Below are 57,671 nucleotides of genomic sequence, written 5' to 3' on the forward strand. Positions count from 1 at the left end.
ATCATCGCTGCTTGTCCATGTACCGCCGCTCGTTGGACTCAACGTGATGGTACTTCCAAGGCACACACTTGTTGATGGTGTGCTGACTGTTGGTTGTGGATTAATTGATACATTGATTGTCGTTGAAGTACTTTGACAAAAAGCACAATTGTACCTCACCGTCAACGTATAAACCCCTGCTTTCGCAGCGGTTACACTCGACAGCTGTGGGTTTTGTGCCGTTGATGTAAATCCATCAGGGCCTGTCCAACTATACGAAACATCCGTCAATGTGCTATTGCTTTCAACTCCTCCTGCCAAATTTAGCGTCCCTCCTACACAAACGCCCGTACTTGCTGTTGCCGTAGGTTTTGGCGTAATAGGAACATCTGACCCTTGCACCCAAACTGAATAACTTCTAGGTGGAAGTTCGATGTAGATTTGTCCACTGGCATTGACTTGAGCATAAGGGAATGCCGAGCGCCTAAGCATATCAGTAAAACGTGCCCCTGTTGCAATGCTTCCTCCCCTCGTATTGATAGCATGATCCACTTTAAGATAGGAGTCACTAAAATTAATTGCCACAATAATATCCTTATTAGTACTACTTGGGCCTTGTAATTGATATATCAAAGCTTTATCGGCCGAAGCTGATGAATAATTACTTGCGTAACCGCTTCCACTTGCATTCAAGCGCGTTAGGCTTGGTGAACCGAAAATATACTTTTTATGTACCTCCATCAACGCATCTATTTCACACTTCATGGGAGTTAATGTCGTAGGCATATAGCTATGATAATGGGCTGATGAGGCCGCTGGGTACCCGTAGTAATCATCGTAATACACCGTAGGAACTCCGATTTGATTATTGGTCAGTAAATACGCGTAGGCCAACATGGGATCGTACCAAATTAAAGCTCCACCGTCGCTGGCACCGTAATTATTACGAAAATCGTGGTTGTTCAAAAAAGTAACGACATTGTTGGCACTCAAATAATTTCCTCCTACTAGTCCAGCCGTAAATATTTGTCGAACGTCTCCTGCACTTAAGCGATTGTTGGTAAAATTTCGTAGCGTTTCTCGCAACGTAAAATCAAATACCCGTGGCTGGGTTGAAGCTGGTAAACTAGAGTTAAAGCCCGTATTATACACATCCCGAATCCACCCTTGTAACACCGACGGACTTGCATCATAATACTCCCCAATTACCATACTTGGGACCTGTCCAGAGGCATTAAGTTGGTTGAGCATATTGCCAAAAAACGACGCATCTAAGTGCTTAACGGCGTCCATACGAATGGATTTTATTCCCAAATTTGTAAAATTCCATTTGGTCCAATCAATGAGAGCATTTGCCGTTTTGGTTTGTAAATGATCATAATCATAAAAATAATCCATGCTGTTTTGGCTCCAATCAGGGCATAGACAATCAACGTTCCAATTTCCTGTTGTTCCTGTCATTACAGGATTATAATTGGGACGAAAATAATCCCAGTTCATATTTCCCAGCCCGCTTGGCATGTTTGAAAAGTCGGTATATGTATGGTATTCCACCACATCGTTATAGACATTAGCGACATTGGCTGCTCCCGTACCACCACTTTTTCCCACTAAGTCTGCCGTACCATTCCAAACCTTCCAAATACGTTGGTCGGCATACCCATTGGTATTTACCATATAAATAATCAACTGATCCCCTGCGGCATTAAAATCTGCATTGGTAATTGTCACCTTAAATTCATCTGAATCACCGTTATTATCAATCGTTGTTTCGTAATTACGACCTAAATCAACGGTGAAAGCCCCTCCTTGCTCAGTTGCACTTCCATCGGGAGAAAGTAAAGGGCTCCATCGGCTTCCTCCTTTGGTCGCCGTTGTCGCATAAAACATGTACTTAGAGCCACTATAAGTTCCCGAACGGGAGTTGATATTGATATAATAGTCGCCTGCACCGTTCCCCGAACTACCTCCCAAAGGAATCACGACATGATAACGATCCGAAGGGTAAGGTTTTTTAGCTCCCCCTGCTTTGTATTGAATGTATTCCTCTACCGCAGGGTTTTTTTCCGCCGAGCCACCATCACGGTGGTTATAAATAAAATCGCCCATCGGGTCGATTCCCTGGTTGTTTAGCTCCGTAATCATAGCCCGAATTTGAGCGGGCGTTCCCATCCCCGTAGTTTCACCCATGTACAAGTCGCGGGGGTCATAGCCAGAACTATAGGCACCTTTCCCGTAGTGTCCAGGAAACCAAAGGTGCGTAAATCCCGCTTTTTTAAGGCAAGCTGCTTTTAGACGGAGAGTGTCAGCCCATGTAAAGCCTGCTCCCGCCTTGGGAAAATCGTAATTAAAACCCTGCATTAAAAACGTGGCAGTGGCGGGGGCAGAGAAAGCCACTGGGTTGTTTGTGTAGCTAGCTTCACAACCGCTTGCATTGCGCACTTTGATAGCATAGGCCCCACATCCTAAACCCGAAAATGTATTACTTGCTTGATAGCTTGTACCCCCATTGATGGAGTATTCAGAAGCACCTGAAGCAGTAACGGTGATTGACCCTCCACTACAATTGACTGGCAATGTCGTCGATACATTCGAAACACTGGGAGAACTTGGTTGAGAATTAATCACCACCGACGCCGATGCCGATTCACAACCTGCCCCCGAACTTTTCACTTTTAAATAATAAGTATTGGGTGATACTCCCGTTAGAACATTGGTCGCTCCGTAGATTGCACCATTGTCAAAACTATACTGAACTCCGCTGGCAGGGGCAGTGATGGTTATACTCCCCGTAGTTGTGGTACAGGTCGGCTGCGTAACTGTCGCGGTTGGGGTAGCAGGCGTTGCTTCAACAGAAATTGTAATTTCATTGCTGGTAGCAGTGGTTGGACTTGCACAAGCATCATTACTGGTCATTACCACTTTTATTTTATCCCCATTCACCAAGTTATTGGGAGCAAACGAGCTTCCAATAGCCACATCTGCCTCGTTTTTCTTCCACTGATAAGTAGGGGTCGTTCCTCCATTGGTTGGGACTGGGGTAAAAGTCACCACTCCACCCGAACAAATCGCTGTAGATGAAGCATTTATCAACACAGCGGGAGTGACACTACTCGTAATAGTTACCATAACTTGGCTACGACTACTCTCGCATCCATTGATTGTTTGTGAAACATAATAATTGGTCGAAGACAAAGCAGTAGTCGTAGCCAATTGATTACCATTGGAAGCAGCATCGTACCATTTTATCGACGAACCCGTTGCAGCAAGGCTTGCCACGGTTGGGTTGATGGAAGAGCAAAACGATTGAGGAGTTACTGCCGTTGGAGCAGGTGAAACACACGTTGTAAAAGTATAGTTTGCTCCCGAATTATCGTTGTATCGTAGTGTTGATAGGGTTTTATTCATCTCTGAATCAGACGACAACTGACTCAGCGTACGAGTGGAGGTAAAAACATAGTACTTTACAACAGTATTGTTGGGCTGAGCGGGAATAATAGCAGAATAACTCGTTCCAGTACCTGTTGCCTCTACCATGGAAGTGCTGGTACTCCCCGAAAAATCATTGGAACCCGCTAGTACGTAACGGACAAAAACCTTTTCTTCGGGCGACACTGGGCCAGAAGTTGAGATGAGAACTGTGCCTGTTCCGTCATTGGCGGGAGTTGCCGACACCGAATTAATGGAAACAGGGGCTGCCGACGTAAGTCCAACGTAAAATTTGGCGTTGGTATTGGTATAACCTACATCATTAAAAACAAATGTATAATACCCCGTGGCACTCATATTCAGCCCCATATCTTGTCCCGAATTATAGGCTGAAAAGTTATTAATTACATTTAAAGCGCCTTGTCCAACGCCCGAAAAGCCCCATTTATTTTGAAAACGATTACTTGATGATCCCGATATAAAAAGAAAGCCTTCACTAGATCCACCCGTCATATTTACGGGCAGAATGTTTCCTCCTGACGCTTGGGCATTGATGGTCGTCACCCACTGTCCTCGGCCATCTATTGGGGTACCCACTGAGGTCGAAACCAGACGAAATGACATCGTTCGATAGTCTGAATTGTACGGAATGGTTGAATATCCATTAAATTTACCTACTACTTGCACTGGCTCGCCCGAGAAGATATTTTGAGCAATAAGTCTTTGCGAAATGCCAATCAGTACGACTACCGACAACATTATCATTCGCCAATGCTGTCTTAGGTGTAGTAATTTACTCATGATAGGATAGGTTTGAAGTAGTGATGAAAAGTATAGAATTTAGCCACAAAATTCCATCATTATTTTTTTTCAAAAAAATAGTATTTTTTCAATAATTTATTCTGTATTAACTCTTTGTTTTGCATATTATTAACCATATTGTTAACATACCATTTATATACTAAAAAATCTAAATGCACTGCCTTATCAACGTACCAATAAGAACTCACAATTATTTTTATCTACCAATTGGCTACCTCACAAAAAAGCCCTCTCCAACTATTTTGAAGAGGGCCAACACTTTAATTTTGTCTCAAAACTACCGCTTCACTACCTTCAGCACCACTTGTTTCTCAGAGGTTGTTATCTTCAAGAAATAGATTCCAGCTGGTAATTCGCTGACGCCAAACTCTTCTTGATGGGTATTCGTCTCTGGCATAAATTGGCGGCGTACTACCTCTCGACCCGAAGCATCCATCAACGAAGTTTGGACTACTTCCCCCTTGCTCTCTTGCACTTTCAAGCGAAGCACGTTGGTGACAGGATTGGGGTAAACAATAAATGCTTCTTCTTGATCCTTAGTTGTACTTGACTCATCTGACAGGCCATTTGGAGCAATTCTACCGTTTGGGGGAGTGAAAATCGTAATTGTTTTGCTTACGACAGCTTCACAGCCATCTTCAGGAGCAATCATTTCTATTTTATATTCTCCTGGTTTTTGAGCACTAAAAACTAGCTGATCGGTACCTTCATAATCAATTTTTAGCTCTGAAGATACACGCCATCTTACAGGTATTGACGGTGTCAGATTGACGGCATAAATTCGTTCACCAACTAAGCCAATGAAAGACATTGCGAAAGTAGCGGTCGTTTTTACATCAACAATCGTTACATTAAATACATCACTAGCCTTGCAACCAAGTGCGTTGGTCACTTCGACCTTGTACTGACCCGACTGGCCAATTGATGCTACAGGGGTTGAAAGTAGCTTACCATCGGGAAGTGTCCAACTGTACGCTTTTGCACCGGTCTGTGTAGCATTAACTTCAACCTCCGAACTAGCACAAAACAGTAAGTCATTAGAAACCTCAATGGTATATGCGTTTTCTGGCTCTTTAATTTCAAATGATTTTGATACTCTACATCCTCTCGAATTAGCCACGGTCGCAGTATAAATACCAGCGCATCGTTTTGTGATTTTTTGAGTAGTCGATCCATTTTGCCAGCTAAATGAGTATGGATTTAAAGCACCTGTACCAGTAATTTTCACCTCTAGTTCGCCTTCGCAATTGCCCTTACAAACTAGGTCTTTTTTAGCCACCAAATTAATTGAGAAATCAAATTCCTCTTTTAAGACAACTGCTGCTTCGCCGTAACAACCATTTTTATCTTTAATGATAGCATAATAGTTACCCGCCTCAAGGTTACTCAAATTAGGTCCTGACAAGCCCTTATTCCAAGTAATTGTGTAGGGGGCTACTCCACCTTCAATGTTGACCAACTCAATTCCCCCTGTCTTTTGATTTTTACACTGTGGCCCTATCGTACGGAAAATGGCGTAGATACTTGGTGTAGGGGTGAGTTCTAGTTCGAAAGTTGCCGAAATATCATTTTTATCCGTAACCTTCACTACATAAATGCCACTTTCTGCATTTTTAATAAAATCTTCATTTGTATTTAAGTCAACAAGTTCTTCATTGATTTTTCTAAACCATTGAAGCTTATACCGTTCTGAGAAAGTCCCTGATTCTGATATGGGTACACCTCCTTTGATAAATGCTCCGATTTCACCATCAATTTTACCCGCACATGAAGGCTTTTTATACACAATTGAGGTAGCCATTAACTTATCAGGTTGTTTCAAGAAATACGTGTAGTCAACCCTACAACCTTTCTTATCCGTTGCCAATTCGTAATTATTATCAGTTACTGTCACCGTATAACTTCCGCCAACAGCTGATGATGATTGAATGGTAAAATCAGTTCCTGAAGTCGTTGTCGTAACATTGTCAAATGGAGTGCCGTTCACCTGCCAGGTGTTTGTGTAATAACCTGATGGAGAAGTTCCCCCTTTTACGACTAATTGTAGTTTACCATCTGCCAAGCCAAATCCTCTTGGTGAGGTGGCTTCTACCAAAGAAACTGTCAGTGGCGTTAATGGTTGGTTTATAGTTACTTCTTGGGCTGGCGACACACATCCATTTTTATCCTTACCCGTGATTTGGTAGGTACCTGCTTTCAGCGATGATACTTCGTTGGTCAAGCCTAGATTTATTCCCGTTGTAATATCATTTCCTCTCACAGAAACTTCCATTGGCGACGTGCCACCACTGATATTCACTCTGATTTTTCCATCTTTGCCGTCATAGCAAAGTACATCGGTTACATCAGTGCTTACTTGTAGGGGCTCGGGACCATTTACAAATTGATACGTTTCTCTGGTACATCCATTTTTATCAGTTACTCTTACTGATATTCCCCCTTTTTGGAAGTTTGAAATCTGAAATGTAGTATCTCCCGTACTCCAAAGATATTGATACGGAGCAACTCCACCGATAGCCGTAACTACAGCTGTACCATTTTTAGAATCAAAACATTTTTCGGCAGTAATATCAGTCGTAAGCGTTAAGCTTTGAAGTGGTTCTTCGATTTTAAAAGACTCGACCTTTGAGCACCCCAACAAGTCGATTACTTCAACGGTATAAATACCTGCCTTACCAACTCTAGTGCTTCCCATGAAACCGTCAGACCATAGATAATAAAACTGTAGCGGATCAGTTCCTCCGTTAGCACCAGTTGCCTTTAGTTCGATAAGGCCAACATCCCCTTTACAGGGTGGACTTACAATTTTTGATACAATGCTTATTGAACTTTGGGGCTCTTTGACCACAGCTTGAGAATCTACTACACAGTTATTAGCGTCGGTTAATTTGACAGAATAAGTACCTGCTACTAAATTTTCAATTGTTTGGTTAGTTGACCCGTTGCTCCATAAATAAGTATAAGGGGCTGTTCCTCCAAAAGAAAAAGAGGTTAACTGACCGTTGGCGCCGCCTTTGCAAGTAACATTACTTTGGAAAATTAATTGTTGTAGTTTCTCTTGGGGTTCTGTAATAGTAACCTCCATCGTTTTTGAACAGTTGGTAGCGTCAGAAACTGTTACCCTATATACTCCTGCCCGTAATCCCGTAACTGCCGAAGTTTTAGCCCCATTGCTCCACAAGTAGGTATAAGGAGCTGTTCCTCCAGCTACACTAATAAGAATTCTACCTGTAGCTTCAGAGGTACATTTCACATCTACAATGGTAGGGGTCAATACCATCTCCGTTGGGCTCACTATAGTTACTATTTTCGCCGTAGTGCATCCTTTAGCATCTTTCACAATTACGGTGTACTCCCCTGCTGTGGCGTTGGTGAGTTCGGGGGTAGTAGCTCCGTTGCTCCACACGTAAGTATAGGGGCTTATTCCACCCGTCACTGCCACCGTGGCACTTCCTGTGCCACCAAAGCATCGGATTTGACGCACATCGGTTGTGAGTACCATACGTGTAGCTGCGTCAGGTTCGGTGATGGTGATAGAAACTGTCTGTTGGCAGTTATTGGCATCCTTGACCGTCACAGTGTAAGTCCCTGCTGCCAAGCCTTTAGCCGTATTAGTTGTACTCGTAATACCTCCGCTCCAGGTGTAACTGTAAGGGGCTGTTCCGCCGCTCACGGCTACGCTGGCCGTACCGTCGGTACTACCGGCACAATTGGCCGCAGTACTGCTTGGAGTTAGCACCAACGCCGCTGGCTCGGAAATGGTGATAGAGATAGTCTGTTGGCAGTTGTTGGCATCTTTCACCGTTACCGTGTATGTACCTGCGGCTAAATCCGTGGCCGAGTTGGACGTACTTGTGATACCTCCATTCCAAGCATAAGTATAGGGGGCTGTGCCACCTGTTACCTCAATGCTCGCCGCACCATCGGTGCCGCCTTTGCATTTGACGGCTACAACCGTCGGAGTTAGGACCATTCCTGCGGGCTGAACAACCGTAATGTTAGTGCTTTGTTGACAGTTATTGGCATCTTTGACTGTCACCGTGTAAGTACCTGCGGCCAAGCCCGTGGCGGTGTTGGTCGTGCTGGTAATGCCATTGCTCCATACGTAGCTGTACGGCGTGGTGCCACCACTCACACTCACGGTGGCCGTACCGTCGTTGCCGCCGTTGCATTTGACGGTAGTAGTGGCCGAGGTCAACACCAACGCCACTGGCTGGTTCACCGTGATGGTTAGCGTTTTTTGGCAATTGTTAGCATCTTTGACGATGACCGTGTACGCTCCTGCGGCCAAGCCCGTAGCGATGTTCGTTGTACTGGTAATGCTTCCACTCCAAGCGTAGGTGTACGGTGCCGTACCGCCACTAACACTCACGCTGGCAATCCCGTCCTTTGCTCCAAAACACTTGGCAGGTTCGCTCGTAGCAGTTAGCACCATACCCGTAGGTTCGCTGACGGTGATAGTTATGCTCTTTTGGCAACCATTGGCATCTTTGACCGTGACCGTATAAGTGCCTGCGACTAAACCCGTCGCGGACTGGGTGGTGCTGGTAATACCCCCACTCCACGCATAGGTATAAGGTACCGTGCCACCGCTCACATTGACACTGACTGCTCCATCGTTGCCGCCATTACATTTAACCGCGGTACTGGCCGAGCTCAACGAGAGAGCCAAAGCAGGTTCGCCTACACTCACGGTGGTTAACTGTTGGCAACCATTGGCATCTTTGATTGTGACTGTGTAGGTACCTGCAGCTAAACCCGTTACGGTTTGGGTGGTGCTGGTAATACCCCCACTCCACGCATAGCTATAGGGAGCGGTCCCCCCGCTGACGCTGACGCTGGCTGTTCCGTCGTTACCGCCTTTGCATTTAACATTTTCACTACTGGTAATAGCGCTCAAAGCCGTTGGTTCAGTCACACTCACTAGAGTGCTCTGTTGACAGTTGTTAGCATCTTTGACTGTCACGGTGTAGGTACCTGCGGTCAAGCCCGTGGCGGTGTTGGTGGTACTGGTAATGCCGTTACTCCACGCATAGGTGTAAGGTGCCGTTCCGCCACTTACGCTGACGCTAGCCACTCCGTCTCTCCCCCCTTTGCACTTTACCGAAATACTCGTTGACGCTAATGTAAGTGCCTCGGGTTCAGTAACGCTGATATCGATGCTTTTTTCGCAGCCATTTACATCTTTGACTAAGACCCTATAGGTACCTGCCGCCAAGCCTGTGGCCGTGGCGCTGGTGCTACCATTACTCCATGAGTAGGTATAAGGAGCTTCTCCTCCATTTACTGTTACACTGGCTGATCCGTCCTTTCCTCCTTTACACTTAACCGCCACTGTGCTTGATGTTAAGGTAATACTTGCTGGTTGGTCAATGGTAATTTTAACACTTTTCTCACAGTTGTTGGCATCTTTTACTGTCACCGTGTAGGTGCCCGCTGGCAAGCCTGAGGCTACATTGGTGGTGCTGGTTACTCCTTTGTCCCACGAATAAGTGTAAGGACTTACACCACCGCTCACAGAGACCATTGCCGTACCGTCGCCGCTGCATTTTACGGCAACACTGCTCGGTACTAACACCAAGGCCTCGGGTTCACTGATGGTAACACTACTACTCTTTTGGCAGTTATTGGCATCTTTGACCGTCACCGTGTAAGTACCTGCGGCTAAGCCCGTGGCCGTGGCGCTGGTGCTGCCGTTGCTCCATGCGTAGGTGTAGGGTGCGGTGCCACCACTGGCACTCACTGTGGCCGTGCCATCCGTCCCTGCTTTACATTTAACTGATGTACCACTCGAAGCCAGCATCAATACAGTTGGTTCGGAGACGGTGATGGCGATAGTTTTTTGACAGTTGTTGGCGTCTTTGACCGTGACTGTATAGGTACCTGCTACTAACCCCGTGGCGGTATTAGTGGTGCTAGTGATGCCAGCACTCCACGAGTAGGTGTAGGGGGCAACACCACCGTTGACGGTTACGCTGGCGGTTCCATCGTTACTGCCGTTACATTTAACTGCTGTAGTGCTAGGAGTCAAGACTAACTCATTGGGCTCGGTCACAGTGACAGTGATATTCTTTTGACAATTGTTAGCATCTTTGACGGTAACTGTATAGCTACCAGCTACTAAACCAGTGGCGGTGTTTATCGTACTGGTAATGCCTCCGCTCCACGAATAGGAGTAGGGAGCGATTCCGCCACTGACACTGATACTTGCTGTTCCGTCGTTGCCACCTTTGCATTTGGCTGGGGTGCTGCTTGGGGAAAGTACAATAGGAGTTGGTGCACCAACAGAAATCACGACGCTTTTTAGACAGTTGTTCGCATCTCTGACGGTCACCGTGTAGTTTCCAGCGACCAAGCCTGTCGCAGTATTAGTAGTGCTCGTTATACCACCACTCCAAGTATAGCTGTAGGGGGCTGTACCACCGCTTACATTGACAGTGGCTGTACCATCATTACCAGCGTTGCATTTAACAGCAGTAGCGGTTGAGGTTAAGGTGAGGCTAGTTGCTGGCTCGGTGACGGTGATACTACTACTTTTTTGACAGTTGTTGGCATCTTTGACCGTGACCGTGTAGGTGCCTGCGGCCAAGCCAGTGGCGGTGTTAGTGGTGCTAGTGACTCCCCCACTCCATGAATAGGTGTAAGGGGCAGTACCTCCGCTAACGGTAACTCCTGCCGCGCCGTCCGTACCTCCTTTACATTTAACAGAGACACTACTAGGAAGGAAAGCGATAGGCGCTGGATTAGTGACTACTATGGCTACACTCTTTGTACAGTTGTTGGCGTCTTTGACCGTGACTGTATAGGTACCTGCTACTAACCCCGTGGCGGTATTAGTGGTGCTAGTGATGCCAGCACTCCACGAGTAGGTGTAGGGGGCAACACCACCGCTGACGGTTACGCTTGCGGTTCCATCGTTGCCGTCGTTGCATTTAACAGCTGTAGTGCTAGGAGTCAAGACTAACTCATTGGGCTCGGTCACAGTGACAGTGATATTCTTTTGACAATTGTTAGCATCTTTAACGATGACGGTATAAGTACCAGCCACTAAACCAGTAGCGGTGTTTGTCGTACTGGTAATGCCGCCGCTCCACGAATAGGAGTAGGGAGCGATTCCTCCACTAACACTGATACTTGCGGTTCCGTCGTTGCCACCTTTGCATTTGGCTGGGGTGCTGCTTGGCGAAAGTACAATGGGAGTTGGTGCACCAACAGAAATTACGACGCTTTTTAGACAGTTGTTCGCATCTCTGACGGTCACCGTGTAGTTTCCAGCGACCAAGCCTGTCGCAGTATTAGTAGTGCTCGTTATACCACCACTCCAAGTATAGCTGTAGGGGGCTGTACCACCGCTTACATTGACAGTGGCTGTACCATCATTACCAGCGTTGCATTTAACAGCAGTAGCGGTTGAGGTTAAGGTGAGGCTAGTTGCTGGCTCGGTGACGGTGATACTAGTGCTTTTTTGGCAGTTTTTGGCATCTTTGACCGTGACCGTGTAGGTGCCTGCGGCCAGCCCCGTGGCGAAGTTGGAGGTACTAGTAATACCGCCACTCCATGAAAATATATAAGGTGCAGTTCCTCCAGTCAAACTGACGGTGGCCGTACCGTCGTTGCCGCCTTTACATTTGACGGGGCTACTGCTTGGGGTGAGTACAATCGCCGCAGGTTCTGTAATGGTAATGGCAATACTCTTGGTGCAATTATTGGCATCTTTGACCGTGACGGTGTAGGTACCTGCGGTCAGCCCTGTGGCGGTGTTAGTGGTACTGGTGATTCCTCCACTCCACGAGTAAGTGTAGGGAGCAACACCACCGCTGACGGTTACGCTGACGGTTCCGTCGTTGCCGCCGTTGCATTGGATGGCCGTACTGCTCGATACCAAACTCAGCGCGTCGGGTTCGGTAACGGTAATGACTATACTCTTGGTACAATTATTGGCATCTTTGACCGTGACGGTGTAGGTGCCTGCCACTAAACCTGTGGCGGTGTTTGCGGTGCTAGTGATACCGCTGCTCCACGAATAGGTGTACCCCCCCGCGCCTCCACTGGCAGTGACGCTGGCTACTCCGTCGTTTCCACTTTTGCATTTGACAGGGTTGCTACTTGGTACAAGTACGATGGCAGCAGGTTCAGAAATACTCACTGATTGGGTTTTGATACAGCCGTTGGCGTCGGTGACTTGCAGGGTGTTGCTTCCTGCGGGTAGGTTATTGGCCGTTAGGTTGGTGTTTCCATTGCTCCACAGGTAAGTGTAAGGGGCACTTCCACCCGACACATTTCCCGTAGCGATACCATCGTTGGCACCGTTGCAACTGATGTTGGTTGGGGCAGGAATGGTGACGGTGAGCAAGGTGCTAGGCTCTCCAACAGTGATGGCAATGCTTTTTGAACAGTTGTTGGCGTCTTTGACGGTGACGGTGTAGGTGCCTGCGGATAGTCCCGTGGCGGTATTTGTGGTGCTGGTAATGCCACCACTCCACGAATAGGTGTAAGGAGCAGTTCCGCCGCTTACAGTTACGGTAGCCGTACCGTCGTTGCCGTTTTTACACTTGGCAGGGGTGCTGCTGGTAGTAAGTATGACGCCCGCAGGTTCTGTAATGGTAATGGCTATACTCTTGGTGCAATTATTGGCATCTTTGACCGTGACGGTGTAGGTGCCTGCGGTCAGCCCTGTGGCGGTGTTAGTGGTACTGGTGATTCCTCCACTCCACGAGTAAGTGTAGGGAGCAACCCCACCGCTGACGGTTACGCTGACGGTTCCGTCGTTGCCTCCGTTACAGTTGGTGGCCGTACTGTTTGATACCAAACTCAGCGCGTCGGGTTCGGTAACGGTAATGGCTATACTCTTGGTACAATTATTGGCATCTTTGACCGTGACGGTGTAGGTGCCTGCCACTAAACCTGTGGCGGTGTTTGTGGTGCTAGTGATACCGCTGCTCCACGAATAGGTGTACCCCCCCGCACCTCCACTGGCAGTGACGCTGGCCACCCCGTCGTTTCCACTTTTGCATTTGACAGGGGTGCTATTTGGTACAAGTACGATGGCAGCAGGTTCAGAAATACTCACTGACTGGGTTTTGATACAGCCGTTGGCGTCGGTGACTTGCAGAGTGTTGCTTCCTGCGGGTAGGTTATTGGCCGTTAGGTTGGTGTTTCCATTGCTCCACAGGTAAGTGTAAGGGGCACTTCCACCCGACACATTTCCCGTAGCGATACCATCGTTGGCACCGTTACAACTGATGTTGGTTGGGGCAGGAATGGTGACGGTCAATAAAGTGCTAGGCTCTCCAACAGTGATGGCAACGCTTTTTGAACAGTTGTTGGCGTCTTTGACGGTGACGGTGTAGGTGCCTGCGGTTAGTCCCGTGGCGGTATTTGTGGTGCTGGTAATGCCACCACTCCACGAATAGGTGTAAGGGGCGGTTCCGCCGCTGGCGTTTACGGTAGCCGTACCGTCGTTGCCGCTTTTACACTTGGCAGGGGTGCTGCTGGTAGTAAGTATGACGCCCGCAGGTTCTGTAATGGTAATGGCTATACTCTTCGTGCAATTATTGGCATCTTTGACCGTGACGGTGTAGGTGCCTGCCGCCAAGCCTGATACCATGCTAGTAGTATTCGTAATTCCACCACTCCACGCGTAAGTGTAGGGAGCAACACCACCGCTGACGGTTACGCTGGCGGTTCCGTCGTTGCCTCCGTTACATTTGGTGGCCGTGCTGTTTGATACCAAACTCAGCGCGTCGGGTTCGGTAACGGTAATGGCTATACTCTTGGTACAATTATTGGCATCTTTGACCGTGACGGTGTAGGTGCCTGCCACTAAACCTGTGGCGGTGTTGGTGGTGCTAGTGATACCGCTGCTCCACGAATAGGTGTACCCCCCCGCGCCTCCACTGGCAGTGACGCTGGCCACCCCGTCGTTTCCACTTTTGCATTTGACAGGTGTGCTACTTGGTACAAGTGCGATGGCGGCAGGTTCGGAAATGGTGGCCGAGGCAGTTTTGATACAGCCGTTGGCGTCGGTGACTTGCAGGGTGTTGCTTCCTGCGGGTAGGTTATTGGCCGTTAGGTTGGTGTTTCCATTGCTCCACAGGTAAGTGTAAGGGGCACTTCCACCCGACACATTTCCCGTAGCGATACCATCGTTGGCACCGTTGCAACTGATGTTGGTTGGGGCAGGAATGGTGACAGTGAGCAAGGTGCTAGGCTCTCCAACAGTGATGGCAATGCTTTTTGAACAGTTGTTGGCGTCTTTGACGGTGACGGTGTAGGTGCCTGCGGTTAGTCCCGTGGCGGTATTTGTGGTGCTGGTAATGCCACCACTCCACGAATAGGTATAAGGAGCAGTTCCGCCGCTTACAGTTACGGTAGCCGTACCGTCGTTGCCGTTTTTACACTTGGCAGGGGTGCTGCTGGTAGTAAGTATGACGCCCGCAGGTTCTGTAATGGTAATGGCTATACTCTTCGTGCAATTATTGGCATCTTTGACCGTGACGGTGTAGGTGCCTGCCGCCAAGCCTGATACCATGCTAGTAGTATTCGTAATTCCACCACTCCACGCGTAAGTGTAGGGAGCAGTTCCTCCATTTACCGTAACGCTTGCAACTCCATCATTGGCTCCGTTGCAACTTATATTTGTACTACCTGATGATAATAACAGTTCGTCTGGTTCAGTAATAGTAATATCAATGGTCTTTTGACAATTTTTAGAATCTTTAACCATGACTGTATATACACCTGCTGATAAACCTGCTACGGAACTGGTTGTACTGCCATTACTCCATAAGTAGGTATAGGTTCCTGTGCCACCGTTCACGGTTACACTTGCCGTTCCATTACTTCCTCCAAAACATGTAACAGCCGTAGTGCTTGGCGTAATAAAAATAGCTGGTGGTTCTAAAAATTCAATCTCAGCCGTTTTGATACATCCATTAGCATCGGTTACTTGAAGTGTATGATTTCCTGGCCCTAGGTTTGTTGCTAAAAGGTCAGTACTGCCATTACTCCATAAATACGAGTACGGACTAACTCCTCCCGTCACTTGACCAGTAGCCGTTCCGTTGTTAGCTCCATAACAACTAATATTGGTTGAATTGGCAATACTAACAGTTAGTAAAGTTGATGGTTCACTGACAACAATCGTGATACTTTTTTGGCAATTATTAGCATCTTTCACTGTAACTGTGTAACTACCTGAGGTCAAGCCTGTTACTGTGTTGGAAGTGCTTGTTATTCCATTACTCCATGAGTAAGTGTACGAACCTGTACCTCCGCTGGCAGTTACAGTTGCAGTTCCATCATTACTTCCTTTACATTTTACAGGAGTACTGCTTGAGGTAAGTGCCAAAGGCGCAGGTTCTGCTACTGTGATAGTGATACTCTTTTGACAGTTATTAGCATCTTTGACGAGTACGGTATAAGTCCCTGCTGTTAAGCCAGTGGCTGTATTGGTGGTACTTATACTGCCACCACTCCATGTATAGGTATATGGCCCCGTTCCGCCATTGACAGTGACACTAGCCGTTCCGTCAGTTCCTCCGTTACAAGTGGCGGCCGTACTGCTAGGTGTTAAAACAAGTGCTGAGGGTTCAGTAACAGTTATGTTGATATTTTTTTGGCAATTATTGGCATCTTTGACGGTGACAGTGTATGTCCCTGCGGTCAGCCCTGTGGCCGTATTTGTCGTACTCGTTATTCCTCCGCTCCATGAGTAAGTGTATGACCCCGTTCCCCCACTTGCTGTTACGGTCGCTGTTCCATCGTTTCCACCAAAACACTTTACCGCAGTGCTACTTGGAGTTAGTACAATAGCCGCAGGCTCCACAATCGTAACTGAAGCACTTTTGGTACAGCCATTAGCATCGGTTACTTGCAGCGTATTGACTCCAGCGCCCAAATTTGTCGCCGTTAGGTTGGTAGTACCGTTGCTCCACAAATAGGTATAAGGAGTATTTCCCCCTGATATTTGGCCAGTAGCTGTTCCATTATTAGCCCCAAAACAACTAATATTGGTTGAGTTAGCAATGCTTACAGTCAATAACGTAGCGGGTTCATTAATCGTGATTGTAGTACTCTTCTGGCAGTTGTTGGCATCTTTGACAGTAACGGTATAACTACCTGCGGCTAGCCCTGTGGCAGTATTGGTGGTGCTCGTTACGCCCCCACTCCATGTATAGGTATAGGGGCCTGTACCACCAGTTACGGTTACAGTCGCTGTTCCGTCGTTGCCGTTTTTACATTTAACAGGCGTGCTACTCGGTGTCATTACGATAGCCGATGGTTCTGTGATGGTAATGGCGACGCTTTTCTCACAATTATTAGCATCTTTGACTGTAACGGTGTACGTTCCTGCGACTAAACCCGTGGCAGTATTGGTGGTACTTGTCACTCCTCCGCTCCACGAATAAGTGTACGAACCTGTTCCGCCGCTTACATTTACGGTAGCTGTTCCGTCGTTACCACCGTTACATTTTACGGGCGTATTGCTTGGGTTTACTACCAAAGCTGGAGGTTCGGTCACTACTACACTACTCGACTTCACAACGCCACTCGCATCCATAACCGTGACGGCATAGTTGCCTGCTGTGAGTCCTGTTATAGTAGCTGTATTTCCACCATTTGACCAGGAGTAATTATAAGGCGGCGTGCCTCCTGTGGCATTTACCGTTGCAGTCCCATTGTTACCACCATTACAAGTCACAGCCGTGCTACTCATGGTAAGGGTAGCACCACCAACTACCGTAATGGTGGCTTTATTACTTATTTTATCCGCCGAACAGGCATTAGCTCCCTTTACAATTACGTCATAATCACCAGCATCTACTACTTTACTGTTTACTATTGTATAATAACTGTTTATTGCGCCATCTATGTTGATTCCATTTTTCCTCCATTGATAACCTCCGCTATTTGATGCTGTTACATAGAGGGTTATATTCGCACCTGCCAAGGCTTCCTGTGATTGTGGGTGTGCTGAAATTGAAATCAAAGTAGTTCCAAGAATTGGAATTTCTGTCGCTTTTGTTATGTCTGGACAAGGTCCTCCCGAGTTAGGGTTGCAACAATAAGAATTATATGGGGAGTCTGAGCCTGAACATATCCATCTTTTATACGTACATTTTACTTTATACACGTCACCGCACTGAGGAGTCACTAAAGGTGATCGTTCGGTAGAAAAAGCTACCCCATTTTTCTCCCAACTAAGTGTACCATAGCATAAATTAACTCCCAAACGCGTGGGAACGTTGGGTGTCAATTTATTATCAAATTGAGTTGTGTAAATAGTATATTCTGGGGAAGCATAGCCTCCATAGTTACTTTCTTGATCGTCATTGCCAAAAGATATTTCTCCAGCGTCACTTACTGTTTTTCCAGCTTCTGTACAATATACCTTATAATAAACACGTTCCTGAAAAGAAAATGGATCAAAATATTCAGTATAAATTCCACCCAATTTTGAACCTTCAGCCATTACCACATCCCCTAACACCCATTTTACCTGCCCTGTACAGCCAGTCACTATAACCTCACGTAAAAATAAATTTTCTCCGGTAGTTGGATCTGGCCCCTGCTCTGAAACATTTAAAGTAACACTGGGGGTAGGTGATTTCTGGCCATTAGATACAGTAAATGTATAAGTACGAGCTTCTTTACTGGTACTAACCATATCATCACACTCGAAATAATAGCTATATTCTCCCACTGTTGGTTGTGAAACAATAATACTCTGTCCAACTCCTATAAGTTCATCGTTAGAATTGAACCATCTCACTTTATTATTACAACCCGATTGAGTTAAGTAAACAGGCGTATTTGGTCGTACATTAGTTGAACTTATTGGAATCTTACCTCCCGTCCACCCCCACCACCCAGGAAGTGCCTGAGCATTGATTTCCCCAAGAGGTAGGAGTAAAAAGGCTACCAGTACACCTAACCATAAATCATATAACTTTTTCATATCTTCTCTTCGTTTACACATGTTCGTCTATTGTATTTTTAGGGTTTCCTGTACACCTTTATGTCGGTAGTGATATAGCTATCGCTGCTAGTGGTGTGAAAACTTTTAATTTTGATGATACCCAATCTCCCATCGGCCGTTCTGAAGGGCACATAACGCGGGGTAGTTTGTTTATCAAAGCCTTCGATGACGCCGTCGCTGAACTTAAATACAAATTGGCTAAAGTCTTTTGAGGTTTTGATGGCGTCAAATTTTGCATCGGTCATCTGGGTACAAGCAGCACAAGCCTCCAACAAATTGATAAACGTAGTACGCTGAGCCTTGGGAATGGTAGGCATCAATAGACTAGCTGTTTTGTCAGGTGATAAAAACCGCCCGTATCCGAGGGTTTCATCTTGGGCGAAAAACACAATGTCTAACTCTTTACCAAAAGAGAGCGTATCTAACGCCTCCGCCGCAATGGACTGTTTGCGGCGCGACACAAAATAGCTGGAATATGTAGAAGCCTCATACACCCCAAATGGGATGTCTTTAAAGTACAGCAAATTGGTGGGGGTGTTCGCAACTATCTCTTTTTCAGATGTCTTGCTTGTTTTTCCGTTGGATGCCGTCAATGTCACCTTGTAGGTTTTTGCGTCGGGCAGTAGGATGGTCGTTATGGAATCATTTTCGGCCGTTATTCTAGCATTGGCATCATTGACGCTCCATTTTTGTTGGAGAGCCCCTTTTGATTTGTTAATAACCTTGATGGTAAGGGGCGCTTCTTGGTTGAAGTTAAAATCCGTCGTTTCGTACTCAAAAGTTGGCTGTAAGCTTTCGCCCACCAAAATGGTAGAATCAAACTGCACAAATTTTTGACCACTGAATGCTTTTAAAGATACTTTGTATTGCCCTTTTTCGGCAAAAATAACGGTGGGGTTCTCTTCGGTAGAGGTAGGTTTATCCCCTTTCTCAAACGACCATTCGTAACGTGTAGCGCCGACTGATGAGTTTTTAAATTTTACCGTAGCTGGGGCCAGATTATTGAGGTCAAAACTAAAGCCAAACTTGGCACTCAAGGGTTTCCCAATTTCGATGGTTGTTTCCTTGCGCGACGTTTTGCTGTCGATATTACTTACTTCAAGGGTAATTTTATACTTACCCTCTTTGCGAAAGAGCAATTCGGGGGGTGTTTGTAGATTGGAAGAAGCAATGGAAGCTCCCTCAAATGTCCATTTATATGTGTCGGCATTTACGGATGTATTCTCAATAAGAACCCGCGTCGGAGCTGCTTTATTGTCATCAATGAATTTAATGGTAAAATCAGCCGTTGTCGAAAGCGCCATCTCCTTAAAACAAGCCAAATGCAGGTGCGCTATTACCAAAAGCAAAAGAAGTCGAATTATCTTTTTCATCAGTATGGGACTAAAGTTTGGTGGGTTTGGAGCGTTTTAATGATTTTCGTTTACTTTTCTGACTTTCACGGCCATCTTGAGCAACAATAGTCATGGCGTACAAATACGCACCTGAATCGTTGACGGTTTTGTCATTGTATTCAAAGTTTCCAGCGGGCACAGTGGCCAACTTCCGAAGTTGTGCTTTGGGAGGGTCGTTTCGATAAATCACATATTCTTTGGTGGTTGAGAGCGCCGCCGATGGCCATTGTATCAAGACACCTTTCGTGGTATTTCGCAGGGAAAATGTAGAAACTCCCTCATGAAGTTCTTTGGGGAAATCTACCTCAAACGCCATGCTGAAATTGCCAATTTGTCCGTCATCTGCTACGGAAGCGATTCGGTACTCATGGTAATATCCCTGCTTAAATGTAGTATCGGTAAAAAAGTTGGTAGCAATGGTTTTGGGGCCAATTGCTTTAAACACAGTATCCAAATCGCTTCTTCGTTCCAATCGGTAGCCACTGATAAGTTTATCTTTCGCGCGCATCTCGGGCCAATCCAGAAATAGATCGCCATTGGCCAATTTGTAGTTAAGGTACATAGGCGGGGCAATGTCAAGTGGCATGATGGCCTTAAATGCGACCACATTAGAGAAGTCGCTGGTATCCTGTGAGAGATTTTGCGCCACAACGGCATAATACATTTTTACCCTAGCCGAAAAAACCCCCGTTGAATCCGTGAATTCAGTTCCCTTAACCACGTTGCCCAAATGGCTCAATTGGTCAGGTTTTGTTCCTCGATATACGACAAAGCCAAACCTTGAATTACTTTCGACGGCATCCCACTTCAAGGTGGGAATTTTTTTGGATGCGGTATCAATCCGCAAATTGTAAGGTGGAAGCGGAGCCGAAAAAGTAGTGCCTGATAAAACAGTTGTGGCAGGTACTCGCTGCGCAACGTTTTGTTTGGGGTTAAAGAGGGCTTTTACCTGATACGTATAAATCGAACCACCTTTAATTTTATAATCAATAAACGAGTCTGTATCATTACTTGCGATAGACAAGCGTTCGGGTTCATTATTACCCTCTGCTCTTTCAATCAACACCCCATAATAATAGGGTTTTGAGGGAAGTTTTTGCCATTTGATTTTAATACAATCGGTAGAATCCTGTCCCGAAACAGCATAAATGAGCGGTACCGAAGATTGGGAAATGGCATACGCTCCAACAACTTCAGATGAATCAGGATCGGAGGTTACCCCGCCAAAGGTCTCGGGTATAATACGTACTTCGACGTAGGCTTCTGGAGTTGTTTTTACAAAGGCTCCCAAGCGAAACACGCCCGCAGTATCGGGCATCGCTTGATACTTTGACAACAATTTCCAGCCCGCTTGATTTTCTTGATAGTAAACAGAAAACGCAACTTTTGAGGGTTCGATAGGAAATGAATTCAAGTAATTGACGAAAGCGGTATTCTGCTCTTTCACCCTCTTTTTTTGTTCTTTTGCCGATAATCTTGTGTTGATTGGTGCGTACGCTGGAAAAGTCTCCGATTTAGATAATCCAGCAATTGGAAAATCGGCATGAAACTTAAAAACCACAGTGCTATCATTCGAAATGATGGTGTCTTGTACTATTTTAATCCCGTTTAATTGGGGATTTGGTACTTTGCTGACAATTTTTGTTTCTGCCCAAAGTTCTTCCTTCCCCGATTTATCTACTCTAATGGCCTGATAGGAATAGACGACGCCTTCTTCGACCTTTGTATCATTGAATGCGATACCGAATGCTTCCAAGTATTTATGCGAAAAAAAGCCTAGTACCAGGAGGGAATCGAAATGATACTCAGTAGCTAAGTAGTGCTGAACTGATGCTTCCGAAGCGAGGTTTTTGATTTTTTGAATACCATTTATTCCTTGTGACGTCACAGCGGCCCGCAACTCAGCTACGGTTTTACTACGTTTGGTTTGTCCTACATTTTGATAAGACTTAAACTTATTGGTAAGCAATAACTCAGCGCGGTTGATTTTAAAGTAAGCTGTTGATTTCAACAACTCTTCGGAGGAGGCTGTTTCTTTGTCTTTTGGTAAAATGGATAGTAGGTTCCCCCTTTCGGAAGGATACACCTGAATCGCTCCTTTCGTGGAGACTTCTTGTGCTGCCAGTCGGAAACATCCGAATAGTAACATAACGAAAGTACAGACTACTGTTTTAAGATTACAAAAACTCATTGTATCGTATTATTAAATATCCTTTCTATTAAATTGGTGTTTTTTAAAGATCGAACTTCCAGCCAGAACCTGCTCCTTTTTCTTGGTAACGTACCTCTAGAGATTTATCAAGACAGATTTTCCAATCAATGCCACAAGGAATTACTACTTTGCACCATTCAACATCATAATCGTTACATCCCAAGGATTTGTTATTGTATAGGCTAAACGTAACGGCGGCCCTTCCTCTAAAATTCCACCCTTCGGTATTATCTCTTCCTCCTTCAAGTAGTAAACGTAGCTTTAAGTCCCCCCATGCTTCAAGGCAGAAACCCTCAACACCCACCCGTCCATAGGTGTTTAATTCAAAATTAAAGTCATTTCCAATCTTAAAAGCCAGCTCAGAGAAGGAAACAAAAAGGTAGGTTCTATTGGATATGGATGTCTTAATCGACCAAGCAAAGACGGTATATGCACCCGACCATTCTTTGTACAGGCCGAGCGTTGCGTCAAGGTAAATGCCGTTTAAGGTTGTCTTCCCATTGACCAAATAGTTGCTGTTGATATAGTCTTTGAACTTAGCAACATCCCTTGGCACACTTGCTCCAATGAAATTATTGTTGATACCAAGCGCAAAAACAGCATTTGCATTCATTCCTAAAACAACTGTTTTTACATTGGCGCCAATGAATACCGATTCTGAAGTGAGGTAAATGGTCCCCTGTATATTTGCCTCTGACCCTTCTATAATCTCTTTGACGCAGTCAATGTTCGCTAAAATGATGGTACGGCAGAAATCAAGTAAGACGGTAGCAGTGCAGTATTTATTTTTTTTGAGGTACCAATCAGCACTTCCTTTTACCACAGGCATTGCTCCGCAGGCATCTGTTTCGAAGAGCACTTCTAGCCTAATGGCGCGGAGTTCACTTACTTCGGGAGAAGTCCCCGTTGTAGTAGCCGACCCTAAAAAGAACACCGAGTATTTGTTGGTTGCGGTATTAATATCAATTCCGCCTCCTACTGAAGTCCACATCAGGGGCCCCGAAACTAACCCATAAGTACTAGCGACAATGGAGGCCCCAAACTCAATTCCGTCGGGAAGTTTATATAATTTTAGTGAAGCTCCCCAACGACGCTTCATGGTATCCATTTCGCCTTTTCCTTCAAAACCAACCCGATCGCCGCTCGTTGATAAGTTTAATGACATGAATGCTTTGAAGGCCGTGGACTCCATTACAATATCAATATTGTTAAATTGAATGGTGAATTGGCCGTCCAGTTCGCCAACAACAAACGACGCATCTCCCTTTGCTTTTATCCCCTTTAAGCTTTCGACTTGTACCCCTCCCGCAATTCCAAACGCCCAATCTACTTCTCCTTCTTGAAGTTCAATATCATCTTCTTCCTGCATTACTTCATACCCACCGACATTGGAATCGCGATTCAATACTCGTTTTTCATTTAATGTGCGGTAATAGGCATTGTTGTATTTGGTGGTTTTGTTCAATTCAGCGGTTTCTTCATTACTCCTTTGCAAGGTTTGAAGCATTTCGCTCCAAGGTACTGCCCCTCCTTTATTGAAGATTACTTTCCGAATATTTACCTTGACAGGGCCTGCATTTACTGTTCTACCTACTTTTACCGCCACATAAAATTTCCCTGCGGTATTATACACTAGCTTTTCAACTTCAAGCGGGAACAAGTCTTTAATCATCTTGTTCGTATTTTTTGTTACTTCCATCCGTACACCCGCTTCCACTTCGTAGGCTTCGTCGTCAAAATTATACCCTAACAGGATATGCTGATCTTCGGGGCTTTTCAGAATAAGGTTTTTGATTTTGAACCCCTCTTCTGGAAATTCCATGTCCAGAAATGGATACGTAGAACCGTTGGCTTTGCGAACCGCCATCGAATGAACAATCAAGTGGTTCTTTTTATCGGTATAAAGTTTACCACCAAAGCCCGCATTGGAGAAATCATCAAACACTTGGATTTTATCTATTTCAAATCGCCACGAGCCCGCTACTCCCAACCGAACATAATAGGGGGTTCCTTTGCCATCTTCGGGCTCCCTTTTGGCGAAACGAATCTCACGCATTGGCAGGTCGCCTTTGGGAGCTAATAGTAGCTTTTCTACGATGGGCATGTAGCCTTCTATACCAATTTTTTTCATCATTGGGAAAGCTAAATTCCCCGCAAAAACCACCCCATCTTTGGTAAGGCTTGCTTCTTTCTCTTCGTCGAGGAGTACGCTAAAGCCCAGACCCAAGCCTAAGCTTATTTTCTCTTTTTTCCCCGTTGGATTTCCATCGTCGTCTTTTTCGTCACGTCGCTCTATTCCTTCTACATCTTCAGGGAATTCGAGTTTGAATTCCAATTCTTCGTTAAAATTGGCCAATTTTTTACCCCCTGATACAAACACAGGGATAATTGGGGCGTCCTTTTCTTTTTCTTGGTATTTCTTTAATTCGGGTTTTTCTTCTTTTTCAGCTCCTTCTGCTACTACGTCGTATTTTCCCTCTTTTTTCTTGGCTTCTTGTTTAGCATTCGCATCCAGAAGCTTTTGCTTGTTTTTGTCGGTAATGTCGTTGTTGAACGCTACATCTCCTTGTTTTTCAGCTACGTTTGGCACCAAATCGAATTCTTGAAAAATGGGATCTGCTGTTTTTTTCAATATTTTCTCTGGCTTGAATTTAAGCCCCACACCCCCAATTTTTCCCAACGACTCTCTGCCTTCCAACTTTAATTTTACAAGTTTTATAAAGTTGGTATTACCTTCGTTTTCGTTGTTTGATTCTACTTTTGCATAGTTAAATAGCTTCAGGTTGAGGGTTTCTTGTAGGAGGTCGGTATCGTCGTCAACCAAAACCGCATTTTCTCCATCGTAATCGTCTGCTTCTACCTCTACCTCCTCGAAGGTCAATTCTTCGCCCTCGTCAAGCTCATAGATACCTTCTTCCTCCGATAAGTCTATGCTTCCGGTCATGAGATAAGTATCCGCATCAATCCGCTTTATTGACGCAACATCAATGGCAAAACCTTGCAGCGTCTTGAAATCTGGTATGGTTGCATCGCGCCTGTAAATACTTAGCTGTAACTCTTTTAATGCCTCAACTGTCGTGTATTCAAAATCATCACTTGCGTTGTTAACAAAATCCCTTATTTTTTCTTCTTTCGTTTTTGTCTTTGTTGTAAAAGCCCACGTAATAGTATTAAATCCTTTTTTTGTGAGGGTGATTTCTACCTCTTCAGCGTCTTTTTCCAACCATATTTCAAAGCGCCCTTCTTCGTCGGTTTCTACCTCATCGATATCCTCTGCCGCAATAGTAACGCCAGCTTCTACTCCTATCTTTGATGAATCTTCGCGAAAACCAGTGACTACCCCAGCTACCAAAATGGCTTCTGTCAGCTCAACTTCTACTTTTACGGTATCAGTTTTATTGGTGGGTGTATCAAAATCAACCGAAAATTCTTTTTCTAAATAGAGTACTTCGGCTGTTTTATCTTTGTTGGTTATTTTTCCCTCCAAAGTTGTCCCCTTGGTATGAAGTAGCTTTACGATACCCTCCTCTGGTATATCAACGTTTTTTTTGTCGAAGACCAAACTGCTTGCCGTGTACTGCTTTTCGTTTTTATCATCCAGTACATAGGTACGAATATGCACTACGTGATCGATACTTGTAGCACCCACCGAATCTTGCTTATAAAACGCTTGAAGTCGGGTGTTATAGTCTTCAAAATTGCTTTCAAAAGCATCTTCATTACCCAATTCTTCAAAGTTTTGGCGTGTGAGGCTCCGTAATTGCTGAATTTGGGTGTTCCAAAATGAACGTCCAAAATCGGAAACCGCTTCGGTACTAGTTGATTTGGAGAAGGTTGAGAGGTCAATGTCGTCGGTCAAATAACCATCTGCCAAGAGTTTGACCGACTGGTCAGCCTCGACTGACGGACTGAATTGTACGTTCAAAATGAACTCCCCATTTTGGTTGGAGGTAGCAATTGCTCCGCTGCTATGCGTAAGTTTTGCTCCTACGATGGGTTCTCCGTGTTGGTCTTTGACAATCGAAGCAATGGCCGTCCCCGTTGACTGTAAATCAATATCCACAACGATGTTAGCAGCTGGTTTATCGATACGTTTTCCCTGATAAAAAGAATACACCCCAGAAATTCGGTTGTAAATGATGATATCATCAATCTCCTGATTGAAGGTAATCTCCTCTGGAAGCGTAAATTCGTAATTGCCTGCTTCATCTGTTGTCACCTCCTCCCAATGGAATTTTTCGTATTCGTTGGGAGTGGTTACTTTTCCTTTGGCATCGATATCCCGAATATCCTTTGAGTTTTTGAGAACTAAGAGACCAACCTCCCAGTTGGGCGCTGGAATACTTTGCCCACCCGACTTACCACGAGCAGCTACTTTTCCTTTAATTTTCAATAACGGTGGTGTATATACGAAATTGGCATTTATTGTAGGGATTCCATACCAATCTTTCGTACCTATACGAACTGATGTATAACCATTTATTTTGTTCATGGGGAAATGTTTTTCATCTTTCCCGTATTCTTTTGCTCCAATTACAAAGTTATCAAGGGTGGTTTCATTCGTAAATAGGTTGAGGTTAGGCTTTTGGATATCCCCTACTTTTACATACTGATTTTTGTTATAACGGATTTCTTTCGAAACATTTTGACCTGCCTCGTACTGCAAAAGCTCTTTATTCGCTTCATAGACCGTCTTTAGGCGATAGACATTAATTTCCTCAAATACCTCATTGTTAATAGGTCGTCCATCAGGGAGTTTAAAGATGGGGTTCAGGCGAACGGTATTTGTAAGTAGCGTTTGCGTACCCAGGGTGCGCTCAGAGGCTCCTCCTTCATCCTGAATCTCAATAGTCGTAATGAAACCGCTATAGTCAATTGTTGGCCCCTCAATCGTCAGGTATTTGTACTTATATGAGTTTAGAGACCTAACATTAATACTATTTGATGAGAGTGAATACTTACCATCAGATGATGTTTTTCTACAATCTAGTCGCTCTACACGGTCGTCATAGGTATAAGAACTGTTCGTTAGCCAACGATTTTTGAATTCTTGAATATTTTTGGCCGTTGATTCCTTGGTTGAACCATATAAACACACCAAGGCATTTTTCAACTTGTACCTGCTTTTTTCCCCAGTTAAAGTAATTTTTTGGGGCTCCAGTTGTAATGGTTCATACGCTCTTATAACAGCTTCCACGTTTCCATTCAGGGATAGAGGCTTTCTTTGCTGCTCATCAAACTGAGTGTATTCAATCGCTTCCATGTCATAGATGGCTGGTTCTGACATTCTACCAAATACATCTACTGCCCTAACTAAAACTCTAAACTCTCTTTGGTTGTATATAGAATGCGTATTTATTCCTGAAGATCGAGAGTCATCACGGCCTGTAAACTTTGTGTATTTAGTGACGCCATCCATTCCTTTCTCTACCTCAAAGGTATCGAAGGTTAAAGGGTCTTTTTTTGCTCCTTCTTCGTTGTTTTTATCAAATAGTAAGGAAGTTACAACATACTTCTGGTGGTTGTCTTCACCTTTCCAGTCGAAATAGATTTTATTATAATCAGGAGACCGTACTATACGCAAATCGGTGGGAGGATTGAGTTGTTCGGTAGGTTTTTCGTAAAAAAAAGAAAATATTTCGCTGTACCCATCATTTAGGAAGTTACTGGCCTTACTAATGGCTCCAAACTTAGGTCTTACTTGTACGCGCCAAGCATATACGGCTCCTTGACGTAAAGGAGGATACTTGGCATCGTACAGTAAAGTAGGTAGAGTAGTGGTAATTTTGCATAAAGGTGGCTGCGACAGAAACACATTTTGTATATTTCCCCTATTGGCAATTGGCAGCTCGGTAAGTGTAAACTCATACTCAATGTTATTATTGGGCGTATGCCGTGGAAGCCACTGAAAAACAACGTTCTGTACTTGGCTTACCGTAGCCCCTGAGTAATTTAAAGGGTACATGGGCAGTGGAGGATCGCTTACTTCTATCCAAGTCGGGGCTGTCTGAATAGGTTTTGACAACAATGCTCCCGAAAAAACATCTCGTAAGTAAAACGTAAATGTATAGATTCCCGATGGTAAGGGTTGTTGATATACCGACTGGGGTACCCCTTGCAAATTATCTGGGGAGAAACAGGCAGCAATGATTGTTTTCGGGATTCGGAAGACTATCCCAGAGTTTATTTCGAACGAAGTACTCGCTGAGGCAGTCAAAGAGTAGGCACCGAAGCCTGGAGCATTCATTTCTAACTGTAAATAGACCGAACGAGTCGGAATTTTTAAATCTTTCAGGATTACTTCTACGTTGATAGGGTTGACGATGGGGTTGAGGTAATCTTCCAGCATTGCCGATGCTGGTAATGAAACCGTAGCAGTGCCATCAATAGGATAGTTAGGAGCCTGTGCCGAAGCAAGGGTTTTGATAAGTATATTAAATAGGAAGATAAAATAACTACTTCGGATGAAGGTTTTCATTCTTGAGTTTTATTGTTAGAATTTATAAGAATAACCTATGGTAGCTGTGTAAATAGTAGCAGGCAAGCCTGTAGCAGCTGGCGAGTTTGTGCCTGCATTATTGTTCATCAACAACAGGTTCCCGTTTAAATTTGAGTTTTTTGTGATTCGGTAAGAAGCCATGGCAGTAGCCGAAAAAATGGAGCTTGAGGATTGTTCAGCGGCCTTGGTCATTAGCATGGTCGAAACTACCGATAAAGACACCTTGTCGTCAGCCAACTGTTGCTGCACAGAAGCCGTTGGCCCATGAGCTACGATATTTTGTCCTCCCAGTTTGTTTTGATTGAAATTATAGCCTGCCGAAAAATTGATTTTTTTCTTCGGAAAGCCCAACACATAACTTGACTGAGCGGTATATACCTGACTTGTTTGGCCAGTGCGTATAAAATCACCTTGTTTGTTGGCCGCATCTAAAACTGTCCCCATGACTGAAAACTGCTGCGTCGTTGTTTCAGATTGCTTAATGATATACGAGAGCATCAGCGTTGCATTCCGATTTATTTGCGTGTAATTAAGGGTGTCAATCGGAATAAAACTTGATTCTCGTTTTGCTTCTTTTATGAAATCCCGTACAAATACAAAACCTCTAAAATTTGAAAAACTGAAGTTGATATTCAGCTTTTGGTTCGGTACAAAAAGCAAATTAGTCGATGCCACAAAACGTGTTTGCCCGTTGGCTTTGGTTACCAACAAATCACGTTGGCGGCCTACGTTACCTGAAAACACTAGTTTGTTGTCGAACAAGCGCTGTACTAAATTGAGGGTGTAATTTTCGAAGTCATTGGTAAAGAAGTACCCCCCAAACGTTCGATAGCCAGGATCAACACGCTCGTAACCCACTCCCAAAATGGTCTTTCCTCCCCAAAACGGTCTTGAAAATTTTGTTTTAAAGGCCGTTTTCGACTGAATGGGTGCCATTGTTTTGAAAAACAGTCCTCCAAAACCCGTACGAGTGCTATCACTTGCAAGTGAGGAGTTTTCAGAAATAAAACTATTGCTGAATTCTAAGTCTATTTGTCCGATTTTTGGGAAATTGATACCTCCTTCAATCCCCAAAACAATGTTTTTTTGGGGACGAATTCGATTGGTAGCCAGTCTTTCAGGGGTAACGGATGTCGGGTTGTCGGCTGCGTGTAACAAGGACGTCCCTATTCGAAAATTACCAGGATTATATACCACTTTTAGTCCATATCCCATTCGATTGTACGTAGAGTCGTTGGTGCTTCTTATCAACTGACCCACCATCGTACTGATTTTCCACTTGTTGGGAGAAAGCTCAAAACCAACTCCTCTGAACTGATGGCCGTTTAATGTATATGGAGAAAAAGTAAGCGCGGATGTACCCAGATAGGCAGTTGCCCATTTGTATCGGGGAGCTATCGAAATCTGGTTGAATGAAAAAGGCTGGCTATAATTAAATTTTCGGTTTGAATAATTGATACTCAACGGTACCGAAATTAAGCCCAAAACATTGAAATTTAATGTTCCGTTTACAAAATAGCTCAACTTTTGAGAGGGTACAGGTAAATACGAGTTGTAGAGCGTATTCAGGTTTAAGCCTCCACTTACTTTCAGTTTTGGAGCCGACTTTATATTTCCTAAGTCAATAGATTGCCCGATGGAATGGCCTATCGAAAAAACAAATACCATAATAACAAATAGAGTAGTTCTCATTATTGCCAATTGTAAGAATGGTTGAAAACTTCTATTGCGATTATTAGGTGATTTATTATGGGTTGTGGCTTCATAATTCAATGACTGATTATACCTTGATTGAAGCCACAAAAATATACCAAGAAAAAGGCTTATTCCATAGGGGGAAACCCCTATTTTAAAGCAGCAAAATTGTATAAAAAAAATGGTTGACTAGTTTTGTGACCCAATCAATCCCGTCTATGAGAAAACTCTTTTTGTATGTTTTGTTAATGTGCAGCCCTTTTCTTCTTCAAGCTCAAAACAAAAAGAAGCTAGACAGTTTATTGAGGTTGAATAACGTTTACTTGAAAAAAGATACTGTTAAAATAAAATTGCTGCTGGACATTCATCGCTCGTATGTCCCATTTGATTCAAAAACAGGGCTGAAATATGCTGATGAAGCGTTGGAATTAGCGCAATCCATACATCACCCTTTTTTTACGGCGACTGCCCAACTCCAAAAAGGCCAGTCGTTACAAGACAATGGTAAACCCGAGGAGGCATTACAGTTGTACGCTCTATCTAAGCAGTATTTTGAGTCAGAAAACAAAAAACATTTTAATCTGGGCTCTATTTATGTGTCCATGGGTAGCGTATATGCTATCCAACAAAAATCAACCCTTGCGTTGCAGTACGTACAAAAAGGGCTTGATTTTTTTCTGGATCAAAAACAAAAAAGAGGAGCTGCCAATGCTTATTTGGCCCTTTCAACCAGTTATCAACAAATAAACGACTCGGCAAAAGCAGAAGAAGCCCTCAAGCAATCGGAAGCGCTGTATCGAGAACTGAAAGATAATTTGGGTATTGCGCTTGTGCTTATTAAAAGAGGGAGACCCCAGTTTGATACAGGGAATTATCAAAGGGCGCTGGACTTGTTTTTAAAGGCTTTACAATTGCTAGATGAATCTATCTATTCGAGTCGATTATACGAAATATATTCGTTGCTCGGGGATATATTTAATCGAATCGGTGATTCGGATAAAGTATTGCTTTATAAGCAAAAAGCGGTAGCAGTGGCTGAAAGTTTGGGACGAGAGCCCCTGATTGCCGAAAGTTATCTCAACGTAGGGGTAGCTTATTTTGTACTCAATAACTTTGATAAAAGCCTATCCTACTATTTAAAAGCACTATCAGTAGCAAAGAAAATTGACGACAAACCGAAATTGTTTATTATTTATTCAAAACTGGGACCTGCTTATCTCAAACAAAAAGACTTTGAAAAAAGCTGGATGTACTTACAGGAAGCCCACAAGCTGAGTCAAGAACTTCAAAATAGCCGTCATATTGCCGCTTCTTTACACGATATTGGTAATTATTACTACACTGTTCCTGATTCCGTTTTACTGAAACGCGGCATAGCGCCTTCACAACGGTACCAAAAATCGTTGGAATACAATATTCAAAGCCTGCAACTTTATGAAAAAGCAGGTGACAGAAGGAATATTTCGGCACGGTGGGCCAGCCTAAGTATTTTGTATCGTGACATGGGAGATTTTAAGCAAGCTTATAACGCATATAGAAAATTTATAACCATTAAAGACAGTATTCTTAGTGAAAACATTAAAAATGAAGTCATTCGAAAAGAAGCTCAATATGATTTTGACAAAAAGGAAGCTCAACTTAAGTACGAACAACAACTCATAGCCAAGGAGCTTGAGAAGGAAAAGCTTCTCACAACTCAGCAGCAACAAGCTATCCAAATCACAAACCAAACCCTTATTTTGAGTGAGAAAGACCGAGATTTACAAAGATTAGCTTATCTACAAGAGAAAGCAAAAAAACAAGAACGCGAACAAGAACTCAAACTTGCCTGGCAAGATAAAAAGCTGCAGAGCTCCCAACTGCTTGCACTTACCAGAGAAAAAGCGCTTCAGCTTCAAACACTCGCTAAGAAAAACGCGCTAATCGGTTTTCTCATTGCCTCGTTGCTGGGGTTGGTGTTGGCCGTATTTTCGTTTTATCTGTGGCAACGCCAAAAACGCCTAAACCAAGAAAAAGAGAACAGTATGAACTTTACCAAACAACTATTACAAAATACAGAAGAAGAACGTCAACGAATTGCTAGCGACCTTCACGATAGTATCAGTCACGAACTTCTCACTCTAAAAAATATTCTTCAGGGGGATATTGCAACAGTCAGTGGTAAAATAGATACCATTATTAACGATGTTCGCAGCATTAGCCGAAACTTACACCCCGTGTTGTTTGATCAAATTGGGTTAGTACTCAACATCAAAACCCTCGTAGAGCGTTTTGAGAACCAAAATGATTTTATGGTGATGACTGACATTGATTACCAAAGCACCTTAACTTCCTCTGATGAGCTTCAATTGTACCGTATCATTCAAGAGGCGTTGAGTAATGTGATTAAATACGCCAATGCCCATGCAGCTAAAATTACATTACAAGCTACCGAAAAACAGGTATTACTTGAGATAAGAGACAATGGACAAGGATTTGATGTTGAAAAAACGCTGAATAGTGGCAAAGCTTTCGGACTTCATAATATCATCGAACGTGCCCGAGTCGTTGGCGGAACTACCCAGCTCCAATCCACCTCTAAAGGGACGGTAATATCAATTGTTATTCCCCAAAAAAGCTAAAAAACGTTCAAAAAATGCCTTCTATATTAATCGCTGACGACCATCCCTTTTCCTTAATGGGTACCAAAGTATTTGTCGAATCCCTAGGCTATCGTGTAGTCGATTGCTGTTCTAACGGCATTACAGCACTCAATTTAATAAAGTTACACTTACCCGATATCGCCATTCTTGATATTAATATGCCTGGACTAAGCGGACTTGAAGTGCTACAGCAAGTTGCTTCGGTTCGCTTGCCAACCCGAGTTATTTTGTTGACCATGCACCGAGAAAAGTCAATTTTTGAGAAAGCAAATCAATATGGGGTGTATGGGTATTTACTAAAAGAATTTGCCCAAAATGAGTTAGATGATTGCTTGAAAAAGGTAAACCAAGGCAAATTATACATAAGTCCTAATCTCCAATCGGAGCTAGTTCAAGATAAGACCCACTCAAAAGACGGTTTGGAAAATCTCAGCTTTGCCGAGCGCAAAGTACTGGCTCTCATTGCCGAGCACAAAACCTCCAAGCAAATTGCTGAACTGCTATTTATTGCCGAAAAAACAGTAGAGCATCACCGTGCAAATATTATCCAAAAACTCAATTTACCCAAAGAAAAGAACTCACTTTTGGTTTGGGCTACTGCTAACTATAAAAAGTGAGTTCAATTACCTTGTTTGAAAAGTAATATGATATTTTTTATCCCGCAGACAAACGCAGATTAAAATTCAACGCGGATTGGCGCAGATAAGCTCATTAGCCGAATTAATCACCCAAAATCTGCGGGTATCTGCTGTTTTAGATTCAGCGTAAATCTGCGGGTAAATTATAAAGAAACTTAATAAACAACATATTCAACTAGTAGTAAAAAATTATTCCTCTGTTTTTAACACTCTTAAGACCGCTTGTTTAGTGTGTGTCTGTACTTGTAAAAAATAAATTCCCGTCGGCAATTCGCTAACGCCAAACTCTTCTTGGTGCGTGTTGGTTTCGGGGGTAAACCGACGTTCTAATATCCTACGACCAGAAGCATCCATCAACGAAGTTTGGACTACTTGCCCCTTGCTCTCTTGCACTTTCAAGCGAAGCACGTTGGTGACGGGATTGGGGAGAACCGTGGCGAAGGCGCCGCTATCAGTTAGCTGTTGTCCGTTATCCGACCCTTGCCCTTTGCTTGTTGCCCTTTGCTTGTTGCCACTTGCCCCTTCTTGCCCCCCACTCTCCGCTGTTCTCGCTGCGCCCACGCCTACCCCGTCTTTCGACTGGATTCGAAACCAATACTCTTGATACGCCAGCACGTTGCCTTGCGGCTTCCGCGTCGAAGGATAGATACTCCCCCAGCCTTTCATATCCCAATATCGAATACCTAGCTTGTATAAACCCTTCGGTAACCCTCCATCATAAAGGTTGCCTCCGCTTCCGTTGTCTTGGTAAAAACCGTAGGCTGGATGGTTTTGTGCGTACAATTCCGTCCAGCCTTCACGGTTGGCATACATAAAGTAGGGAGCGTTGTTTTCGTGCGTATTGAATGAGCGAATCACGCCCGTCTCGGGCGTCGCTAACATGTCAAAAGTTAATGACCCATCCGTACCCAAGGCGCAAGCATCCACATTAACGGTCCAGTAACGAGGAGCTAGTTTATTTGCATTTTCAACATAATAGAGCGTTGGGTTCACTTGCGTACTTTGATCTAGCTCGGGGCCGCCATCACGGGTGATGAATTGACTGCTCCACACCGAGCGGTCGTTGGTTTTTATGGCTGATTTTGACTCACCAATGTTTATCAACGTCAGCTCAAAGGCTTTCCAATAAATCTCTTTTTTCCCACTTTCCACGCTTTGACAGCCATTAGGATGCATACAACGTACCCAATAACTCTGCTTCGTCACGTTCAAAAACGACACTTTAAAGCTATTCTCACTCGTCCCAGTATTCCAATTCGGCGTTGTGCCAGTTGGACAACTTGTTGATAAAGTCACCTCTACTCCTGTACACACTACTTCTGCACTGGCGGTTACCACTGGAGCCACCCCTACTTGTATCGCAGTGTAAGTCACCACGTTACTCTTTTCGCTTAAACACCCTCCACCCGCTTGGCATCGCGCATAGTACGAACTCGTTTCGGTAGGGGTTTGAGTTGGAAATGTTGGTAAAGCTACATTCGTTGTGGCGTTGTACCAAATCGTAGTGGCTGCACCACAATTCGCAGTACCATTAAACGCCACGGGGTTACCACAACCACTGGTAACATTCAGGCTGGCAACAGGAGAAACTGGTACAATCGTTATCCGCAAACGCATCACTCCCGATTCTGATTCTACACACGAGGTGGTTCCGTCAGATTTGCGGCAACGCACGCGGTAATTGTGGTACTGACCGTCCACCAATTGCATTGGAACAACACTACTGTACTCGCCGCCATCCACCGAATAAAGTAGCATTTCTCCCGCTCCACAGGTCGCATTAAACGTTATCACGTTGCCTTCGATGTTACATACATCTTTGCTTTCCCCCGCATTTACACTTACTCCGTCGGCCACCATCGACACATTTTGTGGCGTGGAAGCGCGGTAATTTATCGTCAATTCAATCGCATTTGTGTACGTCACAGGGCAACTCGCATCACAAGCCGCTTGGTAGCGGTGGGGTTGGTTATTGGACAATTGGGTAACTGGTGGATTGGAAGCCCATCCGCTCCACGCACCACTGCCTACTTGCACTCGCCAAACGGGATTGCCCACCACGCACAAACCCGAAACCGTAAACTGTAAACCGTTAACTGGATTCGCATCCGTATCGCAGAAGGTTTGAGAATTACCTTCGTTGAGCGTTTGTTGCAACGTGCTGAGCGTAATCGTCGGTTTGTCTTGAACCGTCACCGTGGTACTACCCGTTTGAGCTTGGCTACAAGTTGTTGATGAACCATCTTTGACGCTCACCAAACTATATTCAAACGTTCCCGCTTCATTCGTCGGCACGTCTAAGCTTACGCTGTTACCGTTTGTGGTCGTGATCGTCTGCTCGGAACCGTTATTGATTTTGTAGGTGAATGTGTAAGGCGCTGTCCCCGCTGCTCCCGTGAACGTGATTTTGGGTGAACTAGCATTTTTACAAACCACCGTTCCACCCGTAATGGTCGCCGTCGGCAAAGGATTCACCGTCACCGTTGTGCTGCCACTTTGGGCTTGGCTACACATCGTTGATGAACCATCTTTGACGCTCACCAAACTGTACTCGAACGTACCCACTTCGCTCGTCGGTGCATCTAGGCTGACGCTGTTACCGTTTGTGCTCGTGAAAGTCTGCTCGGAACCGTTGTTGATTTTGTACGTGAATGTGTATGGTGCTGCCCCTGCTGCTCCCGTGAACGTGATTTTGGGTGGAGTAGCATTTTTACAAACCGTCGTTCCACCCGTAATAGTAGCCGTCGGCAAAGGATTGACTGTCACCGTTGTGCTACCCGTTTGGACTTGGCTACAAGTCGTTGATGAACCATCTTTGACGCTCACCAAACTATATTCAAACGTTCCCGCTTCGCTCGTCGGTGCATCTAGGCTGACGCTGTTACCGTTTGTGGTCGTGATCGTTTGCTCAGAACCGTTGTTGATTTTGTACGTGAATGTGTATGGCGCTGTCCCCATCGCTCCCGTGAACGTGATTTTGGGTGAAGTAGCGTTTTTACAAACCACCGTTCCACCCGTAATGGTCGCCGTCGGCAAAGGATTTACCGTCATCGTCGTGCTGCCACTTTGGGCTTGGCTACAAGTCGTTGATGAACCATCTTTGACACTCACCAAACTGTACTCGAAAGTTCCCGCTTCGCTCGTCGGTACATCGAGGCTGACGCTGTTACCGTTTGTGGTCGTGATAGTTTGCTCGGAACCGTTGTTGATTTTGTACGTGAATGTGTATGGTGCTGCCCCTGCTGCTCCCGTGAACGTGATTTTGGGTGGAGTAGCATTTTTACAAACCGTCGTTCCACCCGTAATAGTAGCAGTCGGCAAAGGATTTACTGTCACCGTTGTACTACCCGTTTGAGCTTGGCTACAAGTTGTCGATGAACCATCTTTGACGCTCACCAAACTGTACTCGAACGTTCCCGCTTCGCTCGTCGGTGCATCTAGGCTGACGCTGTTAACGTTTGTGGTCGTTATTGTTTGCTCGGAACCGTTGTTGATTTTGTACGTGAATGTGTAAGGCGCTGTCCCCGCCGCTCCCGTGAACGTGATTTTGGGTGAACTAGCATTTTTACAAACCATCGTTCCACCCGTAATGGTCGCCGTCGGCAAAGGATTCACCGTCACCGTTGTGCTACCCGTTTGAGCTTGGCTACAAGTTGTTAATGAACCATCTTTGACACTCACCAAACTATATTCAAACGTTCCCGCTTCGCTCGTCGGTGCATCTAGGCTAACGCTGTTACCGTTTGTGGTCGTGATCGTTTGCTCGGAACCGTTGTTGATTTTGTACGTGAATGTGTATGGTGCTGCCCCCGCCGCTCCCGTGAACGTGATTTTGGGTGAAGTAGCATTTTTACAAACCACCGTTCCACCCGTAATGGTCGCCGTCGGCAAAGGATTCACTGTTACCGTTGTACTGCCACTTTGGGCTTGGCTACAAGTCGTTGATGAACCATCTTTGACACTCACCAAACTGTACTCGAACGTTCCCGCTTCGCTCGTCGGCGCGTCTAGGCTTACGCTGTTACCGTTTGTGGTCGTGATAGTTTGCTCGGAACCATTGTTGATTTTGTAGGTGAATGTGTATGGTGCTGTCCCCGCTGCTCCCATGAACGTGATTTTGGGTGAACTAGCGTTTTTACAAACCGTCGTTCCACCCGTAATGGTCGCCGTCGGCAGAGGATTCACCGTCACCGTTGTACTACCCGTTTGGGCTTGGCTACAAGTCGTTGGTGAACCATCTTTGACGCTCACCAAACTATATTCAAACGTACCCGCTTCGCTCGTCGGCACGTCTAAGCTTATGCTGTTACCGTTTGTGGTCGTGATCGTTTGCTCAGAACCGTTGTTGATTTTGTACGTAAATGTGTAAGGCGCTGTCCCCGCCGCTCCCGTGAACGTGATTTTGGGTGAACTAGCATTTTTACAAACCGTCGTACCGCCCGTAATGGTCGCCGTCGGCAAAGGATTGACCGTCACCGTTGTACTGCCACTTTGGGCTTGGCTACAAGTTGTCGATGAGCCATCTTTGACGCTCACTAAACTATATTCAAATGTTCCCGATTCATTCGTCGGCACGTCTAAGCTTATGCTGTTACCGTTTGTGGTCGTGATCGTTTGCTCGGAACCGTTGTTGATTTTGTACGTGAATGTGTATGGCGCTGTTCCCGCCGCTCCCGTGAACGTGATTTTGGGTGAACTAGCATTTTTACAAACCGTCGTTCCACCCGTAATGGTCGCCGTCGGCAGAGGATTTACTGTCACCATTGCTACCGTTGAAGTCGCTTCGGAACATACCCCACTTTTTACAAATGCTCGAAAATAGGTAGTTTGTGTTAAGTTAGTTGCCGCCAATTCGGTCGTCGTGTTGGCTATATCCGTCGTTTCACTAAAATCTGCACGTAATGACGATTGCCATTTTTGTATTGCCCCTACCTGTCCTGACAAGGCGAGGTCAGTGCGATTGGTTCCCGCACAAACCGTTGCCGAACCACCAATGCTTCCCCCTACACTGACAGGACTAACCGTGATTTTTACTACCGAGGAAGTCGCTTCGATACATCCTCCGCTTTTCACTATGGCCCTGAAATACGTATCCGCTGTAAGAGAACCAATCATGGCTCCCGTCAACGTCGTACTTGTTGAAGAAATGGTATTCCAGCTACTGAAGGATGAATTCGTTGATCTATCCCATCTAACCACATTACCTACCTGACCACTCAGGCTCAAATTGGCAGGAGCAGTTCCCGAACAAATCGTTTGGTTTGAATTAACAGTTCCCCCGACAGAAACAGGATCTACTCTCACACCAACCGTAGCCGTAGCCGTGCAGCCATTCTCTGATACCGTAAGGGTAATGGTATAGTTTGTCGAAGAGGTGACGGTAGGAATAGTAAAAGTGGGATTTTGCTGCGTTGAAGTAAAAGCCCCTCCTCCTGCACTCCACGAGTAAGTAGGAGCATATCCCCCTGTACTGCTTCCATTGAGCGTGAGCGTCCCCCCCGAGCAGACTGTTAAAGGAGTATTTGGACTAATACTGGCCGCTAGATAACAAGGTGGGGTATATTCCCAAAAATCCTTTCTACGTGAGTTATTAAAGAGTCCCGTTCCGATGTACCCCTTCCCGCCAATACTGAACCCGACTGCTACTGTTCGGGGTCCTCCACCAACATTCGTTTTTTGGCTCCAGCTATTACTTACGGGGTCAAACTCCCAGAAATCATCGCTAATATTACCGATAGTCCCCGTCCCAATATACCCCCTACTCCCAATGCCAAACCCTACAGCATTCAAACGAGCGTCTCCACCCAAATCTGCTTTTTGTGTCCAACGATTTGTACTAGGGTCATATTCCCAGAAATCCTTCTGGATTGTCCCTGTTCCTCCTGTTCCGATATACCCCTTATTACCAATGTTAAACCCTACGGCTTGCAAACGGGCAAGCCCACCAAAATCCGCTTTTTGTACCCAGCTATTGTTGGCAGGATTATATTCCCAGAAATCTTTTGTATAATTTCCATCATTACCCGTACCAATATACCCCTTTCCATTGATGCTAAACCCTACGGCGTAGCTGCGTGCTGACCCACCGAAATCTGCTTTTTGCGTCCAGCTGTTCGTACTTGGGTTATATTCCCAAAAATCTTTTTTTTGTGTTACACTAGAACCCGTACCAACATACCCCTTGTCATTAATACCAAACCCTACTGCACCCTGGCGCCACTCTCCCGCAAAATCAGCTTTTTGTCTCCAAGTGTCGTCAGCAGGGTCGTACTCCCACAAAAATTTCATCAACCTCCCATCATCTCCCAGGGTGATATAACCTTTGTTTCCTACGCTAAAACCCACTCCATCTAGCAGTGCTGTTCCTCCAAATGGGGCTTTAGAAGCCCAACTATTGCTTACAGGATTAAATTCCCAGAAATCTTTTATATTTGTATTTCCAGTACCCATTCCCAGGTAGCCCTTGTCACCAATGCTGAAACCTGACGCTAGAAACCGTGGAATACCCCCAAAATTGGCCTTTTGTACCCACGTATCAGACGAGAGATTATACTCCCAAAAATCATTTTTATAGCTACCATCACTCCCCGTTCCGATGTAGCCTTTGCCATTTATACTCAACCCCACGGCGTTTCGTCTTCCTCCCCCAGCAAAGTCCGCTTTTTTTGTCCAAGTATTAGTTGTAGGGTTATACTCCCAAAAATCATTTTTATAAGTAAAACCTATGCGGCCTGTACCGATGTAACCCTTGCCACCCATACTGAATCCAACGGCTTGGTATCGTTCCTCTGCATAATCTGCTTTTTGCGTCCACCGATCAGTATTAGGGTCATATTCCCAAAAATCTTTTCGGGCACTTCCACTATCGCCTGTACCAAGGTAGCCTTTACCGTTAATACTAAACCCTACGGCCTCGGCACGTTGCACCCCGCCAAAATCGGCTTTTTGTGTCCAAGCATTGGTACTCGGGTTATACTCCCAGAAATCTTTTTTAAAACTTCCATCATAACCCGTTCCTATATACCCCTTCCCATTGACACTAAAACCCGCCGCATTCTGTCGTGCCGACCCACCAAAGTCGGCTTTTTGAGTCCAAGTATCGGTGGCAGGGTCATATTCCCAAAAATCTTTTTCATACGACTGGTACGTTCCTGTCCCAAAATAGCCCTTGCTATCGATACTGAAACTCACACCGCCAAATCTTTGCATAGGGCCGTTGGGGGTACTAAGGCCTAAGTCAGCCTTTTGTGTCCAACTGTTGGGGGTTTGGGCCTGTCCTATAAAGGTCACCAACAACCCTCCCAAAAAAGCATAGAGCAAATAGGTGTTTTTATACAATTGTTTCATAAAAATACAGGGATTAAAGGGCTTTTACTTGTTTCATTTCTTCCACGCTTACGCTGGGTGGCATCTGGCCTTTTTTTAATTTTTGAATGATAATATCCGCCACTTTTTGAGCCTGCGCTTTGGTTGCAAAGCCACTATTCCCTGGCAAGCCAGGCTTGGAAAGTTGGTGAATAAAACGCTTCCCCTCTACGTAAATGTCGTAGCCCCAGGTATTACCTTCTGAGGGAATAATTTTAGAAGTAATGTTGGCATTCACATAGTTATTGGCTGCGGGAAAAGCAGGCTGCTGAGCAGCCGAACTTTGCGGTGCCTGCCCATACGAGCAAACCATGATGCCACCGAAGCAAATCAGCAGGACAAGTACTTTAATGTTCATTTTTAGAAAAGAAAATGGTACTAATGGAGAGAATGAGTTAAGGTAATTACTACAAAGTAGCTACCCTCACTCAGCATATACCATTTTCACGGGTGGACAAACAGGTGGACAATTTATAACCACCTATTTTACAACAATATACTTACTACCCAAACCGCCTTTTAGGCAATTTCCTCCATCATTGAAGGGTATTTTTTTCGAAGTCGATAACGCGTTTTTTTGACAGAATCAGCCGAAATGCCCAGCATGGTTCCCTTTACTTTATCAGTAAGGTTGAGCTTATCTAAGGCACACAACCGTACTTCTGCCGCCGTTAAATCAGGATATTTTTTATTTAAATCAAGAAAGAAATAAGGAAACACTTGTTCATAAAGTGCCTTGAAGTTTTGCCAATCGTCTTCGGTAAGTAGTACACTTTGTTGAAGGTTTTCAAGGGTTTTCTCCACCTCAAAATTCATTTCTGGACGTTGATTATTTCTTTCTAACTGCGTCGAAATCGTTTCAATGAGCTCATTTTTTTCCTTAATATTGACCAAATATTGCTCCAGTTGCCGATTGGCGTGGTCAAGCATTTCTTCTGCTCGCTGGCGTTTTTCCGTTTGAAGGCGTTTTTCTTGTTTTTGACGTTCGTTGAGCCAATACACCACGCCCAAAAACACCACAATAAGCCCAAAAATAATCACATTGCGAAGCATACGTTCGTTGGTTACTTCTACTTGTAAAGCCCTCCGCTCGTTGATGTATTTTTCGGCTTGCAAACTACTTTCCAACACCACCACTTTTTTATAATCCAGCTTCACCTTCAGCGTGTCTTTGAGAGCCAACAAGGAATCTTTAAACGTATTGGCCAAGCTAAAGTTTTTCATCTTGGCATGGTACAAAGCCAGCGTTTCAAATCGAATCAAATCATAAGTAGGATACGTCCAGTACGGCATAACTACCGCAGCAGGAGCAATGTATGGCTTGGCTTTATCCACCGAATCAAGCATAAGGAGGGCATTGGCAATGTATAAGCGACTGATGGCTGCATTTTCTGGTATGGCTTTTTCGTTTACTTTGGCTTCTTCGTACAGGTACGGAAGCGCCTCTTTGTACTTGCCCATCATGCGCAGCAAATTGCCCAAGTTCCCCCGAATCAGTACTTCGTAATTGCTGTTTTTTTCGACTTTGGCCGCCACAACACCCTCTCTAAATGCCTTTTCGGCTTTCTCGTATTGCTTCATTTTAAGGTAACAAAGCCCCAAGTTATTGTAAATACCCATGGGCGAAAACACCGCATTAGGGGGTTCTTTAAGTGCAATTTGGCAATGTAACGCCGCCATTTTGTAGTCTTCAAAGAAATAGTAAATGGCAAAAAAACCAATGTAGTAGTAAATGCTGTGCGGAAATTTACCAAAATAGGTTTCTTCTAACAGCTTTCGAGCTTTAAACAACAGTGGAAGTCCCGTGGTGTAATCTTTCTTGTTAAAAGCCACCCATCCCCGCCAAAAAAACGAGTAAGCTTTCAAATCATCGTAAGGCGTAGTTTGGGTAATTTTTTCTAGTTTCTTGGTATAGCCATTTTTTTCTTCCTTGGTTGGGGCAATTTCTTCACTTAAACGCAATTTAAGGAAATCAAGATAAGCCAAAGACCGTTCGTCTCGTTCGTCTTTTGCCACTTTTTGGATGCTATCCAATTCTGACTTATAGCGGCTTACTTGGGCATCGGCACCAAATTGAAACGAAAAGTCAATCAAATAGCGTACACGCTTCTCGCTTGCAGAAAAAACTTCTTGGCCATGCAATTTCATCACACCTCCTCCAGCAATCCAATAAAGTGCAATCACAAGCAAGATTCTATATAACATACTATTTTGGGTTATGGAATTTCAAAAATAGCACACACACGATAAGTGAGCACTAATTATCCATAAAAATCTAGTCCACTTTTTGTATAGTCCTAAAAAAAACACTTTTAGGACTATTTTTCTCTTTTAAAATACCAAACGGGGATAAAAGCGAACCCTTGTTCTCTCTTACCCCCGTTTCTATTTTGGGTTAAAATTAGTGTTAGCTTAATGCACTTTCACTACTTTCAACGTCGCTTGTTTGTCAGGCGTTACTACTTGCAAGAAATACATACCCGTCGGCAATTCACTCACCCCAAACTCTTCTTGGTGCGTGTTGGTTTCAGGTACAAATTGACGGCGTAAAATTGCCCGTCCTGAGGCATCAGTCAATGTAGTCTGCACTACTTGCCCTTTGCTCTCTTGCACTTTCAAGCGAAGGATACTGGTGACGGGGTTGGGCATGACAATTGCAAAATCCCCTTGCTCTTTGCTAACTGCTGACTGCTCCCCGTTATCCGCTGCACGCGCTGCGCCCACACCAATTCCGTCTTTCGACTGGATTCTGAACCAATATTCTTGGTAGGCCAAGACGTTGCCTTGGGGTTTACGCGTCGATGGATAGATACTACCCCAGCCTTTCATATCCCAATAACGAATACCCAATTTGTACAAGCCTTTCGGTAACCCTGCATCATATACGTTAGCACCTGCACCATTGTCTTGGTAAAAACCATACGCAGGGTGATTCTGACCGTACAATTCCGTCCAGCCTTCGCGGTTGGCGTACATGAAGTAAGGCGCATTGTTTTCGTGGGTGTTGAAAGAGCGGATTAAGCCCGTCTCAGGTGTCGCCAACATGTCAAACGTCATCGACCCGTTTGATCCTAACCCGCACGTCTCTACGTTAATCGTCCAATAACGAGGTGCCATTTTGTTGGCATTTTCTACGTAATACAAGGTCGGATTTTGCTGCGTGCTTTGCTCCAACTCAGGGCCGCCGTCTCTGGTAATAAATTGGTTTGCCCAAGCTGAACGTTCGTTGGCTTTTACCGCTGATTTACTTTCACCGATGTTTATCAAGGTCAACTCAAACGACTTCCAGCTTACCTCTTTGACCGAGCTCACCGCGCTTTGGCAACCATTTGGCGACACACAGCGTACCGAATAACCTTGTTTGGTTATATTGATAAATGACACTTTAAAACTACTCTCCGTCACGCCCGTATTCCACAAAGCGGTTGTACCCACTGGGCAGGTTGTCGAAACTGTCACCTCTGTTCCCGTACATACAAGCTCCGAACTCACGTTGACCACAGGCGCTACATTGACAGGTACAATTGTAAACGTCACTACGTTACTTTTTTCACTCAAACAGCCACCTGCAGCTTGGCAACGCGCATAATACGACGTCGTTTCACTTGGTGTTTGACTTGGTAAAGTTGATAGCACGGCATCGGTAGTGGCGTTGTACCAGACTGTCGTCAAATTGCCACAGTTTGTTGTTCCACTGAAAGCTACTGCCGTACCACAGCCATTGGTGACGTTCAAACTTGCCACAGGAACTTGTGATAAGTTTGTAATTCGCAAGCGCATTACGCCCGACTCGCTCTCAACACACGACGCGGTTCCGTCTGATTTGCGGCAACGTACGCGGTAATTGTGGTACTGACCATCCACTTGTTGTACAGGAAGAATACTGCTGTAATCTCCACCGTCCACCGAATAAAGAAGCATTTCTCCTTCAGCACAAGTCGCCTTGAACATGAGGGCATTGCCTTCGATGTTACAAACTTCTTTGGTTTCTCCAACGTTCACCGTTGTCCCATCAGCCACCAACGACACATTCTGTGGAGTAGAAGCGCGGTAGTTGATTTTCACTTCAATTGGACTGGTGTACGTCATTAGACAACTAACGTCGCAAGCAGCTTGGTAACGGTGGGGTTGGTTATTGGACAACTGGGAAACTGGGGCATTGGCTGACCAGTCGCTCCATGCGCCATTTCCAACTTGACTGCGCCAAACAGGCAAACCAGCAACACACGCCCCCGTAACGCTAAACTGTAAACTATTAACAGGATTTGCATCTGTATCACAAAGTTCACGGTTATTACCTTCGTTTAAGGTTTGTTGGAGGGTTGATAATGTAACCGTTGGTTTGACATGAATCAGAACTGCCGCCGTGGTCGAATTTGCCTGCGAACATACACCGCTTTTCGTTACTGCACGGTAATACGTCGTTTGGGTTAAATTAGTAGCGATCAACTGATTCGTTGTGTTCGCAATATCAATCACACCGTTAAAGTCGGCATTTGAAGACGATTGCCATTTTTGAATTGTTCCCACTTGGCCTGACAACGTCAATACCGTGCTGTTGGTACCCGTACAAACAGCCGTAGAACCTGCAATGCTACCTCCTACCGAAACGGGATCCACTGTTACCGTTGCCACCGAAGAAAACACGGCTTCGCATACGCCACTTTTTACCATGGCCCGATAATAGGTCATTTGAGTTAGATTCGTAGCCGTGAAACTGGTTGTCGTGTTGGCAATATCAACAGGATTCGCAAAGTCAGAAGTCAATGACGACTGCCATTTTTGAACATCGCCTACTTTACCTGACAATGTCAATGCTGTTGAATTTGTCACCGCACAAACTGTAGTTGAACCTGCAATGCTACCGCCCACGTTGACAGGGTCAACCGTCACGGTTGCGGTTGAAGAAAACGCGGCTTCACATACGCCACTTTTCACGATTGCCCGATAATGGGTCGTTTGCGTTAAGTTGCTCGCCGTTAAGCTGGTCATTGTATTGGCAATGTCAGTAGGGTTAGCAAAATCGGAAGTCAATGACGACTGCCATTTTTGAACATCACCTACTTTACCTGACAACGTCAATGTGGTCGAGTTCGTCCCTGTACAAACCGTAGCCGAACCACCAATGCTACCACCTACCGTAACAGGATTCACCGTTACTGTTGCTGTCGCCGAATTAACGGCATCACATACGCCACTTTTTACCACGGCACGATAATACATCGTTTGCGTTAGGTTTGTCGCGACGAAGCTTGTTGTTGTATTCACAATATCAGTAGGAGTAGCAAAATCAGCCGTCAATGAAGATTGCCATTTCTGAACGTCGCCTACTTTGTCTAATAAGGTCAATGTCGTCGAGTTTGTTCCAGAACAAACCGTAGCCGAACCACCAATGCTTCCACCTACCGTCACAGGACTTACCGTTACCGTAGCCGTCGCTGAGTTCACCGCTTCACATACGCCACTCTTCACGATTGCCCGATAATAGGTTGTTTGGGTTAAGTTGCTCGCCGTTAAGCTGGTCGTTGTATTGGCAATGTCCGTAGGGTTAGCAAAATCGGAAGTCAATGACGACTGCCATTTTTGAACATCACCTACTTTACCTGACAACGTCAATGTAGTCGAGTTTGTCCCTGAACATACCGTGGCCGAACCTGCAAGGCTACCACCCACCGTCACAGGACTTACCGCTACGGTAGCTGTCGCTGAGTTAACCGCATCACATACTCCACTTTTTACCACTGCACGATAATACGTCGTTTGCGTTAAGTTTGTTACGGTTAAGCTCGTCGTTGTATTGGCAATGTCAACAGGTGTGGCAAAATCAGAAGTCAACGACGACTGCCATTTTTGAACATCACCCACTTTGTCTGTCAAACTCAATGTCGTCGAGTTTGTTCCTGAGCAAACTGCTGCGCCTGCAATACTACCACCCACCGAAACAGGATTCACCGTCACGGTCGCTGTGGCAGAATTAGCGGCGTCACATACGCCACTTTTTACCACTACCCGATAATAAGTCGTTTGCGTTAAGTTAGTCGCAGTGAGACTGGTAGTTGTGTTCGTAATATCAACAGGAGTAGCAAAATCAGAAGTCAACGATGACTGCCATTTTTGAATAGTTCCCACTTGGTTTGACAACGTCAATGCCGTCGAATTTGTCCCCGAACAAACCGTAGCCGAGCCCGCAAGGCTACCACCCACGTTGGCAGGGTCAACTGTCACGGTTGCCGTCGAAGAAAACGCGGCTTCACATACCCCGCTTTTTACCACTGCCCGATAATAAGTCGTTTGCGTTAAGTTGCTCGCCGTTAAGCTGGTCGTTGTATTGCTAATGTCCGTAGGATTCGCAAAATCAGAAGTCAACGACGACTGCCATTTTTGAACGTCACCTACTTTATTTGCCAACGTCAATGTGGTCGAATTCGTACCCGTACAAACCGTAGCCGAACCTGAAACACTACCTCCTACCGTAACAGGGTTGACCGTGATGGTACCAGTGGCAGAAAATGCGGCATTACACATTCCGCTTTGTACTACCGCCCGATAATAGGTCGTTTGGGTTAAGTTGGTTGCGGTTAGGCTAGTCGTTGTATTGGTAATGTCTGTAGGACTAGCAAAATCAGAAGTCAACGACGACTGCCATTTTTGGATCGTTCCCACCTGATTTGACAACGTTAGCGTTGTTGAATTTGTACCTGTACAAACTGACTGTGCGCCCGTGATTGTACCACCCACTGAAGCAGGAGTAACGGTAATCGTGGCCGACGCTTCAGCCGAACAACCCTGATCATTTGACACCGTCACGGTATATGTACCTCCTGCGGCTACATTGATAGCTGCTGAATTTTGGCCTGTACTCCACGAATACGCCGTTCCTCCAGTGGCTGTTAAGATTGCGCTAGTGCCTTCACAAATGGTACCGTCGTTGGCAGTACCCGAATTTTCGGTGATTGTCACCATGGCTGGAGTGGCACATTTTTCTCCACCTCCACTTCCTCCCAATAAGGAGGTAGCTTGGTACTCAGCGTAATAATCGCCGCGTAAGGTATTTCCAAGCACCCAACTGCTGGTAGAAGCTGGCGAACCATTTTTCACAATACTAGCCGTTGGAATGTCCGCTACCCGTGCATGAGCTGCCCCGCTTGTTGCGTGGTAAAAAAACAATCGGTTAAGTCCCGTCAACGCAGGCAGGTTTTTCAAAATAGTTAAGTGCGTGTTTATGTTATCATAATCGCGTTGTCGGAAGTAATACCGCACGCCTACGTTACCGTTGGGCTGTGAAGTTGGGTTTACATTCCAGCTACGTGACATAATGACGGCACCGTTCGGATTCGTAATAAACCCTTGCCCTTTGTTGACAAAATAGTTACTTGACGACTCTTTCAACGACACGGCGTTGTCTGGAACGCTAGCCCCCGTACCACCTAATTTCAACGATAACAAACGTTTACCATTACAACTACAGTAGTGAGTCCATCCGTCGCTATCGGTGTGGGAGTTGCTAGACGTATGGGTTTCCTCTGCGGTTGGAAGCTGCGACTCGTCAGAACAATGAAACTTAATGTTATTGTTGCCCACAAAATCATCCATGTTGACGGGCGACTGGTCCGAGTTATCAAAGGTTTTGTGACGTGTACCATGATAATGCTTAAACTCTAAATCAGCGTCTGGAACCGCAAGCGGGTTTATGCCCGCTTGAGCACTAGGCGAATCGGTACAACCATATAATTCTAAGGCCTTCAACCACGCTAATTGGTCGCTGTTGCGAAAAATAGTGTACCAATGCGTATGATTACGGAACAACGACTGGTCATAAAAAGCCGCATTGAGCATATCTGCGGTATGCAACCAAGGGCGAGGAATTCCTGCTGCATCATAGAGTTCTGACCATTTTTCTTCTTTATTGACCATTGAGCTGTGGCGATAACCGAGCCAGTAACGTTGGACTCCATTGCTTGGTTCAACGTGCAAGTAGTTGGGAGATGGGTCAAAAGTTTGACCTGGCAAAAGACTACCTACCCCCAATAATTCATCCGCTTCCAACATTCGACCACCATTGGCATAAAGTTCAGAAAAATTGATATTAGAAAAACGTCCCTTTAACCACTGATAAATTTCTCTGGCTCTCCAAGTATCACCCATGTGGTAATTATTTCGCAAACCAGGGGTATCAGCTCCTGCTACTGGGTCTAGCGCAACTACGTTGATGGTAGCCGCGCTGCCTAACACCGTGTTGAGTACGCCATTAAATTCAGAAAATTTAGGGTCACTTTCTAAGGCTTTTTTTATTCCGTACAAAAAGGAGGAAATACCTACGGCAGACCCACGGCTATGGCCTGAAATTACAATACGATTGTAGCCTTTCAAATTATAGCGTCGAAGCACGCGCATCACGTTGGCAGCAGCCGTGTAGGAATCTTCATCTTCATACCCAGCCGATACGCTACCATCGTAGTCCATATCTACCCCAAAGAAATAGCGATACATACCGCCCCCGTAGTTGTCATTTTTAAACACTTTTGCACGGGAGTAAAAGGTAGTAGGAAACGGATTGAAGGCATCATAGCCATCATACTGATTCACATCCTCTCCTTCTTGGTACCTCAAGTTGTCTTGGTTGTAGGAAGTATAATCTTTGTTGTCTCCGCCTACCCCTTTGATGAAAACCATCTGATCGGCATTCACTTTGGTAGCAAAGCGTTGCAACTGAAATTCTAGGGATTTCCCCGAACCATTGTAGTAAATGAGTAGCGTTTTGTTATTGCCTGGCAAATTATCATCAGGTACAATTCGGATAGAAGAAGCACGGTCGTTGGGGCCTTCTACAAAGTTGACAGTACCTCTAAAGTCAATCGGGTAGCCTGCAAAATCGCTATTGTTATAGAGAAGCGCCTTGTAACCTGGAGCAATCTCCATAGAGCTAACGTTGTCGTTACCAACGCCAGTAGCCAGTGAAGCGAAGTTAAAATCGCCCTCGCCAATGTGCTGCGTCCGTCCCGAAAGGTTCGCATCCGAATAAAGTGTCACAATTTTGGGGGTGGCTAACAACTCCCATTCCAAACTCAAACCGTACCGTGCACCACTGCCTGACCATTCAATATCCAAATAATTATACCCCAAATTCATTTTAGAGGGGTCAATCGTCACCGTAGTGGAAGTAGAAGCTGGGTGATCATCATCATTGGTGAAGCAATCGTCGTTGTAGTCATTATCGCCACCACAGCCGTCTTCTTCCCAAGCATTTATGTTCATGTCAAACTTAAAAGGGGAAGCTGCCGAGGTCGTTGAAAAGTTGCCTGATTGCATGTATCGGCCATCACTAACCATCCGTTGCCATCCGCAGGGTTTGTCATCACCGACATTAACAGTCTGCGAAAACGACAAACCATTGCTAGTGCTTACTTTGTAGCGTGGGTCAGGATTTTCCCCTGAAAAGTTACAGCCACCACCGTCGTCATTGATCCGATACCAGCCTATGCGTAGGTTATAAATGTAAAACGTGGTATTTGCTGCTCTGGCCGCTTTCAACTGCTTTGCGGCAGCGGGCATATCCCTGTTTAAAACCTGCGTGGCAGGAACGTGTGCTACCTTGATGACCTGATTGGGGTCAACGTCGTCAGAACCTTCTCTTGGAGCATACGTTACAACTGCCTTGCGGGCATTTTTTTCGGCAAGGAGGGCGGCTTCGTAGGCCACATTTTGAGGGCTTGCCGCAAAATTCACCTGCGTCGAATGGCCTTCATTGTCCACCCAACCTGTGCTCGGCGGACCTTGCTCATTGCCTGGAGCACGGTAGTATTTAGGCCCTCCCGACAGGTTTTTATCGGTATTGAGCCACCACGTTCCTTTACCGTCGTAGTTCACCTCATAATCGCCTGAGGTATGCGTATAGCGAGGCTGACCAAGTTTATTTACCCCATTCAATTCATACACACCATTTACAATAGCGTGTACCGAACCTGAAAAAGTAAATGATTTAGTGAGTTTTTTTGCCCCATCACTTTGAGCTTTAAGGTCAATAGCGTAGCAGCACGCCGCTAGGAATAGCGCGTAAATAAAATTTTTCATACGTAGTAAATAGTAAGATTAAATTTCTTCCTGAATAGGTGTCATTGGTGAGTTATTCAGTTGTGCATATGACCAAGGAGGGGTAAAGACCACGCCCAAAGCAGGTCTAAAAACTTGATGAGTTAAGAAGATTGGGTAAACGAGCTTCATAATTGTTTTGCATTAAATTTGAAGCTACAAATAAATAGCAAAAAAAAACCAAAAGATATAAGGGTTAACCCTTATTTTTCACAACTTGATATTCTACTTTATAGAATTATATCTGTTATTTATCTACCGTGATTTATGGAGAAAAACACTTCAAATAAATACCAAAAACCCCTGTCTATCAGTACAATTAACAAGCAAAACAAGCCCAAATAACAACTACTATCTTTTGCCCACTAAATGAAATACCGAATGTCTTTTAAAGAAGTGCTTGTCTTGTGTTATATTTGTTAATTACTATCCACCAAAGCGTTCATGAAAAAAACTGGACTTCTATTTTTTGTCTTTTTCTGTTTCAACTTGTGCGTTTTCTCCCAAACCTCTCCGAGCTTTGATGAACTCGCCGCCGCCTTCAAACAAGCAAACTCAGACACCGCGAAATTGCGTATTTTGTTTTCCCAAAAGCCTACAAAATATACCGATAGAGCAGATGAGTTGCTACCACTTTACCACGAAGGCTACCAATTGGCAAAAAAGCACAACGACAAAGTAAATCGCTTCAAAGCCGTTCATTACACTGCACTTACCTATCTGTACGGCAAAGTTGATGAGTCAACAGCCTTTAAGTGGTTGCAAAAAGCGTTGATAGAGGCCGAAAACGCCCAAAATAACCTATTTATTGGCTGGGTCTATTACGCCATGGGAATCATCCATCACCACCAGAACAATCGCGCCGAAATGTATAAAATTATGTACACGGCGATTAAATACCTTGAAAAAGCCCCTGATCCCGTAGATGGCCCTTTCATTTCTCTTTCACAAAACCTCGAAAACGACAAAAGGTGGAATGAACAAGTCGCTGTAAATCGACGGCTTGTGAAACTAATGGAACGAACCAACGCCGACCCTTTTACCAAAATTACTGCCTATAATAGTTTGGTAGATGCCCTAAAAAATCATCCCGATAAAAAAGAAGAACAAGCCCTGTATCACGCCAAAACAATGGCTTTAGTGGACAAAATCTCGGCAACTAACCTTGATTTAGACGAAAAACTAATTGTCGCCTCCATCTATTTCAAAAATGACCGCCCCAACTTAGCCATCAAGTATGCCAATGAAGTGGCATCGCTTCGCGATACGATTGGGTTTAATTTGCCAGCAAAAGGGATGGCTTTTGAGCTTTTATCAGAAATATATGAAAAGAAAAAACAGTACGCACTTGCTCTCGAATGTCATAAAAAATTTCACGCCATCGAAAATCAGCAAGTTATCGAGCGGCTTACGGACGATGCAGGTAAAAAAGTTATTCAAGCCGAAGCTGAACGTGATGTGGCCATTAAACAAAAGGAAGTGGAGAAACAACAGCTTTTTACCTATTTAGCAGCCGCCGTTGCTTTGTTAATATTAGTGCTAAGTGGCTCTATTTACCACTTTTACCGCAAAGAACAATCCAGAAAAAAAGAACTTCAAAGCATCAATTCCACCAAGGACAAACTTTTTGCCATTCTTTCTCATGACTTACGCTCACCCATTATTGGACTAAAAAACTATTTGATGCTAGTCAATTGGGGCGAATTGAGCCAAGAAGAATTTAAAGAATCAGCGCAAAGCCTTACGTTTCAGCTTGGTACGGTGTATGACATGCTAGAAAATGTTTTGCACTGGTCAGTCTCGCAACTCGGTGGTTTTTTTCCAAAGAAAGAACTTATTTCCATTCACTCTATCATTGAAGATGAGGCAAGAGTTTTAGCTCAATCATTTAAAACTAAAAATATTAATATACATAATTTGACATCTTTAGAAAATCAAATTTCTATTGATAAAAATCACTTTATTATTATCATACGAAATCTACTTCATAACTCACTAAAATTCAGCCATCCTAATGGTGATGTCCAACTAAACTACAATACAACAAAAAATAGCATCTTTATTGAAGTAAAAGATTCAGGCATCGGAATGTCACCAGAGAAAGTAAAAAGTTTATTCCAATTAAGTAAACAAACTTCTCAGGTTGGAACCGCCCGTGAAAAAGGAACAGGACTCGGTTTGGTACTTGTGAAGGAATTGGTGGAAGCCAATGGCGGCAACATTGTGGTCACGAGCAAACCCAACGAGGGGACAACGTTTAGACTTGAATTCAAAAAATAGCCCCCTCCAAGGTCTTTGGAGAGGGCTATTTTACACTACCAATACCTAATCCAAATCGACGCTACCATCGCGGCTTACCATTGGAATCGGTTTGCGTTTCGCCGCTCGAAGCATCCCTTGCTTAGCCGCAGGTGGCGGTAAAAGGGCCATAAAATTACGGATACCATTGACCAACTGAAACGAATAATCGCCCGTTGTAAAGGTTGTTTCAGTACCTTTTGAATCTTTCTGAGTAATCGTCGTTACCCCGCATGGAATGGTGCTAAAATACGTCTGAAAATCTTGATATGTGTATTTTTTAGCCCCAAAATTGGCAATGCTCGCAGGTACACCTTCGTCGCTGATAGCTGCCCGCGCGTGGCACGAAATGCACGATGAAATCGGGTTGTCCACGGGGCCGTTCATGCGCCCGCCCATCCCAAGGTGCGTCACGTACGCCTTGTTAGAACCCGCAGGTGGTACCGTCAACAAGCTCTGGTTGATGACCGATTGCTTGAGTGAAGGGTTGTATTTGTTGGAAATATTCAACATCGTCGAATCGCCCGAATCATCACCCCACATAAGTCCCACGGGCACCATGCGATCCACCCACGACGAGCCCGACTGTGATGCGTCATAAATGAAAGTTCCATACACCCAGCCCGAAGTTTCGGTAGCGCGCTCGTCTTTGATGGCGATATCGAGCTGCAACAAACGTACATCTTTATTGACACGCTCGGCGTAGGCATTGTACGGATAAAAAATATTGGCTGTCCACTTTTTAGAATTCGCCAAATAAGGCACTTGCGTGGTATCTGCTTCAGTAAAAAGCAATTTGAACGCCACCGTTCCTTCGGGGAATGTACTTTGTTTTACCGCTGGTTTGTCTGGATTTCTCCACACTTTACCCATCGTGTAGCCTCCTGGTTGGTTATAAAATGCAATGGCGTAAGTCTGATAAGGCACGGTTTGAGCCGCCGCCAGCGTTCCGACAGGAATGGTGATTTCGCGCGTGAGTCCGTGCAAACACTCCCGACCCGAGTTTTGGCCTTTTTCGGCAGGCCGCTTGCCATCGTCGTGCATCCAAGGCGCGCTGTACCACTGACGAACGGCATTTTTTTGTACGTTAAAGTCCACCTCCAAATTGCCTTCCATCGCATACGCGAGGACGGTTTTCATGTATTTTTGATAATCGGTACGAAAATCCACCTCCATCCAAGGTTCCGCTGCGTTCACATCAAACGTGTCAGGATACGCCTGACTGAGCGAAAAGGTGTCTTTGGTGCCCGCTGGAACGGGAAAAATGGGGCAATAGCTCGGGAAATTTCCCGCAGCTGAACTCGTGATAACGAGTGCTTCGGAAGCCGAAGAAGTAGTTTGCTCTGAGCCACTTTTACAGGCGAGCATCATCAAGCCACCCACGGCTGCCATGGCCAAGGTGTTCGTAAATCGTTGAGAATTCATACGGTTGAGACGGGTTTTGGTTATAAATTGCTTTTGAGAAATTGTTCTTCTTGTTGCTTCAAATGGGCTTCCCATTCACTTTTCATCTGGGCTTTGAACCAAACAAAATCCGCGTCCGAATCGGGCTCGTAATGTTCGGTATTCCCCTTTGTGCCAAGGTAGTCGAAATAATCGTAGTGCGTTTGGTCCTCCGCATCGTACATGTAGCACTGAATCGTAATACAGGTTTCGACGTTGCCATCAAGGTTTTTGAGCTGGTGGATTTGGTTCATTTCGGGGCTAATCCACGTAATATCGTCTTTGGAAAACGTAGCCACCGCAAAACCCGCGACACTTTCTTCATCGTCGGTTCCTAAAAATGGAAAAAGTTTGACCGAAATCGCCCCGTGCAACACCCGAATAATAGCATTGGCTCCCGCGTGGTTATGAATGGGGGAATAATGCCCTGGAGGCCAAATTTCCATCACGTAAGGTACGCCAGGCGACTCGCCACTGTTGACTCCCAGGGTAATGCGCAAATAGGTTTTATTCAGATTCTTCTCACCAAACTCGCCGCTTTTTTTGATAAGTGTGGCATTGCACCAACCGTTGGGATTGGCAATACTGTACTCAATGGCTTGCGAAAACTGCGGGAACGACTCATCATCAAGCACAAAGCGTTTTCCAGCCACGTTATCGTACAGTTTTTGGGCAATGGTCGAAAGGTTTGATTTAGGCAAAAACGAATTGTTGGCAATATCGCCCATGGTCAATTCTTCCGTATTTTTCACCCTCAAAGGCGACGATTGCACAATGGGGTCGCGCAGCAATTTTATAGGTTTGAAAGAATCAACTGAAGGGGTTTTTATCGTGGTAAGTTTTTCCAAAAAGCGCACCAATTCATGGTTTTCGTCGGTCGTTTTTCCTTCTAAAACGTATTGAAACGACATCGTTTCTAACCGCGCTTCCCCTACCCCAAACTTAATGGCGCGTTGGTGCGCATCAAGACTTATCCAGTAAAACGCATTTTTGTTCTGAACCAAGCCCGTATTGACGGTTGCTAAAGGCGTCCCTTCCGAAATACGTGACAGTTCCAAAGTACCGACTCCGAGGGTAAAACGAAGGCCATCTTTGTAAAAAGTATCCCAGAAGGAAATGGATACAGTTTCTCCCTCCAAGTTAGACGGTTCAATGACTGAAAACAGGAATACCCCTTGCCCGTGAATTGGCAAAACGTAGGTTTTTGCCCCACTTTCTTCATGATCAAGCCCTTGGGTAGCAAATTCAACGGGAGGAAGTAAGCTAATTGCCCGTGGCAAATTCTTTTGCGAGTTACTGTAAGACATAAAGCGTTGAGTGTTAATTATTAAATAGACAGAAATAGCCAAACTATACGTTCGGAAAACGTACTGAAAGGATAGAAAAAAGGAGAAAAAACCGCTTTAAAGTGCTATTGACAGCGGTGATGTAAGAAGATGGATGTTCTTTTTTTCATAATCGTTAACGTTGAGGTTTAAGCATTTCAGACTTGCAAGCAAGATAGAAAAAAAAGTACATTCGCCAACGTTTCTACCGTTGAAAAATTTTACTTTTCGGACATTTCCTGTCATTTTTTCACAAAAAACGCCAAGCTACCGAAGCAACTTGGCGTTTTGCACGAAGCTAGCTAAACATTAAGTAGCAGTGCAAAAGTTTTAGGGTATTTGTTTTAATATAATTCGTTGATTTTAAACGAATAACAAATAACGGTTAACTTGTGCTTTAGCACTTAGTTCGTCGTATAAAGTTGGTTAAACAGCAACTTAAACGTTCCTTGTGACTGCGCACGGAACGTAATTTCTGGCCCAAAAACGGTGAGTTTTCCTGAGCCAATTGGTGCTTCAAAAGCAGCTACGCCATCGCGCAGGTAGCTTTGTCCCCACGCCCATCCTGAGCGGAGTGGCTTGTCGGCACTAAACCAAATCAACGGTTTTACTTCGCCTTTGGCAACCGCCGCAGGGGCTAGTTTAAACACAGGGCTTGAGTCAAAATACACGTCGGCTTGGTTGGCCATTCCCCAGGTAGCGGCCTGCGTCGAATCGAGCGTTACGCGCAACAAACTTCCTGGAATGTAGTATTTTTCGGCAGGCAACGGGCGCTCTACCCCTGCATTTGTCATTTCGGTAAGGGCATTACGCACGGGTACTCCTAAGTGATACGCCAAGTTGGCACTAGTACCGATGGTCACAATTTTCCCACCTTCTTCCATAAACTTCTTCAATTGTGGAATCGACTTATCGGCCGTAATACGTCCCAATGACGCACGGTATTCGGCTGGAATGTCTTCCGCTTTTGGATCACTTCCTGCAAAGGCCGCAAAAGGATCGTTCTCACGACCTGCACTTGGTGGCGCAGGAATAGCGCGCGTTACAAACACAATGACGTCGAATTTTTTACGCAACTCGCCCGCGTCTATTTCTTGAGAATAAATCACTTGCATTGGAAAACGGTATTGTTCCATCAACAAACGTACCCAACCCGAAGGCATCGAACCACCGTAAGTATCCCACAAAGCAATCCGCGAAGGAGCTACTTTTACCAACGTTCCCGTAGGTTTCTTAGCTACTCCCACGGCATCAACACCCAATTCTTTGGCTGCTTTTTCCAACAATGGTTTCACTTTCGCCGAAGCTGGAACATAAAAAGCACCTGCTTCCGCGCTTCCTGCCCCTTGTGGCAAACGGAATACTGGGATACCTGCACTCAATAAATCATTTACCGCAATGTAAACGTTGTTGGCTTGGCTGCTCAACGTATAACCTGCTGGGGCAGCGGCATCCACTTTGCCCGTTACTGACTGAAGCTCTCCGTAAGGAATGGCTTGGAATGGCCCATCAAAACCGTTTAAGATACGGTCAAATTTCACCCCCATTTGGTAAGCCAACGTCCAACCTGCGGCATCGTAAGGACGCGTTGGAGGGCCACCTGGATAAGGGAAGTCGTTCGGGTGGTCTTGCGGTTCAAACATATCCAACACGTGCGGACGGAACGACTGGGCGGTTTTTACCACAAACGAACCTGCTGGGTACGTTTTGCCTTCTACCGTAAAATCGGCAGTTGCTTTGTGTACTTGAATCCCTGTGCGAATCAAGGCATTCACAAACTTAGTCGCCGTTGCCACATCCGCTTGCACTACTGGAATAATGTAACCACGCGCGTCACGCGTTTTGGGGTCTTTCAACACT

At 44.9% G+C, this 57,671-nt stretch carries 16 protein-coding genes (1 of these 16 running past the window's edge); 3 read left to right on the top strand and 13 right to left on the bottom strand.

What is annotated here, in order from left to right; genetic code table 11:
* The 6 genes from FHS57_RS27195 to FHS57_RS27220 form a co-directional block, all read right to left on the bottom strand.
* The coding region (locus tag FHS57_RS27195; RefSeq protein ID WP_183979257.1) for an Ig-like domain-containing protein at window positions 1-4,209 on the bottom strand (4,209 nt) is incomplete at its 3' end.
* A 298-nt stretch (window positions 4,210-4,507) separates the two neighbouring features.
* Complete coding sequence (locus tag FHS57_RS27200) at window positions 4,508-18,190, bottom strand: T9SS type A sorting domain-containing protein (protein WP_183979259.1); 13,683 nt, start codon at window positions 18,188-18,190, stop codon at window positions 4,508-4,510.
* A gap of 38 nt (window positions 18,191-18,228) precedes the next feature.
* Window positions 18,229-19,584, bottom strand: coding sequence for a PKD domain-containing protein (locus tag FHS57_RS27205; protein ID WP_183979261.1), 1,356 nt, complete (start codon window positions 19,582-19,584; stop codon window positions 18,229-18,231).
* A gap of 10 nt (window positions 19,585-19,594) precedes the next feature.
* On the bottom strand, window positions 19,595-21,754 hold the full coding sequence (locus FHS57_RS27210) for a fibronectin type III domain-containing protein (protein ID WP_183979263.1): 2,160 nt from the start codon (window positions 21,752-21,754) through the stop codon (window positions 19,595-19,597).
* An 85-nt stretch (window positions 21,755-21,839) separates the two neighbouring features.
* The gene (locus FHS57_RS27215; protein WP_183979265.1) at window positions 21,840-28,295 is read right to left on the bottom strand and encodes a hypothetical protein; all 6,456 of its coding nucleotides are present in this window, start codon (window positions 28,293-28,295) and stop codon (window positions 21,840-21,842) included.
* Window positions 28,296-28,310: 15 nt separating this feature from the next.
* Window positions 28,311-30,008: a hypothetical protein gene (locus tag FHS57_RS27220; protein ID WP_183979267.1), complete on the bottom strand. Its 1,698-nt coding sequence runs from the start codon at window positions 30,006-30,008 to the stop codon at window positions 28,311-28,313.
* Window positions 30,009-30,334: 326 nt separating this feature from the next.
* Between FHS57_RS27220 and FHS57_RS27225 the strand changes: the two genes are divergently transcribed.
* Together FHS57_RS27225 and FHS57_RS27230 are read left to right on the top strand one after the other, a co-directional pair.
* Complete coding sequence (locus tag FHS57_RS27225; protein WP_183979269.1) at window positions 30,335-32,632, top strand: ATP-binding protein; 2,298 nt, start codon at window positions 30,335-30,337, stop codon at window positions 32,630-32,632.
* Window positions 32,633-32,646: 14 nt separating this feature from the next.
* The gene (locus FHS57_RS27230; RefSeq protein ID WP_183979271.1) at window positions 32,647-33,270 is read left to right on the top strand and encodes a response regulator; all 624 of its coding nucleotides are present in this window, start codon (window positions 32,647-32,649) and stop codon (window positions 33,268-33,270) included.
* A gap of 210 nt (window positions 33,271-33,480) precedes the next feature.
* Here the strand turns inward: FHS57_RS27230 and FHS57_RS27235 are convergent, their stop codons facing one another.
* The 4 genes from FHS57_RS27235 to FHS57_RS27250 all read right to left on the bottom strand — a co-directional run bounded on the left by FHS57_RS27235 (window position 33,481) and on the right by FHS57_RS27250 (window position 50,727).
* On the bottom strand, window positions 33,481-40,638 hold the full coding sequence (locus FHS57_RS27235) for a DUF8696 domain-containing protein (protein WP_183979272.1): 7,158 nt from the start codon (window positions 40,636-40,638) through the stop codon (window positions 33,481-33,483).
* A 13-nt stretch (window positions 40,639-40,651) separates the two neighbouring features.
* The gene (locus FHS57_RS27240) at window positions 40,652-41,014 is read right to left on the bottom strand and encodes a DUF4907 domain-containing protein (protein WP_183979274.1); all 363 of its coding nucleotides are present in this window, start codon (window positions 41,012-41,014) and stop codon (window positions 40,652-40,654) included.
* Window positions 41,015-41,175: 161 nt separating this feature from the next.
* Complete coding sequence (locus tag FHS57_RS27245) at window positions 41,176-42,861, bottom strand: tetratricopeptide repeat protein (protein WP_183979276.1); 1,686 nt, start codon at window positions 42,859-42,861, stop codon at window positions 41,176-41,178.
* Between the two features lie 207 nt (window positions 42,862-43,068).
* The gene (locus FHS57_RS27250; protein WP_183979278.1) at window positions 43,069-50,727 is read right to left on the bottom strand and encodes a DUF8696 domain-containing protein; all 7,659 of its coding nucleotides are present in this window, start codon (window positions 50,725-50,727) and stop codon (window positions 43,069-43,071) included.
* Between the two features lie 462 nt (window positions 50,728-51,189).
* Between FHS57_RS27250 and FHS57_RS27255 the strand changes: the two genes are divergently transcribed.
* On the top strand, window positions 51,190-53,025 hold the full coding sequence (locus FHS57_RS27255; protein WP_183979280.1) for a sensor histidine kinase: 1,836 nt from the start codon (window positions 51,190-51,192) through the stop codon (window positions 53,023-53,025).
* A 45-nt stretch (window positions 53,026-53,070) separates the two neighbouring features.
* On the opposite strand, the gene FHS57_RS27260 is transcribed toward FHS57_RS27255, so the two are convergent.
* From FHS57_RS27260 to FHS57_RS27270, 3 genes are all read right to left on the bottom strand, one after another.
* Window positions 53,071-54,468: a hypothetical protein gene (locus FHS57_RS27260; protein ID WP_183979282.1), complete on the bottom strand. Its 1,398-nt coding sequence runs from the start codon at window positions 54,466-54,468 to the stop codon at window positions 53,071-53,073.
* Between the two features lie 20 nt (window positions 54,469-54,488).
* Window positions 54,489-55,793, bottom strand: a complete 1,305-nt coding sequence (locus FHS57_RS27265; protein WP_183979285.1) for a cysteine dioxygenase — start codon at window positions 55,791-55,793, stop codon at window positions 54,489-54,491.
* A 422-nt stretch (window positions 55,794-56,215) separates the two neighbouring features.
* A protein-coding gene (locus tag FHS57_RS27270) for a M14 family metallopeptidase (protein WP_183979288.1) crosses the window boundary here: on the bottom strand, window positions 56,216-57,671 show its 3' portion. It continues 1,307 nt past the right edge of the window; 1,456 of the gene's 2,763 nt are visible here — the last part of the coding sequence; its start codon lies beyond the right edge, outside the window; its stop codon occupies window positions 56,216-56,218.

This window comes from Runella defluvii (assembly GCF_014195535.1).
GTDB lineage: Bacteria > Bacteroidota > Bacteroidia > Cytophagales > Spirosomataceae > Runella > Runella defluvii.

What these genes read in the sequence shown, in the direction of transcription:
- FHS57_RS27235 (WP_183979272.1), bottom strand. Translation starts at nt 40,638, where the DNA reads ATGAAACAATTGTATAAAAACACCTATTTGCTCTATGCTTTTTTGGGA.
- FHS57_RS27200 (WP_183979259.1), bottom strand. Translation starts at nt 18,190, where the DNA reads ATGAAAAAGTTATATGATTTATGGTTAGGTGTACTGGTAGCCTTTTTA.
- FHS57_RS27210 (WP_183979263.1), bottom strand. Translation starts at nt 21,754, where the DNA reads ATGTTACTATTCGGATGTTTCCGACTGGCAGCACAAGAAGTCTCCACG.
- FHS57_RS27220 (WP_183979267.1), bottom strand. Translation starts at nt 30,008, where the DNA reads ATGAGAACTACTCTATTTGTTATTATGGTATTTGTTTTTTCGATAGGC.
- FHS57_RS27265 (WP_183979285.1), bottom strand. Translation starts at nt 55,793, where the DNA reads ATGTCTTACAGTAACTCGCAAAAGAATTTGCCACGGGCAATTAGCTTA.
- FHS57_RS27240 (WP_183979274.1), bottom strand. Translation starts at nt 41,014, where the DNA reads ATGAACATTAAAGTACTTGTCCTGCTGATTTGCTTCGGTGGCATCATG.
- FHS57_RS27250 (WP_183979278.1), bottom strand. Translation starts at nt 50,727, where the DNA reads ATGAAAAATTTTATTTACGCGCTATTCCTAGCGGCGTGCTGCTACGCT.
- FHS57_RS27215 (WP_183979265.1), bottom strand. Translation starts at nt 28,295, where the DNA reads ATGAAAACCTTCATCCGAAGTAGTTATTTTATCTTCCTATTTAATATA.
- FHS57_RS27245 (WP_183979276.1), bottom strand. Translation starts at nt 42,861, where the DNA reads ATGTTATATAGAATCTTGCTTGTGATTGCACTTTATTGGATTGCTGGA.
- FHS57_RS27205 (WP_183979261.1), bottom strand. Translation starts at nt 19,584, where the DNA reads ATGAAAAAGATAATTCGACTTCTTTTGCTTTTGGTAATAGCGCACCTG.
- FHS57_RS27255 (WP_183979280.1), top strand. Translation starts at nt 51,190, where the DNA reads ATGAAAAAAACTGGACTTCTATTTTTTGTCTTTTTCTGTTTCAACTTG.
- FHS57_RS27260 (WP_183979282.1), bottom strand. Translation starts at nt 54,468, where the DNA reads ATGAATTCTCAACGATTTACGAACACCTTGGCCATGGCAGCCGTGGGT.
- FHS57_RS27230 (WP_183979271.1), top strand. Translation starts at nt 32,647, where the DNA reads ATGCCTTCTATATTAATCGCTGACGACCATCCCTTTTCCTTAATGGGT.